The sequence below is a fragment of the Comamonas sp. NyZ500 genome (assembly GCF_016772095.1).
Classification (GTDB): Bacteria; Pseudomonadota; Gammaproteobacteria; order Burkholderiales; family Burkholderiaceae_C; genus Comamonas; species Comamonas thiooxydans.
The window spans coordinates 57672-115056 of sequence record NZ_JAEIJE010000014.1 but is presented as its reverse complement, the minus strand read 5'-3'; the positions used below and the strand labels follow the sequence as shown (position 1 = coordinate 115056).

51 protein-coding genes, 1 tRNA gene and 1 pseudogene (2 of these 53 only partly in view) are annotated in these 57385 nt (G+C 61.2%); 24 read left to right on the top strand and 29 right to left on the bottom strand.

Annotated elements, in window-relative coordinates; all coding sequences use genetic code 11:
• Together JAO85_RS18965 and JAO85_RS18960 are read left to right on the top strand one after the other, a co-directional pair.
• On the top strand, window positions 1-223 hold the 3' portion of the coding sequence (locus JAO85_RS18965) for a hypothetical protein (RefSeq protein WP_237734910.1). 320 nt of this gene lie to the left of the window's left edge; the window shows 223 of its 543 coding nt (coding positions 321-543); the start codon falls outside the window, past its left edge; it ends in the stop codon at window positions 221-223.
• A 27-nt stretch (window positions 224-250) separates the two neighbouring features.
• Window positions 251-1771 carry an ATP-binding protein gene (locus tag JAO85_RS18960; protein WP_202788737.1) on the top strand — a complete coding sequence of 507 codons (1521 nt, stop codon included), beginning with the start codon at window positions 251-253 and terminating at the stop codon, window positions 1769-1771.
• Between the two features lie 350 nt (window positions 1772-2121).
• On the opposite strand, the gene JAO85_RS18955 is transcribed toward JAO85_RS18960, so the two are convergent.
• Both JAO85_RS18955 and JAO85_RS18950 read right to left on the bottom strand, forming a co-directional pair.
• Window positions 2122-2547 (bottom strand): hypothetical protein, encoded by a 426-nt coding sequence (locus JAO85_RS18955; protein WP_012838624.1) that lies wholly within the window; start codon window positions 2545-2547, stop codon window positions 2122-2124.
• Window positions 2548-2702: 155 nt separating this feature from the next.
• Window positions 2703-3260, bottom strand: coding sequence for a DUF1003 domain-containing protein (locus JAO85_RS18950; protein ID WP_039048911.1), 558 nt, complete (start codon window positions 3258-3260; stop codon window positions 2703-2705).
• Between the two features lie 228 nt (window positions 3261-3488).
• Between JAO85_RS18950 and JAO85_RS18945 the strand changes: the two genes are divergently transcribed.
• Both JAO85_RS18945 and JAO85_RS18940 read left to right on the top strand, forming a co-directional pair.
• Complete coding sequence (locus JAO85_RS18945; protein ID WP_202788736.1) at window positions 3489-3962, top strand: universal stress protein; 474 nt, start codon at window positions 3489-3491, stop codon at window positions 3960-3962.
• Between the two features lie 149 nt (window positions 3963-4111).
• A complete protein-coding gene (locus JAO85_RS18940; protein WP_003062356.1) occupies window positions 4112-4567 on the top strand; it encodes a universal stress protein in 456 nt (151 codons plus the stop codon).
• Window positions 4568-4573: 6 nt separating this feature from the next.
• Here the strand turns inward: JAO85_RS18940 and JAO85_RS18935 are convergent, their stop codons facing one another.
• Complete coding sequence (locus JAO85_RS18935) at window positions 4574-4726, bottom strand: hypothetical protein (protein WP_202788735.1); 153 nt, start codon at window positions 4724-4726, stop codon at window positions 4574-4576.
• 91 nt (window positions 4727-4817) lie between these two features.
• Window positions 4818-4949 (bottom strand): hypothetical protein, encoded by a 132-nt coding sequence (locus JAO85_RS25735; RefSeq protein ID WP_255539055.1) that lies wholly within the window; start codon window positions 4947-4949, stop codon window positions 4818-4820.
• 387 nt (window positions 4950-5336) lie between these two features.
• Between JAO85_RS25735 and JAO85_RS18930 the strand changes: the two genes are divergently transcribed.
• Window positions 5337-6155 (top strand): fimbrial protein, encoded by an 819-nt coding sequence (locus tag JAO85_RS18930; protein WP_229227166.1) that lies wholly within the window; start codon window positions 5337-5339, stop codon window positions 6153-6155.
• 19 nt (window positions 6156-6174) lie between these two features.
• Here JAO85_RS18930 and JAO85_RS18925 read toward each other — a convergent pair.
• Together JAO85_RS18925 and JAO85_RS18920 are read right to left on the bottom strand one after the other, a co-directional pair.
• A pseudogene (locus JAO85_RS18925) lies at window positions 6175-6506 on the bottom strand (transposase); the annotation flags it as partial.
• A 33-nt stretch (window positions 6507-6539) separates the two neighbouring features.
• The gene (locus JAO85_RS18920; RefSeq protein ID WP_034354101.1) at window positions 6540-7412 is read right to left on the bottom strand and encodes a LysR family transcriptional regulator; all 873 of its coding nucleotides are present in this window, start codon (window positions 7410-7412) and stop codon (window positions 6540-6542) included.
• A 108-nt stretch (window positions 7413-7520) separates the two neighbouring features.
• On the opposite strand from JAO85_RS18920, the gene speG reads away from it, so the two are divergent.
• From speG to JAO85_RS18890, 6 genes are all read left to right on the top strand, one after another.
• The gene (gene speG, locus JAO85_RS18915) at window positions 7521-8036 is read left to right on the top strand and encodes a spermidine N1-acetyltransferase (protein WP_034354104.1); all 516 of its coding nucleotides are present in this window, start codon (window positions 7521-7523) and stop codon (window positions 8034-8036) included.
• 652 nt (window positions 8037-8688) lie between these two features.
• Entirely contained in the window at window positions 8689-9066 is a 378-nt protein-coding gene (locus JAO85_RS18910) for an XRE family transcriptional regulator (RefSeq protein ID WP_237734909.1), read from the top strand.
• Window positions 9063-10331, top strand: a complete 1269-nt coding sequence (locus JAO85_RS18905) for a type II toxin-antitoxin system HipA family toxin (RefSeq protein ID WP_202788733.1) — start codon at window positions 9063-9065, stop codon at window positions 10329-10331. Before JAO85_RS18910 ends, JAO85_RS18905 begins: the two co-directional genes overlap by 4 nt.
• Before the next feature lie 321 nt (window positions 10332-10652).
• Window positions 10653-11969 carry a Fic family protein gene (locus tag JAO85_RS18900; protein ID WP_202788732.1) on the top strand — a complete coding sequence of 439 codons (1317 nt, stop codon included), beginning with the start codon at window positions 10653-10655 and terminating at the stop codon, window positions 11967-11969.
• 11 nt (window positions 11970-11980) lie between these two features.
• Entirely contained in the window at window positions 11981-12238 is a 258-nt protein-coding gene (locus JAO85_RS18895; protein ID WP_202788731.1) for a hypothetical protein, read from the top strand.
• The gene (locus tag JAO85_RS18890) at window positions 12181-12834 is read left to right on the top strand and encodes a site-specific integrase (protein WP_202788730.1); all 654 of its coding nucleotides are present in this window, start codon (window positions 12181-12183) and stop codon (window positions 12832-12834) included. Before JAO85_RS18895 ends, JAO85_RS18890 begins: the two co-directional genes overlap by 58 nt.
• Window positions 12835-12858: 24 nt before the next feature.
• On the opposite strand, the gene JAO85_RS18885 is transcribed toward JAO85_RS18890, so the two are convergent.
• Window positions 12859-12932, bottom strand: a tRNA-Gly gene (locus JAO85_RS18885).
• 508 nt (window positions 12933-13440) lie between these two features.
• Here JAO85_RS18885 and JAO85_RS18880 point away from each other — a divergent pair.
• Window positions 13441-14619 (top strand): heme A synthase, encoded by a 1179-nt coding sequence (locus tag JAO85_RS18880; RefSeq protein ID WP_202788729.1) that lies wholly within the window; start codon window positions 13441-13443, stop codon window positions 14617-14619.
• Window positions 14620-14643: 24 nt separating this feature from the next.
• Window positions 14644-15549, top strand: coding sequence for a heme o synthase (cyoE, locus tag JAO85_RS18875; RefSeq protein ID WP_003062379.1), 906 nt, complete (start codon window positions 14644-14646; stop codon window positions 15547-15549).
• Between the two features lie 287 nt (window positions 15550-15836).
• Here the strand turns inward: cyoE and JAO85_RS18870 are convergent, their stop codons facing one another.
• The 4 genes from JAO85_RS18870 to JAO85_RS18855 all read right to left on the bottom strand — a co-directional run bounded on the left by JAO85_RS18870 (window position 15837) and on the right by JAO85_RS18855 (window position 20237).
• On the bottom strand, window positions 15837-16814 hold the full coding sequence (locus JAO85_RS18870; RefSeq protein ID WP_012838687.1) for a c-type cytochrome: 978 nt from the start codon (window positions 16812-16814) through the stop codon (window positions 15837-15839).
• Between the two features lie 17 nt (window positions 16815-16831).
• Entirely contained in the window at window positions 16832-17551 is a 720-nt protein-coding gene (locus JAO85_RS18865; protein WP_202788728.1) for a c-type cytochrome, read from the bottom strand.
• 185 nt (window positions 17552-17736) lie between these two features.
• The gene (locus JAO85_RS18860; RefSeq protein WP_202788727.1) at window positions 17737-19563 is read right to left on the bottom strand and encodes an ATP-binding protein; all 1827 of its coding nucleotides are present in this window, start codon (window positions 19561-19563) and stop codon (window positions 17737-17739) included.
• Window positions 19563-20237, bottom strand: a complete 675-nt coding sequence (locus tag JAO85_RS18855; RefSeq protein ID WP_003062385.1) for a response regulator — start codon at window positions 20235-20237, stop codon at window positions 19563-19565. The genes JAO85_RS18860 and JAO85_RS18855 overlap by 1 nt, the downstream gene beginning before the upstream one ends.
• Before the next feature lie 238 nt (window positions 20238-20475).
• On the opposite strand from JAO85_RS18855, the gene JAO85_RS18850 reads away from it, so the two are divergent.
• From JAO85_RS18850 to JAO85_RS18840, 3 genes are all read left to right on the top strand, one after another.
• Window positions 20476-21843: a prolipoprotein diacylglyceryl transferase family protein gene (locus JAO85_RS18850; protein ID WP_237734908.1), complete on the top strand. Its 1368-nt coding sequence runs from the start codon at window positions 20476-20478 to the stop codon at window positions 21841-21843.
• Between the two features lie 56 nt (window positions 21844-21899).
• Entirely contained in the window at window positions 21900-22745 is an 846-nt protein-coding gene (gene dsbG, locus JAO85_RS18845; protein WP_202788753.1) for a thiol:disulfide interchange protein DsbG, read from the top strand.
• Window positions 22746-22821: 76 nt separating this feature from the next.
• Window positions 22822-23172, top strand: coding sequence for a hypothetical protein (locus JAO85_RS18840; protein ID WP_012838692.1), 351 nt, complete (start codon window positions 22822-22824; stop codon window positions 23170-23172).
• Between the two features lie 42 nt (window positions 23173-23214).
• Here JAO85_RS18840 and JAO85_RS18835 read toward each other — a convergent pair whose 3' ends face one another.
• The 6 genes from JAO85_RS18835 to JAO85_RS18810 all read right to left on the bottom strand — a co-directional run bounded on the left by JAO85_RS18835 (window position 23215) and on the right by JAO85_RS18810 (window position 35167).
• A complete protein-coding gene (locus tag JAO85_RS18835; RefSeq protein WP_003062395.1) occupies window positions 23215-24261 on the bottom strand; it encodes a patatin-like phospholipase family protein in 1047 nt (348 codons plus the stop codon).
• Between the two features lie 29 nt (window positions 24262-24290).
• Entirely contained in the window at window positions 24291-26417 is a 2127-nt protein-coding gene (gene ligA / locus JAO85_RS18830; protein WP_003062396.1) for an NAD-dependent DNA ligase LigA, read from the bottom strand.
• Window positions 26418-26480: 63 nt separating this feature from the next.
• Window positions 26481-27830: a cell division protein FtsZ gene (locus JAO85_RS18825; protein ID WP_039048927.1), complete on the bottom strand. Its 1350-nt coding sequence runs from the start codon at window positions 27828-27830 to the stop codon at window positions 26481-26483.
• Between the two features lie 36 nt (window positions 27831-27866).
• A complete protein-coding gene (smc, locus tag JAO85_RS18820; RefSeq protein ID WP_003062399.1) occupies window positions 27867-31394 on the bottom strand; it encodes a chromosome segregation protein SMC in 3528 nt (1175 codons plus the stop codon).
• Window positions 31395-31646: 252 nt separating this feature from the next.
• Window positions 31647-31976, bottom strand: coding sequence for a YnfA family protein (locus JAO85_RS18815; protein ID WP_202788725.1), 330 nt, complete (start codon window positions 31974-31976; stop codon window positions 31647-31649).
• A gap of 50 nt (window positions 31977-32026) precedes the next feature.
• Window positions 32027-35167 (bottom strand): EAL domain-containing protein, encoded by a 3141-nt coding sequence (locus JAO85_RS18810; RefSeq protein ID WP_034392035.1) that lies wholly within the window; start codon window positions 35165-35167, stop codon window positions 32027-32029.
• Window positions 35168-35719: 552 nt separating this feature from the next.
• On the opposite strand from JAO85_RS18810, the gene JAO85_RS18805 reads away from it, so the two are divergent.
• Both JAO85_RS18805 and JAO85_RS18800 read left to right on the top strand, forming a co-directional pair.
• Window positions 35720-36220 carry a flavodoxin family protein gene (locus JAO85_RS18805; protein WP_034380827.1) on the top strand — a complete coding sequence of 167 codons (501 nt, stop codon included), beginning with the start codon at window positions 35720-35722 and terminating at the stop codon, window positions 36218-36220.
• Window positions 36221-36390: 170 nt separating this feature from the next.
• A complete protein-coding gene (locus tag JAO85_RS18800; protein WP_034391979.1) occupies window positions 36391-37029 on the top strand; it encodes a TetR/AcrR family transcriptional regulator in 639 nt (212 codons plus the stop codon).
• A 126-nt stretch (window positions 37030-37155) separates the two neighbouring features.
• On the opposite strand, the gene JAO85_RS18795 is transcribed toward JAO85_RS18800, so the two are convergent.
• The 5 genes from JAO85_RS18795 to JAO85_RS18775 form a co-directional block, all read right to left on the bottom strand.
• Window positions 37156-38595, bottom strand: coding sequence for an efflux transporter outer membrane subunit (locus tag JAO85_RS18795; RefSeq protein ID WP_202788724.1), 1440 nt, complete (start codon window positions 38593-38595; stop codon window positions 37156-37158).
• A complete protein-coding gene (locus tag JAO85_RS18790) occupies window positions 38592-41759 on the bottom strand; it encodes an efflux RND transporter permease subunit (RefSeq protein WP_202788723.1) in 3168 nt (1055 codons plus the stop codon). Before JAO85_RS18790 ends, JAO85_RS18795 begins: the two co-directional genes overlap by 4 nt.
• 18 nt (window positions 41760-41777) lie before the next feature.
• A complete protein-coding gene (locus tag JAO85_RS18785) occupies window positions 41778-43076 on the bottom strand; it encodes an efflux RND transporter periplasmic adaptor subunit (RefSeq protein WP_202788722.1) in 1299 nt (432 codons plus the stop codon).
• A 288-nt stretch (window positions 43077-43364) separates the two neighbouring features.
• Complete coding sequence (locus JAO85_RS18780; RefSeq protein WP_034391985.1) at window positions 43365-44798, bottom strand: MFS transporter; 1434 nt, start codon at window positions 44796-44798, stop codon at window positions 43365-43367.
• A complete protein-coding gene (locus tag JAO85_RS18775) occupies window positions 44791-45990 on the bottom strand; it encodes a multidrug effflux MFS transporter (RefSeq protein ID WP_202788721.1) in 1200 nt (399 codons plus the stop codon). The genes JAO85_RS18780 and JAO85_RS18775 overlap by 8 nt, the downstream gene beginning before the upstream one ends.
• Window positions 45991-46256: 266 nt before the next feature.
• Between JAO85_RS18775 and JAO85_RS18770 the strand changes: the two genes are divergently transcribed.
• Window positions 46257-46814 (top strand): DUF1566 domain-containing protein, encoded by a 558-nt coding sequence (locus tag JAO85_RS18770; RefSeq protein ID WP_003062423.1) that lies wholly within the window; start codon window positions 46257-46259, stop codon window positions 46812-46814.
• 45 nt (window positions 46815-46859) lie between these two features.
• Here JAO85_RS18770 and JAO85_RS18765 read toward each other — a convergent pair whose 3' ends face one another.
• The 5 genes from JAO85_RS18765 to JAO85_RS18745 all read right to left on the bottom strand — a co-directional run bounded on the left by JAO85_RS18765 (window position 46860) and on the right by JAO85_RS18745 (window position 51402).
• Window positions 46860-47765, bottom strand: coding sequence for an SDR family oxidoreductase (locus JAO85_RS18765; RefSeq protein ID WP_012838706.1), 906 nt, complete (start codon window positions 47763-47765; stop codon window positions 46860-46862).
• A 201-nt stretch (window positions 47766-47966) separates the two neighbouring features.
• Window positions 47967-48983 carry an NADP-dependent oxidoreductase gene (locus tag JAO85_RS18760; RefSeq protein ID WP_012838707.1) on the bottom strand — a complete coding sequence of 339 codons (1017 nt, stop codon included), beginning with the start codon at window positions 48981-48983 and terminating at the stop codon, window positions 47967-47969.
• Window positions 48984-49118: 135 nt separating this feature from the next.
• Window positions 49119-49541, bottom strand: coding sequence for a PaaI family thioesterase (locus JAO85_RS18755; protein WP_202788720.1), 423 nt, complete (start codon window positions 49539-49541; stop codon window positions 49119-49121).
• A 134-nt stretch (window positions 49542-49675) separates the two neighbouring features.
• Window positions 49676-50467: an SDR family oxidoreductase gene (locus JAO85_RS18750; protein WP_003062433.1), complete on the bottom strand. Its 792-nt coding sequence runs from the start codon at window positions 50465-50467 to the stop codon at window positions 49676-49678.
• A 218-nt stretch (window positions 50468-50685) separates the two neighbouring features.
• On the bottom strand, window positions 50686-51402 hold the full coding sequence (locus tag JAO85_RS18745) for a methylated-DNA--[protein]-cysteine S-methyltransferase (protein ID WP_202788719.1): 717 nt from the start codon (window positions 51400-51402) through the stop codon (window positions 50686-50688).
• 117 nt (window positions 51403-51519) lie between these two features.
• Here JAO85_RS18745 and JAO85_RS18740 point away from each other — a divergent pair, with 117 nt between their 5' ends.
• The 5 genes from JAO85_RS18740 to JAO85_RS18720 all read left to right on the top strand — a co-directional run bounded on the left by JAO85_RS18740 (window position 51520) and on the right by JAO85_RS18720 (window position 55885).
• On the top strand, window positions 51520-51825 hold the full coding sequence (locus JAO85_RS18740; RefSeq protein WP_012838710.1) for a hypothetical protein: 306 nt from the start codon (window positions 51520-51522) through the stop codon (window positions 51823-51825).
• Between the two features lie 150 nt (window positions 51826-51975).
• A complete protein-coding gene (locus JAO85_RS18735; protein WP_202788718.1) occupies window positions 51976-52932 on the top strand; it encodes a class I SAM-dependent methyltransferase in 957 nt (318 codons plus the stop codon).
• Complete coding sequence (locus tag JAO85_RS18730; protein WP_202788717.1) at window positions 52929-53930, top strand: alpha/beta hydrolase fold domain-containing protein; 1002 nt, start codon at window positions 52929-52931, stop codon at window positions 53928-53930. The genes JAO85_RS18735 and JAO85_RS18730 overlap by 4 nt, the downstream gene beginning before the upstream one ends.
• 185 nt (window positions 53931-54115) lie before the next feature.
• Window positions 54116-54556 carry a nucleoside deaminase gene (locus JAO85_RS18725; RefSeq protein WP_034391996.1) on the top strand — a complete coding sequence of 147 codons (441 nt, stop codon included), beginning with the start codon at window positions 54116-54118 and terminating at the stop codon, window positions 54554-54556.
• 96 nt (window positions 54557-54652) lie between these two features.
• Complete coding sequence (locus tag JAO85_RS18720) at window positions 54653-55885, top strand: cyanate transporter (RefSeq protein WP_041744181.1); 1233 nt, start codon at window positions 54653-54655, stop codon at window positions 55883-55885.
• A 73-nt stretch (window positions 55886-55958) separates the two neighbouring features.
• Here JAO85_RS18720 and JAO85_RS18715 read toward each other — a convergent pair whose 3' ends face one another.
• Complete coding sequence (locus JAO85_RS18715; RefSeq protein WP_202788716.1) at window positions 55959-57104, bottom strand: AAA family ATPase; 1146 nt, start codon at window positions 57102-57104, stop codon at window positions 55959-55961.
• A gap of 73 nt (window positions 57105-57177) precedes the next feature.
• Window positions 57178-57385, bottom strand: partial view of an RNA ligase family protein gene (locus JAO85_RS18710; RefSeq protein WP_012838716.1) — the final stretch only. Its footprint extends 629 nt past the window's final position; 208 of the gene's 837 nt are visible here — the last part of the coding sequence; its start codon lies off the right edge, out of view — the gene reads right to left on this strand; it ends in the stop codon at window positions 57178-57180.

Below are 57385 nucleotides of genomic sequence, written 5' to 3'. Positions count from 1 at the left end.
ATGGCGCAAAACCCAGCGCAATACTGCAGCCCCTGCGGTTGTCTATCAGACCCGCCCTGCCCAGCCTGCCGAACCCGGCAAAAAACAAGTCTGTGACGCGCTGGAAGAACGTGTCAAAGCGTTGGATAGCATGGGACGTGCGGGCAGCCAGTATTACGACCTGGATTGGGTTCGTAGGGAGCGCAAGATCGCGAGAGATGAGCAGTTCCGACTAAGGTGTTAATTATTTTTCTACTTGGAGGAGATAGATATGAAAATCAAATCTGTAACAATAAATAGATTTAGAGGGTACAGTTCACCCGTATCAATCGACTTCGATAATCTTTTAGTTTTCGTTGGAAAAAATGATATAGGGAAATCTACAATCCTTGAAGCGCTAGATATTTTCTTTAATGAAGGAAAAGGGTGCGTAAAAATAGACAAAGATGACATAAATAAAAAATGCCTTTCAGAAGGCAACTCTGATATTGAAATATCAGTTGAATTCACAAATCTTCCGGCACAAATATATATTGATGCAACTAACCCTACAACACTGAAGGATGAATATCTTTTATCAAAAAATGGAACACTTAAGGTTCTAAAACGTTACCCTAATGCAGGAAAAGAGAAGGTCTTTATAGAGGCACTGCACCCGACCAATACTGCATGTAAAGACCTGCTTTTCAAGAAAATCTCAGAACTACAAAAGATAGTTGACACTCAAGAATTTGCCTGCGCAGACAAGACAAAGAATGCTGAGCTAAGAAAGGCCATTTGGGGTGCACAGAGTGACCTAGAGCTAAAATCCTGCGAAATTGAAATCGCAAAGATTGAATCCAAAGATCTGTGGGATAAGTTAAAGGCATATATGCCGCTTTTCACTTTATTCCAATCTGATCGAAAAAATAGTGATGGCGATGGTGAAATTCAAGACCCTATGAAGCTTGCTGTCAGAGAAATTCTAAGCGACAAATCTATAAGAGATGATTTTGAAAGAATTTCCAATCTAGTCAAGCAGCGATTAGAGGACGTGGCGGAAAGAACTCGCGAAAAATTGAGCGAAATGAATCCAACTATCGCTTCAACACTAGACCCTCAATTACCCGACTCTCAAGATTTAAAGTGGACTGATGTCTTCAAAAGTGTTTCCATTACCGCAGATGAAGGAATACCTATAAATAAGCGAGGCAGTGGCGTTAAGAGATTGATATTAATTAGTTTCTTCCGAGCAGAAGCAGAAAGACGTCATCAAGAATCAAAGCTTCCCAGCATTATTTATGCTATTGAAGAACCGGAGACGGCACAACACCCCGATCATCAAAGAGCACTTCTCGATGCTTTAGTAAAACTATCAAAAACCGGCAATACTCAAGTAATACTAACAACTCATAGTCCAGAGATTGTAAAACAATTAAGGTTTGAAGACCTATTGATAATATCTGACCAACAAGATAACAGAATACAAAAAATAAGGGAGCATGAGCTGCCATATCCGAGCCTCAATGAAGTGAACTTCTCTACCTTCGGTGAAGCCAGTCAAGAGTATCACAATGAACTTTACGGACACATTGAGGCTATTGGAAAACTACAAGATTATAAAATTGGTAAACAGCAAATTCCTTATATAAAGATATATAAAGGCAACCCACAAAACACAACCACTACTTTAACTGAGTACATACGCCATCAAATCCATCATCCAGAAAATACTTTAAACGTGAGGTTTAATAGTGATCAACTTTCCGAATCAATTGAGCATATGCGCAACTTCATTCAGGCAAACCGATGATCACGCTACTCAATCACTAAACGTTGCTATACGCACCTTCCTCTTGTCAGGGCCTCGCAAGAGGTGGAGCGTAAGAGCTCCTAAGATCGCGCGGAAGAAACGCATCCGAACTGGCGGCTTTTTTGTGCCCGGACATTGCACGCCTGCACTCTTGCAGACGCTTGATTTATGGCCGGGAGGGCGACGAATACAAGACCCGCAAGGGGAAGAAGTCCGCAGGGCAATACCGACGCGTCGCAGCACAGCCGCTATCTGCTGAACCTGAACTATGACAGCCAGGGCCGCCCTACCCAGCCCCATGCCCAGCCGATTGCCCTGGCCATACAAAAGCCCCTGGCAGGGGCTTTTGTTCAGTCCTCTGGCTTGGAGGGCCAGAACATCTCTCGCACTTCGGGTGCGTAGTACGGCAAGGCAAGCACTGCGCCAAATAGTGCAAAGCCCAAGGCCGATGTCGCGTTCCCCAAGCCGGACAGCACAATCGGCGGGCTGAAACAGGCGACGACTACGGTCGCAGCAGAAGACCACAGGGTAAACCGAGGCGCCCATGCTCTGAACCGCAGCAGCCCGTAAAAAGCAATGAGGCCGAGCACCACGAGCACCGAGAGCGCCAGCAAGAAAATCCAGTCCGTGGGGCCGACTTCCGACTGCATCAAAAGGCTCTGGGAAAGATCGGTCAGCTCATGGGGCACCAGATCGAAGCCATATTCCGCCAGCATTCCGAATAACGGGATGCCCAGCGAAGCAATCACCAATGCACGATACGTCGATTTGCCCATACCCTCTCCAAGTTGCTATGGGTGAATCGTACTACCGCCCTTCCCGCCCTTCCCGCACCAATCCGCTGGTAGCGATCTGCACCGCGGACGCGGCAGCCCCGTGTGGCACCGACGAGGCGCTGGCAAGCACCTCAGACTACGCAAAACCTGCGCAGTTAAACGGACCGCTGCCCGTCCGCCAGCCGGCGCAGCAGCTGGAGCTGTTCGCTCTGGATGGTGATGAGCTCACTCCACTGCGTTTTCTGCAGCTCGTCGATTTTTTGGTGCAGCAGCATGATTTCCAGCTCGGCCTTGAGGTTGACTTCGTAGTCGTGCTCTCCGCGAATGCGGTCCTTGTCTGCCTGGCGGTTCTGCGACATGAGAATGATGGGCGCCTGTATGGCCGCCAGCATGGACAGAAACAGGTTCAGCAGAATGTAGGGATACGGGTCGAACGTGGAGCCGCGCGCCCAAAGCAGAAAGGCGTTGAGGCCCACCCAGACCAGCATGGTTGCGCAAAACAGCGCCACAAAGGCCCAGGAGCCGCCAAAGGTGGCGACGGCATCGGCTGCGCGCTGGCCGAAGGTGGGCGGTGTCTGATCTAGCTCCTGGTCCACATTGCGTGAAATGTGCTTGCGCCGGGCAATGTGCTGGGCGACCTTGAGCGCTCTGGCGTCCAAGGTATCTGCGGAGGCACCAAACAGCCTCTTCGCAACGGTATCCGTATTGAGCATGGGACTTCCTTGTCATCCGAAAGATGAGGACATTGTCAGCATGCTATCCAAGCCTGGAGCTTGCCTTGCGTCCTGTCGCGCCGCCGCCACCGTCATGCGGCAACAAGCACAAGCGGGGGAATGCTTGAATATTGACGCCAGGTGTTGCAATGGCTGCCTTCGAGTGTGAGTATGGGCAGGCAATCGTTCGGATTGCGTAGCTACCGCTGATGCCCAAGGAGGCTGAAAATGTTCAAGCACATTCTGATTCCGACAGACGGCTCGAAACTCTCCGAAGCCGCGCTGCGCGCGGGCATGCAGTTGGCCAAGGAGCAAGGCTCCGAGGTGACGGTGCTTTATGTGATGCCGGACTATTCGGCCTTGATGTATAGCGGCGAGGGGATGGTGGCCTACAACCCCAGCGAGATGCGCCGGGACGCCGAACTAACGGCCGACACAGTGCTAAAGGCGGTGCAGGACATTGCCAAGGCCGAGGGAGTGGATTGCAAGTTGGAGCGGACGATGAACTTTTCGGTGCACCAGGCCATCATCCAACAGGCCAAGGACAGCCACTGCGACCTGATCTGCATGGCGTCCCACGGTCGCAAGGGCCTTGCCGGCATTTTGCTGGGCAGCGAAACCCAGCGCGTGCTGGTGAACAGCGGCATTCCGGTGCTGGTGCATAGGCCTGTGGTCAAAGAGGTCCGAGCCGATTCCCGCTGAATTTCAGGCCTTTTCTTGCCCATCAAAAAAACCGCTTGAATACCTACTTCTGGGTGTTGCATCAGCCGCCCCGGAGTGTGAGTATGGGTTTGGCAATCGTTCGGATTGCGTGGCAACCCCACAGGCGCTGGCGCGCAAGGAGGCTGAAAATGTTCATGCACATTCTGATTCCTACGGACGGCTCGAAACTCTCCGAAGCCGCGCTGCGCGCGGGCATGCAGCTGGCCAAGGAGCAAGACTCCCAGGTGACGGTGCTGTATGTGATGCCGGACTATGCCGCCTTGATGTACAGCGGCGAGGCGATGATGACCTACAACACCAGCGACCTCAACAAGGACGCCGAGAGAACGGCCGACAGGGTGCTGCAGGAGGTGCAGGACATTGCCAGGGCCGAGGGGGTGTATTGCAAGACTGCGCGAGCCATGAACGCCTCGGTGCACAAGGCCATCATCCGGCAGGCCGAGGAAAGCCACTGCGACCTGATCTGCATGGCATCGCACGGCCGCAAGGGCATTGCCGGCATTTTGCTGGGCAGCGAAACCCAGCGCGTGCTGGTGAACAGCCACATTCCGGTGCTGGTGCACAGGCCTGTGGTCAAAGAATGAGACTGCTCACCGCCAGCGGATAGCTGCGATCAAGCCGCCCAAGCCTGCGGCGGTGATGCCCAATGCGGCCAGCACATAGGCCACGGCAATGCGGCGGGCATGGCAGTCTGCGGCGGCGGCATTCAATGGTGTGGTGACGGTCACTTTGGAAAGCATCATCAGCGCTCCGATCCTTGGGCTTTCAAGGGTTGGGAACGAAAGCCTCAGTCGGTCTGAACGCCTGGGGCTTTCGCCTTTTCTGCGGGCTTGGTCAGTGGGTCGCCAGCAGTTGCCTGTCCACCTGCACCTGCCCTATCAAGGCATTGACCTGGGCATCTCGGCGCTCGACCAGGCTGACCAGCACTCCAACCACGCCCGCGCTTGAAGCAGCAAGGGCTGGCACCACTCCCAAGCCATGTTGCAGTACGAGTTGGGCACTTGTGCGGGCATTCAAATGGAGCGCCATCGTGCAAGCGTCAGGCAGGAAGGCGCACGAAAAGGTCTTGGTAAAAATAAGATTTTTCTTATTTTTTCGCATAGCCATTGATTACATACTTCACGCAGCTTTGACTGGATTTTTAATCTCCTCGGATATTCACTGATAGGATGCCAAATGCCAAATGCCAAATGCCAAATGCCAAATGCCAAATGCCAAATGCGCCGAATAATGTTGTGTTGGCTGGTGGTGGTGGCCTTGATGGGAATCTCGTCTCAGGCAGAGGCACAGTCGCGGTGTACTGTAACTGGTGGGGGGCTCCAAACGTTGACGTTCGATGGCCCGGGAGAGATCATGGTGCCTCGTGATGTACCGAATGAGACTCTGGTCTTTACTGACATTAAGCCACTCTCCAAAGACATCCGCTTCACCTGCAACAACAGTTCAACTCCGTTTGGGATGCTCGCCGCTCCTGCGCGAGGACCGACTCCAGTAGATTCGTCTTACTTTCCTACCGGCACACCTGGACTGTCGTTTCGAATAAAGACGCGAACCGGGGGCATCATACCTCCTCGGATAGCGCAGGAGGCCGGTCAATGGATGCTGGTCGGCAACATGACACTGGAACTTCTCAAGACTTCGGCATTTGATCCCAGCGGCCAGATTAAAGCAGGCGAGATCGGAACCCTAAAGATTGGACCCGATATCCTCGTCACATTTAGACTGGCTCAACCCATAAACTTTATCGCGGGCTCCTGCGAGAGTCCGGACGTGAACGTTCCCATGGGGGATGACTATATTTCGTCCGATTTTGATGGACCAGGTACTCGCACCATACCGGTCTCCTTCAACCTGAATCTAAACCGATGCCCACCTGGAATGGGCAAGGTCAATTACACCTTTGTTGCGTTGACAAAGGTCATTGACGCCAGTCAGGGAATCGTCGGGCTTAATAATGGATCAGGCGCCATTGGAGTCGGGCTTCAAATCAGAGACGGCAATGACGTACCTCTTGCTTTGGATACTCCCCATACATTCACAGGCTACGACTCCCGCCAAGGCGGTAGTTTTCAGATCCCGCTGAAGGCGAACTATTACCGATTAACAAACGAGCCTAGATACAAGCCTGGAACAGCAAATACAGAGCTGATATTCATCATGAGCTACTTGTAGGCTACCGGCTCCAAGATTTGAAGTCCTTCAGGGCTTGAGCCGGCGGCCGAGCTCCACCTGGGCGAAAAACGCGCTGGCCAGCTTCAATATCTCGCTGGGCCGGCGCAGTTCCTTGACCCGCGCTCCAGTTCCTTCCTGCGCTGAAGCTCGCCGGTCGTGGTGCCTTCGCGTACGCAGGCATCGACCTCGGCACGCTTGACCCATTCGTTCAAGGTCTGCGACACGCAGTCAATCCTGGAAGCGACGGATTCGATGCTTGCCCACAGTGATGGGCCCTCCCCCACGGGGCTCCTGCACCAGCCTCACCGCGCGCTCGCGAACCTCGGGGGAGAGCTTGTTCGAGCTCTTCATGGCTTTATCTTCCCAGGTGCTGAAGCCTCCTTGTTAGCTCGAACGCAGCAGCGTTGCCAGCCGTTGCTCGATCCACAAGGCCGTAGCGCCCAGCTCTGCACCTTGCAAATTGAGCATACGCACGGCTAACGGCGGAAGCTGCAGTTCCGCGCAGTCCAGTGCCACGATGCGGGGCTCAATATCGGGTGCTTGGGCAATATTGCGCGGCAGAATTCCCCAGCCTATGCCGTCGGCCAGCATGTCGGCAAGCACGTAGAAGCTCTCCGAGCGCCAGATGCTCGGACTGATCACGAGGTCTTCAACACCCTCGATGTGCATCACCAACTGCCGGTGAGAAGCCAGGTCCTCGCGCTTGATTCCATTGCACTTGGCCAGCTCGTGGTCGCGCGATACGAACACCATCTGAGGTACGCCAGCCACATAAGTTTGAGCAAACTGAGCGCCAGCCGGGCCTCGGTCAAACTGAAAGGCAAGCTCAGCTCGACCTGATTGCACCTGGCGTGCGACCTCTGCCGCCGTGCCATTGAGCAGGGTCAACTCCAAAGCCGGGAACTGGTGCGCCAGCTCCTGCAGCAGTCTGGCAATCGGCGGATAGGGCAAGGCTTCGTCGATAGCCACGCAAAGCTTGGCTGTCTGGCCATGCGACAGCTTGCGCGCGCGCAGGTCTAGCGCCTGGGCCTGATTGAGCAAGGCCCGTGCCTCCAGCAAGATGACTTCGCCAGCCTGCGTGAGTCGCACCGACCGGCCTACACGATGAAACAACTCCAGCCCGAGGTCCGCCTCCAGCAGTCCCATGGCCATGCTCACTGAAGATTGAGTTCGGCCCTGGCGCCGAGCGGCCTGGGTCATCGAGCCACAGTCCGCCACGGCGACGAATTGGCTCAAACGTTCTAGTGTCCATTCCATGGATCAATTTTACTGATTAATCTGAACTTTTCTAAAACAAAAAATTGATTGATCATTGGCAACATGGTCGCTTCAAGCGGCCTCTCCAACCATTGAACGAAAGAATCCATGACGACATCCATTCAGCTAAGACCATTGGAGCGCGACGATTTGCGCTTTGTGCACCACCTGGATAACAACGCCAGCATCATGCGGTACTGGTTTGAAGAGCCTTATGCGACCTTTGATGAACTGACCAGCCTCTACGACTCACACGTTCACGACCAAACTGAACGTCGCTTTGTAGTCGAGCATGAAGGGGCCCGAGGGGGGTTGGTTGAGTTGGTGGAAATCGACCTGGTACACCGCCGAGCGGAGTTCCAGATCATTGTTGCCCCTGATCAGCAGGGCAAGGGGATTGCCACTCGTGCTACTCGTCTGGCGCTTGACTATGGCTTCAAGGTTCTCAATCTGCACAAGATCTTTTTGCATGTGGACAAGGAGAATGCCAAGGCTATCCATGTCTATACGAAACTTGGCTTTCAGCCGGAAGGTGAACTGGTCGATGAATTCTTTGCCAACGGCCAATATCGAAGCGTGTTGCGCATGTATTTGCTGCAGAAAAGTTACCTCAACAAGGAATGAATCATTGAAGAGCCTCTGGGCTCAGTAGTTCATTGCGCCAGCAGTTCATTGCATCAGTAGTACTGGCGTCTTGCGGCACATGCCAACGTCGCTGGCAATGGCTTGACCATGGCTTTGCCGCGCCGGGCCACCTGGGCTTGAGGATCTCCTGCCGATGCATCCGATAGACACCGTGCTGCATGAGCTGCAGCACCGCGACCGCCAGCGCAGCCGCCTGCCACGCGCTATCAAAAGCAAAGCAGCCACCCCCAACCCAGCAAAGCTATCGACATCAAACTACTTTCAAACGCAGCTAGAGCAAGCGCAGCGCGCTCACAAATTCACTGGTACAAAGCGTCAAATTATTCATAGATGAATTAAAAATAGATATTTAAATACATCTATGTATCAAACAAGCTCGCAGACAACAATGAAGTCGCCTGCTGTCGCATGCAAGCAATGCTTTAGAGACAAAAATAATTCATAGATTTACATGTTTTAGCCAAAACACTAATATCTATGTATGCCACGTCAGAACACACCGCCCGCAGACTACCCGCAAGCCGTACTCCAGCAGATCGAGCAGCTTGCGCAGAACATCGTCATCGCCCGTAAACGGCGCGGCGAGTCGCAGGCGCAGTGGGCCAAGAAGCTGGGCATATCGCAGCCCACCATGGCGCGTATCGAGCGCGGCGACCCGTCCGTTGCCATGGCCTCGTATGTGATGTGCATGTGGCTGATCAATCAGGCCGGCGGCCTGGCCGACCTGATCGCGCCGCAGAACGACCATGCGGCGCTGGAGAAGGAGGTCGCGAAGATTGGCAGCAAGCGCAAGAGCAGCGCTCCCAAAAAGAACAAGCCATCAGCGGCTGCAACGAAAGCTGCATCGCCTCAGCCATCGACTTCAGAAACGAAAGGCTTGGCTGGACTGATTGAACGGATGGCCAAGTACGCTTTAGAGCAAGAGATGCAAGCTCAGGGCGACAAAAAGACAGCTGCAGCAGCAGGACTAGCCGCTCTCATGAACAAATCAACGCCTCAAAAGCTATGAGCCTGCCCATCAACGCCGTCTCGCCACGCACCTACGTGCCGCAAGACCAGCTCTATGTGTGGGCCATGGTCAACCCTGCGGCGCCCACACTGGTGGGCGAGGTCAGCCTCTCGCAGCTGGTGGCAGACTGCGCCACTTTTACCTACACACAGGACTGGTGGAACTTTGCGCTCAGCGAGGACATGCCCATCGTCCAGGGGCAGATCTTCAGCACTGGCGATAGGAACACGGCCCCCGGCGCAATTGACGACGCCCGCCCCGACCGCTGGGGCGAGCGCATCATTCGCCACATCGACCGGCCTGCCCGCCTGTCCATTCTGGAAATGCTGCTCTTCGCGGGTGACGACCGCTTTGGCGCGCTGGGAGTGTCGACCTCGGCAGAGCAGTACATTCCCCGCTACCTTGGGCCCTATCCGCAGTTGAAGGATCTGGCCCAGCTCGCCGCCGCGGTAGAAGACGTGCAGACCCAGGCCCCGATCACCGCAGAGATACAGCGCCTTATCCAGCCCGGCGTCACCCTCGGCGGCGCGCGGCCCAAGGCATTGCTGCAGACGGATAACGGCCCCTGCGTCATCAAGTTCAGCGAGCTCGACGACCCCGTGGACACCCCGCTCATCGAGCACGCCACCATGACGCTGGCCGCACAGGCCGGCATGTATGTGGCCGACACCGCCGTGCTGCCACTGCCGCCACGCTACGGCAAGGCGCGGCACGCTCTCACCATCGAGCGCTTCGACCGCCTGGGCCCCTACCGCGTGCACTGCCAGTCCGCCCACACCGCCCTGCGCGCTGCGGGGCTGGAGCAAAGCTACAGCAATCTGGCCACCATCGTGCTGCGCCTGGGTCACCCGGACCGGCAAAACGCCATGCGCGAGGAACTGTTCCAGCGCATGGTCTTCAACATCCTCATGGACAACACCGACGACCACGAGCGCAACCACAGCATCAGCCTCAATCTGGCAGACGGCTACTACGACCTCACGCCCGCCTATGACGTGGTGCCCAGCCTGCAAAACCTTGGCTATCAGGCACTCGTCGTGGGTACCGCAGGCTCCGAATCCAGTCTGGAAAACGCACTCACCCAGATCAACGAGTACGGCATCAAAATGCCCCGCGCCATCGAACTGATACGACAGGTGGCCGCCGCCGTCGAACGCTGGGCCGCGCACTTTACTGCGCTGGGGGTCAGCAAGTCCGACATGGAGCTGCTCGCCGCCAGCATCGACCGCGACGCGCTCAGATCGCAAAGACAGGCCTTTCTGTAAAAGCTAAGCACTTCCCACCCCAACAAAAAGCCCGCAAGGTTCCAGACTTGGCGGGCTTTCTTGATTCCCAAGGAATCTTGATGGCCGGCACCTCAGACCGCGAACAATTGCTTCGCAACTAAGCAGAGGCATCAGAGATAAGAAAAATCCTCAAAAAGACAAAGAAAGTAATTTTTTCCTCAGTGAAGTCGGAAAAATTTTGTTTAGCATTTGCCAAATAACTTTTTTCCTCGAGGAGCAGATGGCACATCACCGTAAAGTTGGTTATGCACATCTACGTGAGCGCCTGAGCACGCCGCTCCTGCCTCCGATGCCAGTGCATTGGAACATCTGCTCTTCGCCCTCAAGCATGAAGAGCTGGATCTGCAAGCCGCGATAATAGCCCTCAAAAAAATCGACCCAGTACCACTGGTGGAGCAGTTTTCACAGGCCACCAGCAGCAGCTATCTCCAGCAAGCCTGCTTCCTCTGGGAAATAGCCAACCAGCAAACTTTGAATGCACCACCAGCCAAAGGTGCGACCAAGCCGCTATTTGACCCCAATCTATTTCTCACCGGCCCATCGAGCAAATACACCCGATGGCGCGTGGACTTCAACGGCATAGGTTCCCTGCAGTACAGCCCCACCGTCAGACTCACCCCTGAAATCAAGGCTCTGCTGGCCGAAGATATCCTTGGTCAGGCCCGCGAGTTCATCCAATCCATGGACCCCGACATGGTCGAGCGCGCGGTGCGCTGGGCGTATCTCAGCGAGACCGAAGGTTCATACGCGATTGAGCGCGAAGCGCCTACAGGCAACCGCACAGAAGCATTTGCCAAGCTTCTTGCTCGCGCTCATGAAGAGATCCTTCTCACTGAAGAATATCTGGTCGAGCTTCAAAATCTCACCGTGCAATCGGCCATGGATCAGGCAGTGGAGTACCGCAACCAGCAAAACTGGCTGCGACGCGACAGCAGCATCACCTACGTACCGCCAGCACCTGAGCACCTCCTCCCCGTAATGGAAGGCCTGCTCACACTGGCCAACCAAAAAGACAACGGCATCCATCCACTGGTTCTGGGATCGCTGGTCAGCTTTGGATTTGTATTCGCCCACCCCTTCATGGACGGAAACGGTCGCCTATCGCGTTTCTTGTTCCACAAAATTGCCTGCCGCAATGCCAATTTACCCAACGGTCTGGTACTCCCCATCTCTACAGCGATGGCACGCCATGAAGGCCACTACCTGAGGGCCCTCAAGTCCTTCTCTGCCCCCGCGCGCGACCTATGGACAGTGGCCAAAGTCTCAGACCTGGAGTACGACTGCGCCTTTGAGGGCTCACCCGAGATCTACCATTTCTGGGACGCCACACAGTGCGTGCAGTTTGGCCTGGAGATGGCCAAAGAGGCACTCCAGCGTGACCTGCATGAAGAAGTTCATTTCCTCGGCCGATTTGATCGTGTGTATTCACGGCTCAATAAAGCCATTGACATGAACAACAACCTCATGAACCTGATCACAGGACTACTCGTGCAAAACGATGGCGCTCTGTCAATCAGCAGGCGAAAAATGTTCATAGCCAAAGGCTGCACAGAGGAGCTACTGAACGAAGCCGAACAGATTGCTCAAGAAGCGTTAAACGAAGAAAGCCCAGATTAAGGATGCAATCAATGGAACAGCCCGCACACGCGGGCTTTTTTAATCACCAAGAAGTCTTGACGAGCAACACCTCAGACCGCGGCGAACTGGTGCGGCTGGCGGGCGAGCAGACCATCAACAACTATGTGTCGGCCCTCAGGTCCGCCATGGTCCTGGCCGTGCTCGACAAGCTGCTGAGCGAGAACCGCCCGACCCGTTCGACCGTGAGGAAGTGGAGAAGATCATTGACCACGCGCGCGCCAACTTTGCGCCCACGGTTGCGAACTTGATCGCGTTTCGATTCTTCTCAGGTCTGCGCACCAGCGAGATGGTGGCCCTGCGCTGGCAAAGCATCGACTGGAACAAAATGCAGGTGCTGATCCACAAGGCGGTCGTCAAAGGCCTGCGCAAGCAGGCCAAGACGAACAAGGCCCGCCTCGTCAGCTTGAACAGCCGGGCCCTGGATGCATTGGAAAGACAAAAGGAGCAGACCCCGAGGGCGCAACTCGGCAACGTGGCCGGGGACGTCATGCGCCAAACCACACCCAAGGACTCACAGACGGTCTTTGTGGAACCGACGCATGGAGATCCGTGGGCTGACGAGAAGCGGTTTCACAACCCTTTCTGGGTGCCGGTGCTCAAGGCCCTGGGCATTCGTTACCGGCTGCCCAACCATATGCGCCACACCTATGCGACGATGCTGCTCATGGCAGGTGCCACGCCGGCCTATGCAGCCAAGCAGATCGGGCATTCGGTAGAGATGTTGTTGAACGTCTATTCCAAGTGGCTGGACAACGGTCAGGGGAATATAGAGCAGGCGAAGCTGGAGTCCTTCATCGGACAAAACTCCCCAGGAACTCCCCTGAAAAAACAAAGATCGCGATAAGTCTTTGTTTTAGAAAAATAAAACTGGAGCGGGTGATGGGAATCGAACCCACGTTATTTGCTTGGGAAGCAAGAGTCCTACCATTGAACGACACCCGCGTCTGCGACGAAGCCACGGCTGCAGCTGTCTTCGACACGCTCACAGTTCCAGGCTGCGAGCTTGGGCTATCGTACATCAAGGCTGTGTAGCCTCCGTTCAAAATCGGAGCATTTTGGCAATTTTTTGCCTCGGAGTTTCCCCGAAAGCAGGGTTTTGAGGACCAGCCTTTCTTCCTCGTTGTTAGGGACACTCCGGTCACGACTGCCTAGCCTCAAATCACATGGGTAAAATTGTGCGGGATCAAAGAGCCTGCATTCAACTGCTGCTCCAAGCGTCGAGCAAAGTCCTGGTCCTGGAGCACGCAAGTCTCGCTACGGGCAAGCAGGTTGCTCTCGTTTTGCGCTTGACCAAGATCTTCAATAATTTCTGTAAATACTGGCCAAGTACTGACCGCCCCTGCCGAATCATGCCGCTTTGCTTCTGCGATTTTTTCCTGCCCGCTGACCGCCGTGCCTTGTCTGAAGCACAGGCGGCTGGACGATGGAAGCCGGCCCGCGGAGCTGCGGCATGACGGAGCAGCAGCTTTATGACCTGGCTCCTGCGCTGGAGCTGATGGCTTTCGGTCTGGTGCTGGCCCTGGGGCCTTTGTGCTGGGTCTGGTGGCGCAGTCGCGGCACCGGCCCCGGCAAACGTCTGCAGGCCCTTTGCGTGCTGACGCTGTTCCTGACCTTCGATCTGGTCTTGTTCGGCGCCTTCACACGGCTGACGGACTCGGGCCTGGGCTGCCCTGATTGGCCTGGCTGCTATGGCACGGCCAGCCCTATCGCAGCACATGCCCAGATCTCCGAGGCGCAAGCCGCCATGCCGACCGGCCCGGTCACCCATGGCAAGGCCTGGGTGGAAATGATTCACCGCTATCTGGCGACCACGGTCGGCGTGCTCATCATTGCCATGATGGTCATGAGCTGGAAGCAGGCGCGGGCCGCCAGACGCAAGGGTCAGCACGCGTCTTTCAGCGGCGCGGCCAACCCCTGGTGGCCGACTCTGGCTCTGGTATGGGTCTGCATACAGGGCGCTTTCGGCGCCTTGACGGTCACCATGAAGCTGTTTCCGGCCATCGTCACCCTGCATCTGCTGGGCGGTACCGGCTTGCTGGCCTTGCTGGCCATTCCTGCATCGGGACTGAGCCAGCAGCAGGCCGGTCGCTCTGCGGCCCCGATTGCCGGACGCTTGCGCATCGCGCTATGGCTGTGTCTGGCGCTGCTCATCGTCCAGGTCAGCCTGGGCGGCTGGGTCAGCACCAATTACGCCGTGCTGGCCTGCACGAGCTTCCCCGGCTGCCAGGGCAGTTGGTGGCCGGCCATGAATTTCGCCGAAGCGCTGCAGATCTGGCGCCCGCTGGGCATGCTCAAGGACGGCAGCCACATCAGCTTCGAAGCGCTGACCGCGATCCACTACACCCACAGGCTGGCAGCCTATGTGGTGGTTCTAGCACTGGCCAGCCTGTGGTGGGCATTGCGTCATGCCCCTGCACTGGCCAAGCAGCGCCGGCTGCTGGGTTTTTTTGCGGTGCTGCAAGTTCTGACGGGTCTGTCCAATGTGGTGTTGGACTGGCCCCTGGTGGCGGCCGTGCTCCACACCGGTGGAGCTGCGGCCCTGGTAACGATTGTGGTCTGGAGCCTGGCCGTGACGCGTAGCCATGCCGTCACCGCCCCCGACCCTGAAATGGCGCACCGCCCTGCCTGAGGCATAGCGCAAAAGAGTGATTGCATGAGTCAAAGTGAAGCCTTGTTGAACAACACCTCGCGAATCAGCCAGTTCTACGCGCTGACCAAGCCGCGCGTGGTGCAGCTCATCGTGTTCTGCGCCCTGATCGGCATGGTGCTGGCCGTGCCCGGCTGGCCCACAGCCAATCAGTGGATCCATATGGGCGTCGCCTGCGTCGGCATCTGGCTGGTGGCGGCTGCCGCTGCGGCCTTCAACTGCCTGGTGGAACGTCATATCGATGCCAAGATGAAGCGCACATCATGGCGTCCCACGGCGCGCGGCGAACTCTCCAGTCAGCAGGCACTGGCCTTCTCGGCCATTCTCTGCATGATTGGCGCCACGATCTTGCTGGTCTGGACCAATGCGCTAACGATGTGGCTGACACTGGCCACCTTTGTCGGCTATGCGGTGATCTACACCGTGGTTCTCAAGCCCGCCACGCCACAGAACATCGTGATCGGCGGAGCTTCAGGCGCCATGCCACCCGTGCTGGGCTGGGCCGCCATGACGGGCAATGTCGGCCCCGAGGCGCTGATTCTGTTCCTCATCATCTTCCTCTGGACCCCTCCCCACTTCTGGGCACTGGCCCTGTATCGTGTCGAGGACTACCGCCAGTCCGGCCTGCCCATGCTGCCCGTGACCCACGGCAGCGAATACACGCGCCTGCAGATTCTGCTCTACACCGTTGTGCTGTTTGCGGCCGGTCTGCTGCCCTTCATGTACGGCATGAGCAGCTGGCTGTATCTGTTCGCGGCTGTCGTTCTGGGTGCAGGCTTCATCGCCTATGCCGTGGCCCTGTACCGCAATTACTCGGACGAGCTGTCGCGCCGCACCTTCCGTTTTTCACTGCTTCACCTGAGCCTGCTGTTTCTCGCCCTGCTCGTGGATCACTACCTGTTCATGGCCTGATCTTTCAAGCCCCGCCATTGCAAAAGCCCGGCTCGCCGGGCTTTTCTACGTCTGCCAGAAAGTGATCTTCCCGTGCTTTCCGAGTCTAGGTTTGAGTGCGGATTGAATGGATCTTGTGCAGCCCAGCCAAACCCCGGGCTCCGTGACCAGGACGCAACGTACCGCCGACGGCTCAACGGTGGCTTGGCCAGACACCCACTCTGATCACCCCGATCACCAAAAAAGGCCAGCCCCGACTACAGGGCTGGCCTTGAGCCTGCATCCGGCAGACCTAATCAAGCGTCCATTTACAGACCCTTGAGCAGCTTGCCGTTCACTTCCTTGCCGTACATGGAGTATTGGCCATGGTGCTTTTCGGCCGTGGCCTGCAGATTGCCGTTGAAGCGCGGATCCTGGCCACGCTCCTGGCTGTTGATGAAGGTCGCCACATCCCAGGCTTCCTGATCGCTCAGCGTTGCATTGCCGTAGGGCATGTTGTTCTTGATGAAGTTGGCCGCCTTGTCGATGTCATGCATGCCGGCACCCCAGTTATAGGAGTCCTTGCCCCACAGCGGCGGGAACACGGCCACATCGCCGACAAACTGGCCCTTGCCGTCTGCAGCGTGGCATAGCGCGCACTTGGCTTCATAAACCTTGGCACCGGCTTCATAGGTGGGAGTCTCTTCGGGCTTGCCCGCCTTCTTGAAACCTGCACCGGGCAGCTTCTCGCCCGTGGGGGCCTTCTGTGCCATCCAGTAGGCATAGGACTCCAGTGCCACCAGAACGTCATGACCGTCGTCCGGTGCCTTGCCGTTCATGGAGTACATGAAGCAGCCGCGCACGCGCTCGGCAAAGGTGTCCACATGGTCGGTCTTCTTGCGATAGGCCGGGTACATGGGGTAGGCCCCCCACATGGGGGCTGCGCCCTTCAAACGACCTGCGTCGAGGTGGCAGTTGGTGCAGCTCAGCGGGTTGCCCGAGAAGCCTACGGCATTGACCGGCGTGCGTGTGAAGATCGCTTCGCCACGGCGCACCCACTCGCCCATGGGGCCTTCCGGATAGTCGCTGACGCCGGGAGGTGTGAATTCGCCGGGCTTGGCTGCCACGGTCACGGCCTTGGCGTCTGCAGCAGGCGCAGCCACCTTGGCTGGTTCTTCAGCCTTCTTGGGGCTGCTGATGCTCATGCCATACCAGAGCGCGCCGCCCAGACCGGCGAACAGGCAGGCCACCACCGCGTATTCAGCGAGATTGGAGCTTTTGGAAGCAGTTTGTTGTTTGTCCGACATTGTCAACTCCCGAACTCTTAAGGCTTGGCGGTTGCTGCGGCAGCAGCGGGGTTGTGCAGGCGCTGGTAGTACGCAGCAACGGCCTTGACGTCATCAGCCGTGAGCTTCTTGGCCACAGCCCCCATCAGACCCAGTGGGCCGGCCTCGCGCTGCCCCTTGTTCCAGGCATCGATCTGACTTTGCATATAGTCGGCAGATAGATGGCCGATGGCCGGAAAGTCCTTGCCCACGCCCACGCCACCGGGGCCATGGCACTGCGCACAGGCAGGAATGCCGTCGGCCCAGCGACCACGCTCGACCAACCAGGCACCGCTATCGTCGCTCTTGCCGGGCAAGGCACCACGCACGCTCTTGATAGGCAGTTGCAGGCTGGCGTAATAGACGGCCACATCGGCGCGTTCCTGCTCGCTCAGGGCCTTGGCCATGGGAGCCATGACAGCGGACTGACGGGCACCGCCCGCCAGCTGGTTCAGCTGACGCTCCAGGTAACCGGCGTGCTGGCCCGCCAGCGCGGGGAAGCCAGGCTGGCCCTCGCCCTTGGCGCCATGGCAGGTGACGCAGGCAGCCGCACCGCCGGCCGAGCCGGACTGAGCGATCTTTGCACCGGAAGCGGCATTGCCGTTCAATGCAGCCTTGGCGGCAGCAGGTTCTTGCGCCCAGGCGCTGGTCGCCATCAGCATGGAAATGCCGACAGCCACCCACGACCGGGGCAGAGTCTTTGTGTTCAAGCGATTCATCTTGGGAATGGAGGTTTAAGCGGCTCAGATCTGCCGCACATCAGGCGTGTGCTGAACGCCGACGTCTGACCTGGAATGTCACGGGCCAAAGCAGCCCAATGACAGCAAGCACATTGCCCGAAGATACTTATAGAAGATTAAGAGCCAATTAATGCTGCAAACAATTGGCCCCCCAATCTGACTAATCAGTAATCAGGCGGCGCAGCACAGGACTTCACCGGCAGGCATAAACGCACCACCAGCCCTGTCGCCGCTTCTGGCGCCATGCCGTTGTGCACCTGCTCGAATGCATAGCCCTTATGCTGCTGCCACTGGGCCAAGGGCAGCAGCTCCAGCTCACCGTCGCTGCACTGTGCAATGCGCTGCACAATCGCCAGCCCCAGACCGCTGCCATGGGCCTGATGCTGCTTGCGCCAGAAGCGCTGGGTCGCCACGGCACAGTCCTCGCTGCTCAGCCCGGGCCCATGGTCAATCACCGTGAACTCCACATAACCGGCAGGATTGACAGGCATCGTCTGCGGCTTGTCGCCGCCGACCTGCGCCAGCTGCGGAATGTGGCGCAGGCCGAGCAGCACCGCAGAGTCGCCCGGCTCGCCACTTGCCTGCTGCCCATAGCGCAAGGCGTTTTCCATCAGATTACGCAATGCCGACACCAGCAAGGGCTGAGGCACGGCCACACGCAAGTCCTGCAGCCTGGCGTCATTCAGGGCTTGCCGAGGCAACCAGCGCAAGCGCAGCGAGCCTGAAGGAATGGCCGTGGCGGCCAATCCCCAGGCTTTTTCCAGAGCCTCCCACGCACAGGCGGGCTCGCTACCGCAGGCCATGGCGCGAGAGCCTCCTGCACCTTCGCTCACCGGCTGGCAATCCAGCCTGGCCAAGAGCAGCAATTGCTCCAGCGTGTGCTGCAAATGCTCCACGCCCTCCCCCGCTTGCTCCAGCGCCTGCCGGGTCATCTGCCACTGTGCGGTCTCCGAAATCGGCCTGGGCGCAGCATCCTCTTTGCCAGCGCCGGGCTGATCCCTCAAAGCGACCATCTGAGATCCCGCATTGGCCACCGCCATCTGCGCCACCTGTACATGGGTTTTGACGGCAGTCAGCGGAGTGCGCAGCTCATGGGCGGCATCGTCGCTCCAGCGACGTTCGCGCTCAATGGCTTTGTGCACGCGCTGCAGCAGGTGATTGATGGTCTGCACCAGTGGCGCAAGCTCCTTGACCTGCCTGCCTTGCGCCACGGGCGAATCATCTCCGGGCGGACGCTCGCTCAACTCCTGGCGCAGCGACTCAAGGGGGCGCAGGCCGCGTGTCACCCCCCACCACATCAACACCATGCTGGCCAGCAGAGCCAGCACAAAGGGCAGGATGATGGTGTAGGCGAAACCATGTATCAGCCCCTCGCGCACATCGATGCGGTCGGCCGTGGCAATGCGCACGCCATGCTCCTCAAGCACATAGGTACGCCAGGGCTTGCCGCCTTTGGTGATGCTCGAGAAGCCCAGCGGCAGCGGCCCCTGGAAGCTGGGCGCACCCGCAGTGCGAGCCAGCACCTGAGAATCGGTAGGCTCGGCCGCCTGCTCGGAAGCCGTATCTGTGGAGTCCTCGGCGCGGCCGGTCTTTGCAGTTTTGGCGCGCGGTGCATCCAGCGGAGATGCCGGAATCAGTGCCGGGCGAGCCGCCTTGCCGCTCGCCTCGTCCGACACAGCATCTGCATCCGGATCCATAACATCATGCGTAGGTGCGGTATGCACTTCGCTGCGAATCATGCTGACCTCGCAAGCCACACCATCACGTGCCACCACATTGAGCATGGGACCCCAGTCCTCGGGACTGGTGTTGTGCGGCTTGAACTGGTGGACAATGCCCGCCACCATGCGGGCCGATGCAATCAGCCGGTCGTCGAGCACGGAGCGCAGCTCATGCCTCATGTCTGCAAACATCCATGCCGCCACACCGCCCCATAGAGTGCACAGCGCCAGACACAGCCAGACCAGCAAACGGACCCGCAGGCTGCGCATCAGCAACTGCCTCCCTGCACGCGCCCTAATCTGAAGCCCACACCACGCACGGTCTCCACCATGTCCGAGCCCAGCTTGCGACGCAGATGGTGCACATGCACATTGACCGCGTTGCTTTCCACATCAAGGCTGTAGCCATAGAGGCTGTCGCGCAGTTGCTCCAGGCTCAGCACTCGCCCGGGCGACTGCAGCAGCGCGCGCAGCAACGCCCATTCACGACGCGACAGGTCCACGATGCTGCCCTCCCGTATGGCCTGGCCGGCGGCCAGATCCACTTTGACATCGCCCAGCACAATCCAGTCCACGGTACGCCCCGCCGCCCGTCGCAGCAGCGCATGCAGCCGCGCCGCCAGCTCGTGCAGATCGAAGGGCTTGACCAGATAGTCGTCAGCTCCGGTCTGCAAGCCTTCGATTCGCTGGTCCACTGCATCACGTGCGGTCAGCACCAGCACCGGCAGCTCCAGCCCCTGACGGCGCCACCGCGCCAGCAGATGCAGACCGTCCTCATCGGGCAGACCCAGATCCAGCACACATACATCGAAGTGGGAGGATTTGAGTGCCGCATCAGCCTGGCTGGCGCAACCCACCACGTCCACGCCAAAGCCCTGTAGCTGCAGGCCCGCCTTCACCCCGCTGGCGACCAAAGCGTTATCTTCCACTAACAGCACATGCATTTTTTCACTGCGCAACCGCCACCCTCACCATCACATCCGGAGATGTGAGTACCCGTTACGCACCTTGTTTATCCGAAGCGGTCGAGCATCGCAGATTTGTCTTTTCGCAGCGTTAACCCCTGCTTAATCCCTTGCGCCCAAGATGCGGGGCTGCCTCATCCAAGACACTCAGCCACCACCATTCATGTCTCTTCGCTCTGCCGCAGCCTTCGTTCTGCTTTCAGTCCTGCTGACGGGAATGACTGCCTGGGCACAGCCGCTGACCCTGTCCGGCCTGAGTGCCGACAAGCCCGCTGCGCAACCCAAAGTCCTGACTGCTGAACAGGCTTTCGAGCTGGTCCACACCGAGCAAAGCGCCATCCAAACAGAGGCTGATGGCCGCCGCCTGCTGGAGCTGCGCTGGAATATTGCTCCTGGTCACTATCTCTACCGCGACCAGTTGCGCCTGCTCGATGCTCAGGGTCAGCCAATACCGCTGCAGATTCCTGAAGGTCGGACCCTGAGCGATGCCTTCTTTGGCCGTGTGCAGGTCTTTCACCGGGAGTTGCGCATTCAGGCCGCGCTGCCTGAACGGCCGGCGCAATGGCCGCTGGAGCTGCAATGGCAGGGCTGTGCCGAGATAGGCATCTGCTACCCGGTACAGCAGCAGAGCATCAGCGCCGCTCAAGCAGGCATGGACGGGAATGCGGATGCCCCGACTCCAGCCCTTGACGAAGGCAATACCGAAGCAGCTCAACCCGGCTTGTTGCAGGCACTGGCCTTGCCCGCCAGTGTGCGGATAGGCCCTCTCGCTCTGCCCACCATGGCTCTTGCCGCATTTCTGGCATTGTTTGCCAGCCAGTGGTGGGCGCGGCTCAGGCAGCGGCAAAGCAATCAGCCTGTAGAGACTGTGCTGCTTCAGGCCACGCTTGCCGGACTGGTGGCGGCGCGCACGGCCTACGTCGTGCAATGGTGGCCCGAGTACTGGGCGCCCGTGAGCGCATCTCCCTCCAGCGTGCTGCAGATTCTGGATATTCGCGACGGTGGCTGGAACCTTTGGGCCGGACTGCTGGTGGCGGTTCTCTGGGCAGCCTGGAGCTGCCGCAGCCATGCACTCCTGAAACGTGGCGTGCTGCAGTCCCTGGGTGTGGGTGCGTTCATCCTGATGGCAGCTTACACATTGCGAAATTGGGTTGAGCCTTCAGAGTCTTCACTCCCCTCTCTGACGCTGGTCAGCGCTGCCGCTCAGCCCACGGATCTGCGCAGCTACGGCGGTCAATCGCTGGTCATCAACCTCTGGGCCAGTTGGTGCCCGCCCTGCAAGCGCGAGATGCCGGTACTGGCCCAAGCGCAAAAAGACCATCCAGGTGTGCGTTTCATCTGGATCAACCAGGGTGAAGACGCCGCTGCAGTGCTGCGCTATTTGCAGTCCATGCCTCTACCCCCAGCCCAGGTGCTCCTGGACCCAGAGCAGCTCGCCGGTCAGCACTGGCAGCAGCGCGCCCTGCCATCCACCTATTTCTATGACGCGAACGGACGCCTGCGGTCCACGCGTACGGGGGAGCTCTCCCGCGCAAGCCTGAGCGAGCAGTTGCGCATCATTGCGCCTCCAACACAGGCCCCATGACTCAAGATGGACAAAGGTTTATCGTGCCACGTTTACAGCCCCTGTCACGCCAATTGATGGCGCTGATTCTCCCCATCTTCGCTGCAGCCGCAGCCACCGTGGTGGCCGTGGCCTATACCCGCGACGTGATTGCCGCCAGTGGCGCTGCAGCAAGCGGTGCGGCAAGCAGCGACCTGCCCTCAGCGCAGTTTCTCGCCGAGCAAGGCCTGCAGATCGTGGGCCCCATGCAAAGCTCCGGCGGCCTCAAGGCCTGGGCCGCCTACCGCGACCAGCAGCCCATCCCCATCTACCGCATGCCTGACGGCAAGCACTGGGTGATTGGCACCGTCATCGATGCCCAGGGCAAGGATGTCAACGCCAAAGCCTTGCACAACGCCGTGCAAAAGCCCATGGGCCAGGAGTTCTGGACCGATCTGGAGCGTACACACTGGATTGGCGACGGCAAGCCCGATGCCGCCCGCATCGCCTATGTGTTCACCGATCCCAACTGCCCTTATTGCAACCAGCTCTGGCGCGATGCCAGGCCACTGGTGCAAGCTGGCCAGTTGCAGTTGCGCCATATTCTGGTGGGCATGCTGCGCCCCAGCAGCGAAGGCAAGGCCGCCGCCATTCTGGCCTCCAAGGCACCCGAGCAGGCTCTTGCCAGCCATGCCATGGCCTATGCCGACGCTCATGGCAAGAATCCCGATGTCCTGGGTATTGCACCGCTGCAGCGCATCCCCCTGTCGGCCCGCGATGCACTAGCCAACAACGCCGCGCTGATGAGCAATGCAGGCCTGCGTGCCACACCCGCGACGATCTGGAAGAATGCCCAGGGGCTGGTGCAGATCCGCACCGGCATGCCGCCCGGGCTGCTGGACGAGTTGATGGACAAAGCTCCCGCCAAGTCGCCAGCACATTAGGATTCAAGTCACCGCATAGCCCCTGCACAGAATTTGCAAGCGGCTATCATCGCGCTAGCAAATCTGCCCCAACACCATGAGCCGACCTGACTGGAACACCCTGCTGCCCGCCCTGCGCCCCAGCACCCGCATCGTGCTGCACGCACCCAGCACGCAAGCACTGATCCGCGCACGCGGCAACTTCAAGAACCTGAAAGCCGCCAACCCCGAGTTGGAGGTCTGGATTGTCGTCAATGCCCAGGCCGTGCAAGCCGTGCTGGACCAGCCGGACGACATGGGTCCTGCTCTGGCACATGTGCTGCTGTGCCCCAACACGCTCAGGAACGCCGGCATCAGCGCACCGGACAATATTCAGGTGCTGCCCATGGGCGCCGTCGAAGCCATCGCCCGCATGCAGCAAGGTGGCTGGACCTATATCCGCAGCTGAGCAGGCTGCGTCCTCGGCACTCCAGAGCCGCGCGCCCCCGGCCTAAAGACCCCAGTCCTTGAGCGCAGGCAACGCCAGCTGGGTTGCGGCATAGCCTTCATCGATGGACTCGCGCCCCCGGTAGAAGTCCATCAGCCCGACATGCGAGAGGCGCGGAGCAATCAGCACCTCGGCCGGGTCACCCGCCATGCGGCTGCGGGTGATGCGCATCTGCATGATGTTGACACTGGCCATGACCACATTGACCAGCGAGGGCACAGGCACAGAAGCACCGTCCTCGGCATCTCCCTCCCCCTTGCGCCCCCTGCGCATGACGGATGAGGACAATGTCTTCACGCTCGTCATGCTGCGCATCCATGCGCCCGCCCAACCGAGCGGTGAGCCATTCGCCGCCAGCGCTTCAGGAATCTGGCCCAGCGGCACCGGAGGCTCTTCCTCATCCAGATGCAGCTGCGAGACCCTGAGCTCGCGGGAATGCAGGTTGATCTCGCTCTCGCTCATGTCAACGGGCTTCATATGCCTGCGCATGATGTCGGCATTCAAATCGACAGCGATGACGATGTCCGCACCCATGGCGCGCGCCAGCGACACCGGCACCGGGTTGACCAGACCGCCATCGACCAGCAGCCGCCCCTCTCGCATCACCGGAGTGAACAGGCCGGGCAAGGCGATGGACGCGCGCACGGCTTCGGCAATCGAGCCCTTGCGCAGCCAGACCTCGGCACCTGTCTGCAGGTCGGTGGCCACGCAGCCGAACGGCGTGCCCAGTTGCTCCACGGTTTCCTGGACGAAATTCTCGCGCCAGAACTCGATGATCTTCTCGCCCTTGAGCAATCCACCGCCCAGATTGAAGTCCATGAAGCCGAAGACCTTGCGCTTGCCCAGGCCCAGCACCCAGCTCTCGAAGGCATCCATTTCGCCGGCGGCATAGGTTGCACCGACCAATGAGCCAATGGAGGTGCCGCAGATGATGTCGGGGCTGACACCGGCCTCGCGCAGCGCGCGCAGCACGCCAAAATGCGCCCAGCCTCTTGCAGAGCCACTGCCCAGGGCCAGGCCCACCACGGGTTTGCGTCGCAATTTGTTCATGTAGCCCCCTTGCTGCTTCTACAGTCGGCTCAACCGGGCTGCTCGCCCCTTAGCAGTGCCAGCATGCCTGCTTCGTCCAGCACGGGCACGCCCAGCTCCTCGGCCTTGGCCAGCTTGCTGCCCGCCTCGGCCCCTGCGACCACATAGCTGGTCTTTTTGCTGACCGAACCCGAGACCTTGGCACCCGCCGCCTCCAGCATATCCTTGGCGGCGTCGCGGCCCAGCGTGGGCAAGGTGCCGGTCAGCACCACGGTCAGGCCGGCCAGAATCTGAGGCGCCTTCTCGGCTGGCTCGCCTTCCTCCCAATGCACACCGCAGGCGCGCAGCTGCTCCACCACCTCGCGGTTATGGGGCTGGGCAAAAAAGGTGTGAATGCTGTCGGCCACCACGGGCCCGACATCCTTGACTTGCAGCAACTCCTCCACGCTGGCATCCATGATGGCATCGAGCTTGCCGAAATGCTTGGCCAGATCCCTGGCCGTGGATTCGCCCACATTGCGAATGCCCAAGCCAAACAGAAAGCGCTGCAGCGTGGTGCTCTTGGATTTTTCCAGGGCTGCCAGCACGTTCTGGGCCGATTTCTCGGCCATGCGATCCAGCGCTGCCAGCGAGCTCAGGCCCAGCCTGTAAAGGTCAGGCAGCACGCGCACCACCTGGGCATCCACGAGCTGATCGACCAGCTTGTCGCCCAGACCTTCGATGTCCATGGCTCGGCGGTGAGCAAAGTGCAAGATTGCTTCCTTGCGCTGTGCGCCACAGAACAGGCCGCCCGTGCAGCGGTGGTTGGCCTCGCCTTTTTCACGCACCACCTCGCTGCCGCAGATGGGACAGGTCTTGGGCATGCGGAAGTTGGGCACATAAGCAGGCCGCTCGCCCGGCACCCGTCCCACCACCTCGGGGATCACGTCGCCCGCACGGCGCACTATGACCTGATCGCCCACGCGCACACCCTTCTTGCGGATGTCGAACAGATTGGACAGCGTGGCATTGGTCACCACCACACCGCCCACCTGCACAGGAGCCAGGCGGGCCACGGGCGTCAGCTTGCCCGTGCGCCCCACCTGCACATCGATGGCTTCCATGAGCGTAGGCATCTCCTGCGCCGGGTATTTGTGCGCCACGGCCCAGCGCGGCTCGCGCGACTTGAAGCCCAGCTGACGCTGCAGTGCCAGGCTGTTGACCTTGTAGACCACGCCGTCGATTTCATAGGGCAGATTGGCGCGCTCGGCACCGATGCGTTCGTGAAACGCTACCAGTTCAGAAGCGCCCAGCGCAATACTGACTTGCGGTGCAACCGGAAAGCCCCAGGACTTCAAAGTCTGCAGCATGGCGTAGTGCGTGCCGAAGTCCGGCCCGCCCTGCTCCGGCGGCGTGATCTCGCCCAGACCATAGGCGAAGAACGACAGCGGACGCTGGGCCGCGATATTCGAGTCGAGCTGACGGACCGATCCGGCCGCCGCATTGCGCGGATTGGCAAAGGTCTTGGCACCTGCGGCCTGCTGGCGCGCGTTGAGCTTGTCCAGATCGGCCTTGGCCATATGCACCTCGCCGCGCACCTCCACCACGGGGGGTACATCGCGGCCTGCGGACAGGGTCAGGGGAATCTGGCGAATGGTACGGATATTGTGCGTGACGTCTTCCCCCACCTCGCCATCGCCGCGCGTGGTGGCCTGTACCAGGCGACCGTTTTCATAACGCAGATTCATGGCCAGGCCATCGAACTTGGGCTCGGCCACATATTCGATGGCTGCAGCGGACTCATCCAGCCCCAGCTCCTTGCGCACACGCTGGTCGAAGGCAATGGCACCCGTGGCCTCGTTATCGGTCTCTGTCTGGATGCTCAGCATGGGCACGGCATGGCGAACCGGAGTCAAACCGTCCAGCACCGCACCGATCACGCGCTGCGTGGGAGAGTCCGGCGTAACAAGTGCGGGGTAAGCCCCCTCCAGTGCTTCGAGTTGCTGATAGACGCGGTCATATTCCCCGTCGGGAACCGTGGGCGTATCGAGCACATAGTACTCATGTGCCCATTGATGGAGTTGGGCGCGCAATGCCGCCACCTTGCTCGTCACGCTTTCGGGCACGCCTGCATTGATAGCTGTCGATGGCTTCTGGCCCTGGGGTTCAGCGGAAAAAAGATCTAAATTCTCGGTCATGCTCTGCCCGCTGGAAATTCAAAGTCCGGGATAAAAAAGGCCAACATTGTTGGCCTGTTTGTTTTAGCTGAAAAGCCTTCTGGCAAGAAGCGAGCCGGCCGACAGCTCTGCGCTGTCGAGCTTGTCGTAGAGCAGCTCCAGGTCATGCTGAATCGGGTCCAGCGCCGAGACCGGCAGCAGATAGCCGTTCTGATCGCAAAGCACGCCGTCCATGGTCTGGCACAGTTGCTCCGCCACCTGACGCAGACGCGCAAACGGCTGCTGTCCACGCGGCACCTGGGCCACATCCAGGCTGAGCAGGAATTCGCGCACGACGGACTGATCCAGATCATCGCCCATGGCGGCCTGGGGGTCGTAGTTCAGCACCAGCACCGGAGGCAGGCCCTGGATGGGCGAGGCAAGCACCATGCGGCCCGGCATGGGCGTGATGACAAAGCCCAGGCGCTGGGCATTTTGCTGGACATAACCAGCACTCCAGGACGCCTGACGCGCACGCAGCATAAAGCTCAGCTGCGCATCGTGCTCGCTGGCGAACTGATCGAGCTCGCGTGCACGCGAGACCTCGTTGAGCATATTGGGCACGTCGGCCATGGCGCCCAGCGCATCGGCGAAGCGCTGCACCTTGGTGACGAACTCCGAAAACTCGATCTCGTTGAGTGCACCGGTACGGTTGGCCAGCTGGACACCGGCCTGAAAGCCCAGATAGCGCTGGCCGGTCTGCAACGGCTCCCACTGCTTGCTGTCCTGGTTCATGCCTTCAATGGCAAAGGGCTTGTTACCGGCACGGCGGGTACTGGGCTGGGCCTGCAAGGCCACTTCACCAGGAACAATCTGGGCCACAGTGATCGGAGCAATCGCATCGATCAGCGCATCCAGATGGCCGCGTCGCTCCACTGACGGAGCGGGAGGAATCGAGGCGGCCAGAGGAGCGTCCGTCAGCACGGGCTCCACAGCCTGCGCGGCCTGCTCGGTCACTGCAGCAATGGCTGCATCCGTGCCCTGAGCGTTCACCTCTTGCACAGCATGCGCAGCCTCGGTCGTCTCGGCTTTGTGCTGGGCGGCCGCCAGAGCTTCCTGACGCTGCGCTTCCTCATGGGCTTCGCGCGCCACCAGGCGGGCCAGCTCGGCATCGGCTTCGGCAAAGCGACCTGCGGATTCGGGCATCTGCAGGGGCTCGGTACCGGGAATGGCCTTGCCGAAATCCCCCAGCACGGGCTCATGCTGGTATTTGGTCAGGTCCGCACCATGACCGACGGTGTTCATTCCGGGCTCGAGGCGCTGAGGATCTGTGCTTTCTTCCTCAGGCTCGGCCCGCTTGGGCGCATTGCGACGCGCAGTCCAGGAGTTGTAGGCAACGATCAGCGCCAACAGCACCACACCCAGGACGGCCAGACTGATTTGCAAGTTACTCATGTGAGAAAACGGTTCTTCAATAGGGGATGACCGGGCTCAGGATAGCTCAGCCATGGAGAGGGCGGACTCCATGTCCACCGCAACAATTCGTGAAACGCCCTGTTCCTGCATGGTCACACCAATCAGCTGCTCGGCCATCTCCATGGCGATCTTGTTGTGACTGATGAACAGGAACTGGGTTCCCTTGCTCATGCTGTAAACCAGCTTGGCATAACGTTCGGTATTGGCGTCGTCCAGCGGCGCATCCACCTCGTCCAGCAGACAGAATGGCGCTGGATTGAGCTGGAAGATGGCAAACACCAGCGCAATCGCGGTCAGCGCCTTCTCGCCGCCCGAGAGCAGGTGAATGGTCTGGTTCTTCTTGCCGGGCGGCTGGGCAATCACCTGCACCCCGGCGTCGAGAATCTCGTCGCCGGTGATCACCAGCTTGGCCTGACCGCCACCGAACAGCTCGGGAAACATGCGGCCAAAATGGCGATTGACGATGTCGAAGGTGCCGGTCAGCAAATCCCGCGTCTCGGCATCGATCTTGCGAATGGCTTCTTCCAAGGTGTTCATGGCCTTGGTCAGATCATCCATCTGCGCATCGAGGAAGGTCTTGCGCTCACGCGCCAGGGTCAACTCATCCAGCGCGGCCAGATTCACGGCCCCCAGGGCCTGGATTTCGCGGTGCAGGCGGTCGATTTCACCTTGCAGGCCGTGCATGCGCACATTGCCTTCGGCAATCGACTGAGCCACAGCAGCCAGATCGGCCTCGGCTTCGGTCAGCAGATTGCTGTACTGCTCCAGACCCAGGCGCGCGGCCTGCTCCTTGAGCTGGAATTCGGTGATGCGCTGACGCAGCGGGTCCAGTGCCTTTTCCAGGCTCTGGCGGCGCTCGTCGCTGGCACGCAGCTTGTTGGTCAGATCCTCATATTCGCTGCGGCGCTCGGCGACGTCTTTTTCGCGCTGCATCTTCAGATCCAGCGCATCCTGCAGGCCGCCCTGCGCTGCGGCATCAGACAGTCTTGCCAGTTCGTCCTGAGCGCGTTGCTGCTCCTCGGCCAGGGACTTGGCCTGCTGGCTGGCGGTTTCGATGGTGCGCGACAGCTCGGCGCGACGCGCGTGCAGCGTGCGCTGCGAGAAGGTCGCCTCCTGGGCCTGACGCTCCAGACTGCGCAACTGCTCGCGCGATTCGTTCAGGCGGCGCTCGGCCTCCAGCACGCGATCCCCCAGCTGGGCATGGCGCTCCTGGCTGTCGGCCAACTGCATGTCCAGCTCTTCAAAGCGGGCCTCGGCGGCGACCTTGCGCTCTTCGATATCGGAGAGCTGGGTTTCGACTTCGGACAGATCCGCCGAAATTTGCGCATTGCGTGCGCGCGCCTGCTCGGCCAGTTGAGACAGGCGCAAGGTCTCGACCTGCAGCTCATGGGCACGGCTTTGCGACTCGCTCGCTTCGCGGCGTGCGGACACCAGACGCTGCGAGGCATCGGCATAAGCGCTTTCGGCGCGCACCAAGGCCGAACGCGATTCATCGGCGATCAGCGCCTGGGCGCGGACTTCCTTTTCCAGGTGCTCGATTTCCTGCGCCCGCGCCAGCAGCCCCGATTGTTCGGAGTCCTGCGCATAAAAGGTCACGCTGTGCGCGGTCACCGCATGGCCGGTGGGCACATAAATGGTCTCGCCAGCCTGCAGATCGGCACGCTTGGCCAGGGCCTCGTCGAGCGTGGGCGCGGTATAGCAGCCCGTCAGCCAGTCCACCAGCACGGCGCGCAGGCCGGCATCATTGATCTTGAGCAGATCGCTGAGACGCGCAAAGCGCGCAGCCACAGGTGCGCCCGCTGCCTGAGCCTGGCTGAAAAAGGCCAGCCGGGCCGGCGGAGCGTCCAGCCCCCCGGAGCCCAGAAAACCGCGCACCATGTCGAGGCGACCGACTTCCAGCGCACCCAGACGTTCGCGCAGTGCGGCTTCCAGCGCATTTTCCCAGCCCGACTCGATGGCTATGCGGCTCCACAGGCCTTGCATGCCGTCCAACCCATGCTTGGCCAGCCAGGGCTGAAGCTTGCCATCGGTCTTGACCTTTTCCTGCAAGGCCTTGAGCGCATCCAGCCGCGCCGACAGATCGGCGTGACGACTGTTTTCGGCATTCACGGCCTGCTGGCGTGCGCGCCTATCCTCATCGAGTTGCGGCACGCTGTCCTGCAACTCATTGAGGACGGCATCGGCCATCTCGGCCAGCTCCTGCGCCTCGGCCAGCTGCGCCTGCAAATTGTTCAGGCGCGCTTCGTCCGGCGTTTCCAGTGCATTGCGGTCGGCCCGCAAACGTTCGTAGCGGGTTTCAAACTGACGGCGCTGCTCATCGAGACTGCGCTGCTCGGCGGCCAGCACCTGAATCTGCTGCTGCACCTGCACCACCGAGTTGCGCTGGTCTGCATCGGCTTTCTGCGCCTTATGCAGAGAATCTTCCAGATCGGGCAGGCGGGTGCTTTGCTCCTCGAGCTGGGCAGCCAGCATCTCGGCCTGCTCTTCGGCATCCATGCCCGCACCCTCGATGTTCTCGATCTCGCCCTGGGCCTCTTCGCTGCGGCTGCTCCACAGCAGCAGTTGCTCGGCCAGTTGCTGCAGACGCAGTTGCACGCGCTGGCGGCCTTCGACCACATAGCGGATTTCGGCCTCCAGCTTGCCGACCTCGGCCGTGGCTTCGTAGAGCTTGCTCTGCGCCTGATTGACCTGATCGCTGGCGTCGTAGTGCGACTGGCGCAGGGTCTCGAGTCCGCTCTCGTTGTTGCGGATATCGGCCATGCGCTCTTCGAGCTCGTTGACGACCTTGAGGCCTTCGACACGCACGCGGTCCTGCTCGGCCTCGGCATCGGCCCGCTTCATGAACCACAGTTGGTGCTGCTTGAGCGTGACCTGGGCGTTCAGGCCGTTGTACTTGGCCGCAACTTCGGCCTGCTTTTCCAGCTTGTCCAGATTGGCATTGAGCTCGCGCAGAATGTCTTCCACACGGGTGAGGTTCTCGGTCGTGGCCGAGAGGCGGTTTTCCGTCTCACGACGACGCTCCTTGTACTTGGAAACCCCGGCCGCTTCTTCGAGGAACAGGCGCAGCTCTTCGGGGCGCGACTCGATGATGCGGCTGATCGTGCCCTGACCGATGATGGCGTAGGCACGCGGTCCCAGACCCGTTCCCAGAAACACGTCCTGAACGTCGCGACGACGCACGGGCTGGTTGTTGATGAAGTAGCTGCTGTTGCCCTCGCGCGTGAGCACGCGCTTGACGGCGATTTCGCCAAACTGCCCCCACTGACCGCCCGCGCGGTGGTCGCTGTTGTCGAAGGTCAGCTCCACACTGGCACGGCTGGACGGCTTGCGATGCGTGGTGCCGTTGAAGATCACGTCCTGCATGGACTCGCCACGCAGCTCGCTGGCCTTGCTCTCCCCCAGCACCCAGCGCACCGCATCCATGATGTTGGACTTGCCGCAACCGTTGGGCCCCACCACGCCGACCATCTGCCCCGGCAGAATGAAATTGGTGGGCTCGGCAAAGGATTTGAAGCCGGAGAGCTTGATGGAATTCAGGCGCACGGTGTCGGTGTCGGTCTAGAGGCTGGCCAGCAAAGGCTTGTGATTGGGAAAGAAAAACGGCAAAAGCGGTTGCACAAACGCAAAACTTGAAAAAGCCCTGTTCTTGCTCGCAACCGTCAACAGACGGGAATCATAACGCGGCCTGCCCCCTCGTCAGCCAAGATTGCTGCATACACGCAAACCATAGCGGCCTGCGCAGGATCGGCAAGTGATTGGGGCAGATTTGGATCGAATAAGAGAGCTGCCGATGCCTCACGTGCGCGGCTGAAAAGCAATCAGACCCGCCCCCAGCAGACAGACGGCCACCCCTGCCATATCCCAGGCGCTGGGTTTGATGCCATCCACCAGCCACAGCCACAGAAGCGCCACGCTGATGTAGATGCCGCCGTAGGCCGCGTAGACACGACCCGAGGCCGAGGGATGCAAAGTCAGCAGCCAGACAAACAAGGCCAGGCTGACCGCGGAGGGCAGCAACAGCCAGGCGCTGCCGCCCTGCTTGAGCCAGAGCCAGGGCAGGTAGCAGCCCACAATCTCCGCCACGGCGGTCAGGACAAACAGCAACAGGGTCTTGATCTCAGGCAATTCAATCTCTCACACAGCGAATGCATGCATTGTAGAGAGCATGGACTGCCTCAGCGCATGGACACCGGACTGAGAGCTGGCGTCGGAGATCCCGGCACATTGCCATTGGTGACCAGGCTCTCGAACTCGCTGACGGGCACGGGCGGACTCATCAGATAGCCCTGCCACGCATAGCAGCGTATGCCTTCAAGAAAACGGCACTGCGCCTGGGTCTCCACGCCTTCGGCGATCACATGCAGACTCAGGCTCTTGGCCAGAGCCACAATGGTGCGGGCAATGGCCGCGTCATTGGGATCGGTCAGCACGTCACGCACAAAACTGCGGTCGATCTTGAGCTGGTCCAGCGGCAGCCGTTTCAGATAGGACAGCGAGGAATAGCCGGTACCAAAGTCGTCCAGCGAAAATCCGATGCCGTAGGACTTCAAACGCATCATCTTGGCGATGGTGTCGTCCACGTCGGAGACCAGCATGCCTTCGGTCAGCTCCAGCTTGAGCCGACGCGCATCGGCCCCATGCTCGGCCAGCGCCTTGAGCACCTGTTCGACAAATCCGCTCTGATGGAACTGCTTGGGACTGACGTTGACCGAGAGCACCAGTTGCGCATAACGGGGGTGCTTGGCCCATTTCGCCAGTTGCTGGCAGGCGGCCTGCAGCACCCAGTCGCCCAGGGGGAGGATGACGCCTGTTTCCTCGGCCAGCGGAATGAAATGCGCAGGAGGGACAAAGCCTTTTTCAGGATGCTTCCAGCGCAGCAGACCTTCGGCGCCAATCACCTTGCCCATCTCCACCTGGGGTTGATAGAACAGCTCGAATTCACCGGCCTGCAGACCGGCACGCATGTCCTGCTCAAGCGTACGGCGCTCCTGCAGCGCCGATTGCAGCTGGGGGTCGAAGAAGCAACTGACATTGCGCCCCTGGCTCTTGGCCTGGTACATGGCCATTTCAGCGCGGCGCTGCACTTCTTCACCCGTCAGTTCTGGCTCGCCAAACAGGCTCAGGCCCATGCTGACGGTGATGGAGCGCGGAATGCCGCCGATCTCTATGGGCTCACGCAAGCGGCTCAGCCACTGGTCGGCCTGCTGCTCCAGCCTGGCGGCAGCCGCCACGGAATCGCTGCCAAGGTCCTCGATCAGCAGCACAAAATCATCGCCGCCCTGACGAGCAATCGTGGCCCCTGAAGGAAGCAGACCACGGATGCGCTGACTCATCGACTGCAGCAGCAAATCGCCCTGATCCAGGCCATAGGTCTCGTTGAAGGCTTTGAAGTTGTCGATATCCAGCAGCACCACACCACCAAAATGGGCCTTGCGTTGCGCCACGGCCAGAGCCTGTTGCAGCCGATCAGCCAGCAGGCGCCGGTTGGGCAGGCCAGTCAAGGCGTCGTAGAAGGCCAGACGGCGGACCTCCTGCTCTGCCGCCATGCGCTGGCTCTGATCCTGCAGCACCATCAAGCACCCTTCGGCTTGCAACACGGCACTGACCGCGACCGGGCGGCGCAGACCATCTACCCCACTGAGCATCAATGTCTGCGCAGACACCGTGCAAGCCGACGCCTCGGTGGCGAGCTCGTCCCACTGGGCCTGCACATCGTCGACACGCTCGGATTGGCGCAGCTGCAATGTCCGGCGGGCCTGAGCCTTGGCGACTTCCCAGCGCTGGATGACGCGCTCGCGCTCAGCGGCATCGGGGAACATGCGCTCCCACCACTGCTGGGTTGATACGCCGGGCTTGCCCCCATGGCCGGCCAGACGCAGAAACTCTTCGTTCCAGTAGACCAGGCGCCCATCCAGATCCTCCATGACCAGACCCACCGGAAGTCTTTGCATGAGATTGCGCAACTGCTGATGACCCAGCCGCTCCATCTGCTCGAGGCGCTTGCGCCCGCTGATGTCCTGCACCAGCACCTGCAGGCGCCGTGATTCATGACGTCCGGTCAGAAACGCATTGAGTTCGACCCAGACTGGCGCGCCCTCCTTGGAACGCAGACAGAATTCGCCCGCGTTGTGCTGGAACTGCTGCAGGTCCAGTCCTTCAAGCAGTTGCGCACAGTGCGCCTGGTCTTCGGGCATGACCAGCTCCAGCACGCTGCGTCTGTGAATTTCCTGGGCCTCATAGCCCAGCAACTGACAGAAATGCTGGTTGACCTTGAGTACGCTGCGCGTGGCGATATCAAGCTCGAGCACGCCCATGGCCGCCTGCTCGCACATGGCATGAAAGCGTGCATCACTCTCCTGCCTTGCCTGCGCACTGAACTTGAGGCGCCGGCTCCAGCTCCAGCGGCTTTGCCACCAGCCCGAGACCCAGGCAGCCAGCACCAGCCCCGCCAGCAGACCCAGGCCCAATACCAGCCAGGGCAGATACCTCTCAAACCTTCTCTGAGTGCTGAGCGCAGGCTTGAACTGCAGCGACCAGATGCGGTCATACACCTGTATCTGCCGCTCCAGCGGCTTGATCAAGGCAAATTCAGGATGGGTTTCCGCCTCCGCCCACAGTGAGCCAGTGAACAAGATCTCCGCACCGCCAGCAAGCATCGACAGCGGCATGGTCAGTCTCATGTGCTCCCCACCAGCCTTTGGCGATGGGTCGGCTGGGCTGAGATCCACCAGCTTGAAGGCGACCTGAGGGTAGAGGTTGGCCGGAACCAGCCCCCTTGCAAATTCGCCCAGACGGATCCGGGCATTGAGCGTCCCGAGCGGCTTTCCGGAAGATTTCCCGATCGCGGCGGCGCCGCCCCCCTCTTCTGCAGCCCACAGCGGAGCCCGCAACACCACGCCCTTGGGGCTATCGGGCAGTTGCAGAAAGCGAAATGGAGCCGACATCGACATCTGGCGAGAGTTCCACGCCTGCATCAAGGAATGAAATGCCGCCGCCGGCTGACGCGCGTTGCTTCCCGCCAGCGCCTCGTTGCCTATCAACGGCCAGACGTAGGAAACCTCGAAGGCCTGTGAATCACGCGCAAGATCGGTGTGCTGCTCCGCAGTCACTGCACGGGTCAGACTCAGGGCCTGCAGCCCCACCAGACTATCCTGACTGAGCAGCGCATGGGCATGCTGGGCAAACACCTGCTGGCCCGCATCCGCATTGCCGGCCATTTGCTCGGCGAGCTTGACGAGCAGACGGTCATAGCTGCCCAGGCGTTGCTCCAAAGCTCGCGTCGCCATATCGGCACTGAGCTGCAAGCGCTGTTGCATGCGCGACTCCTGGCGTTGATGGAGCATCCAGCCCCCCAAACTGCCACAGGAAATTCCAAAACCCAATGCCAGCAGCGCCAACCAGGGTTTACGCATTTTCATCACTGGCTGAGTTGCGAATTGCGACATGCAAAAAACACAAGATTCCTGAGTTGCGAGGTGGCTCCAGCCGGCAGTGGCGCCTTGCAGCAAAGGCTGCAGCACCATGAGCCAAGATGAGGAGCGACATAGTTTGTAGGAGCAAACCTACATCCAAAGAACATTCACACCAAGTGATTACCCTGAAAGCCTTGGCATGATTGCGTCTAGATTTAGATCAAATCATAGGCATAAGCTTGTATATCCAATACAAAGCGCTGCAAAATCAAGAGCAACCCCAGGTCGCAAAATTGACAAATGTCAATATTTGTCGGAGCTTAGTCCCATTCAGGCCGCATCACAAACCACGACAACCCGTATCTTTTTAGCAACAATCAAGCAGAACCACAGCGCTCTACCCGGTTATTCCCGCCTGCAAGCGCCTGCGGTTTGTCCACCGGCAATAAAGCAACCATGTCACAACGCACGACCCTGCTGATCGTCTACCACTCACTGACTGGCGGCACACTCCAGATGGTTGAAGCGGCCAGCACCGGCGCCCGGCAGGAGGAATCCGTCGAGGTCCGCGTGCTGCATGCCTCCCAGGCCGGCCCGCAAGACCTGCTGCAAGCTCAGGGCTATCTGTTTGCCACGCCGGAGAATCTGGCCGCCATCAGCGGTCTGATGAAGGACTTCTTCGATCGAAGCTATTACGGCGTGCTCGACCGGATACAGGGCCGCCCCTATGCCAGTTTGGTCTGCGCCGGCAGCGACGGTCATAACGCAGCAAGGCAGATGGAACGCATTGCCACCGGCTGGCGCCTGAAGGCCGTGGCAGAGCCGCTCATCATCTGCACCCATGCCCAGACGCCGGAAGCCATACTCGCCCCCAAACAGATACCGGCCGCCGATCTGCAGCGCTGCGAAGAATTGGGGCAATCACTGGCCACGGGACTGGCCTTGGGCATTTTTTAGAAAAACAAGGGTTTGCCCGCATCATTCCGGGCAGGACAGGCTCCATACAAAGGCAAAAATGGAGCCTTCGAATCGGCTTGTATAAATGTGCCATCATTGCTCGCGCATGCTTTTCCCCGATGCGCGCTCCCAAGCAGGCATAGTCTGCGACTTCACCAGCTCTTGCGTCCATGATTGAACCAGACACCGAACGCCCCAAGCGCACGCCACGCGGCCCCAGTCCGCAAAAGACCCAGGCCACACGCCGCTCCATCGTGGCGGCTGCGTTTGCAGAATTTCTGGAACACGGCTATGCGCGTGGCACCACGGCTTCGGTTGCACAGCGCGCAGGACTGTCCAAGGTCACGCTGTTTCGCTATTTCGACAGCAAGGAAGCCCTGTTCGAGGCCGTGATCCAGACACATATCGCCTCGGCCGCCGTGGCCTTGCAATCCAGCCCCATGCACGAGCATGAATCCGTGGGTGAGTATCTGCTGCGCACGGTGGGTGCCGCGGCGGAAGTCATAGACAGCAGCGGCCGCTCCGCAACGGCCAGGCTGGTCGTCGCCGAAGGCCTGGAATTTCCACTGCTGGCGCAGATGTATCGTCGTTACGTGCACGATGCCTTGCTCGAGCATTTCACCCGGCTCGCGCAGCTGGCAGCCAAACGTGGAGAGCTCAAGGCGCCGGAGCTGGTGGAGCACCCCGAATTGCTGCTTGCGCCGCTGTGGCTGGCCATGATGAACAACACTGTCATTCATCCCGAAGTACCCATGAATGCCGAAACTCTGTTCCGGCTTCAGGTAGCTCTGCTGTTCAAGATGCCTTGAGTGTTAGCGTGCCGAAATTTCAATGAAATCCGGCCCAATCGCTTACTGGTAAAGCGCTGGTAGCTATCAAAAAACAAAGCCGCAGTCTTTCAGGCTGCGGCTTTGTTCATTGAGCGAGTTCGCCCATCAACCCTGCTGTGTGGCCTCTTCTCCACCCAGAGCCTTCCACAAGGTCACGCGGTTGAGCTGCTCAGACAGGCGCAGGCCTATCAGGGTCTGCTGCGCGGTATAGAGGCTGCGCTGCGCATCCAGCACCGTCAGATAGTTGTCCACGCCGGCCTTGAAGCGAGCGTTCGACAAATCGAAGGCTTTTTGCGTATTGGCCACCATGCTGGTCTGGGCGGCCAGCCGCTCACCCCACTGGGCTCGGTCGGCCAGCACATCCGCCACCTCCTTGAAGGCTGTCTGCACGGACTTCTCGTACTGACTCAGTGCAATGCGCTGATTGCTTTCGGCTACTTGCACATTGGCTCGGTTGCGGCCGCCATCAAAAATCGGCAGCTTGACCAGAGGGATGAAACTCCAGGTGCTGTTGTTGTTGCCGAACAAACGGTCCAGCTCGTTGCTGCCGGTACCGACACTGCCAGTGAGCGTGATGCTGGGAAACAGCGCCGCTCTGGCTGCGCCGATATTCGCGTTCATGGCCTGCAGATTGCGCTCAGCGGCCTGCACATCGGGACGCTTGAGCAGTACCGATGATGGCAGGGGTACGGGCACGACCTTGAGAGCCGCCGTGTCTGCCGCGCCCGCCAGGGTCTGCGCAGTAGGCAGCAGTTGCACGGGCACCGCGCCCCCCACCAGCAGTTGCAGGGCATTGCGATCTCTGTCGACCTGGGAGGTATAGCTGGCCACATCGCCGCGCGCCGTATCGACCGTGGTCTGGTTCTGGGCCAGCACCAAACCGGAGGTCGAGCCCAGTTCATGCATGCGCCGTGTCAGCTCAAAAGCCTTGATGCGGCTGTCCAGCGTGTCCTTGGCCAGTTGCAGCCGCGCCTGATCGGCCGCCAGCGTCAGCCAGGCATTGGCGACATCGGCCACCAGGCCGATCTGCACATTGCGCCGGTTGTCCTGGCTTTGCAGAAACTGCTGCAGCGAGGCTTCGCTCAGATTGCGGATGCGCCCCCACAGGTCCAGCTCATAGCTGGCAAAACCCAGCTGGGCCGTGTATTGCTCGGTGATGCTGGAACGCCCGGCCGTCGTCAGATCCCCTGCGGTGCGCGTGCGATTGCTCTGCGCCTGGGCCGTGATGCCAGGCAGCAGATCGGCTCTTGTGATGCCGTACTGGGCGCGCGCCTTCTCGATGTTTTCCAGCGCGACACGCAGATCGCGATTGTTGCTCAGCGCCAGCGCCACCACCTCGCGCAGCTGCGGCGACTGCAACCATTGCAGCGCCTGGGCCTGTTGCAGCGCCGCCTCGCTCGCCTGGGCCGGCAAGGCGTTGCCGGAGACAGTCTCGGGCACGGGCAGATCAGGCGTTTTATAGGCCGGAGCCAGATTGCAGCCCGCCAGCAAGGCCGTCACTGCGGCGGCCGCCATGGTCGAAAATTTCATGCTCGGGCGCCTCATGCTGCGCTCTCCTTGTTGACGTCAGGCGCCTCATCGCTGCGCGAGCGGCTCTTGAACCAGCTGCGAACCAGCAGGAAGAACACCGGCACGAGGAAGATCCCTAGCACCGTCGATGCCACCATGCCGCCCAGCACGGCCGTGCCGATGGCATTGCGACCACCAGCGCCAGCGCCGGTGCCGATGGCCAGCGGGATCACGCCGAAACCAAAGGCCAGAGAAGTCATCAGGATGGGTCGCAGACGCAGGCGCACGGCTTCCACCGTCGCATCGAACAGCTTCTTGCCCCGCTCCTGCAGCTGCACCGCAAACTCCACGATCAGGATCGCGTTCTTTGCCGCAAGACCCACGGTCGTGAGCAGACCGACCTGGAAATACACATCGTTGGTCAAGCCACGCGTATAGGTCGCCAGCAGTGCGCCGACCACACCCAGCGGCACGGCCAGCATCACCGACAGCGGCACCGTCCAGCTTTCATAGAGTGCAGCCAGGCACAGGAAGACGAACAGAATCGAGATGGCATACAGCATGGGCGCCTGCGCACCGGACTGGCGCTCCTGCAGAGAAGCGCCCGTCCATTCGTAGGCAATGCCGTTGGGCAGCTTCTTCAAGATATCTTCCACCGTCTCCATGGCGGTACCCGAGCTGATGCCGGCTGCGGCACGGCCTTCGAACTCATAGGCCGGGCTGCCGTTGTAGCGCAGCAGCTGGGGTGAGCCGTAGGCCCAGTAGCTTTTGGAGAAGGCTCCGAAAGGCACCATCTCGCCCTTGTTGTTGCGCACCGTCCATTTGGCGATATCGGTGGGCAGCATGCGGTACTGGGCATCGCCCATGATGTAGACACGCTTGACGCGACCATTGTTCAAGAAGTCGTTCACATAGGTACCGCCCATGGCGCTGGAGAGCACGCTGTTGATGTCGCTGTACGCCAGTCCCAGCGCGGCGGCCTTGCGGTCATCCACATCCACACGCAGCTCGCTGGCGTCTTCCAGATTGGTCGTGCGCACGGCAGTCAGCAGATTGTTGGCGCGCATTTCGCCAAGCACCTGATCACGCGCGGCGAGCAGTGCCTCGTGGCCCACACCATTGATGTCCTTGATCATGAAGTTGTAGCCCGAACTCGAACCCAGGCCGCGCACTGCAGGCGGCAGCACCACCTGCACGCGCGCATCACGGATGCTGGCCAGCTCCCTGGTCGCCTTGTTCGCAATGGCCGCGGCCGATTGAGAAGGCAGCGGACGCATGCTCCAGGGCTTCAGACGGATGAAGCCGCGCGCCGAACTCTGGTCGCCGTTGAGACCGGACACCTGGTTGAAGCTGATCACATCCGGCTGCTTGGCCAGGTACTCGCGCACCTGGTCCAGCACTTCCTGAAGACGGGCATTCGAAGCACCGGAAGGCAGGTTCACGTTGACGTAGACAAAGCCCTGGTCCTCATCGGGCAGAAAGGAAGTGGGCAGCTTGGCCATCAGCAGCCAGACCGCGGCCAGCACGGCCAGGAAGATCAGCATCATGCGCTTGGCCCGGCCCAGGCTGAAGGCCACGGTGCTTTGGTAGCGATTGGCGGCGGCATCGAAATTGCGGTTAAACCAGCGGAAGAACCGGTCGTTGATGCCCAGCACCCCGGAGCGTATGGGACGCTCATGGCCGTCGCCATGGCTGCGATCCGGTGCCTTGAGAAGCGTGGCGCACAGCGCCGGTGTCAGCGTCAGGGCCACGAACACGGACAGCGCCATGGCCGCCACGATGGTGATGGAGAACTGGCGATAGATCACACCCGTGGAGCCGCCAAAGAAGGCCATGGGCACAAACACCGCCGACAGCGTGACCCCGATGCCGACCAGCGCAGGCGTGATTTCCTTCATGGACTGGCGCGTCGCCTCCTTGGGAGACTTGCCCGTCTCGTGCATCACCCGCTCCACGTTCTCGACCACCACGATGGCATCGTCCACCAGCAGGCCGATGGCCAGCACCATGGCAAACATGGTCAGGGTATTGATGGAGAAGCCCGCGACGGACAGCACGCCGAAGGTCCCAAGCAGCACCACCGGCACGGCAATGGCGGGGATCAGCGTGGCGCGGAAGTTCTGCAGGAACACGAACATCACGATCACCACCAGCACCATGGCCTCGCCCAGCGCATGCACCACTTCGCTGATCGAGGCCCGCACAAAGGGCGTGGAGTCCGAGCTCACGAAATAGTCGATCTGGTTGGGAAAGAAGGGCTTGAGCTCGGCAAGCTTGGCCGCCACTGCATCCGACACCGCCATGGCGTTGGCACCATCGGCCAGGATGATGCCCATGCCTGCGCCCGGCATGCCATTGAGCTTGGCCTGGATGGACAGATTGTCGGCACCCAGTTCCACCCGAGCCACGTCCTTGATGGTGACGACCGAGCCGTCATTCGAAGACTTGAGCACGATGTCCTCGAACTGCTCCACGGTCTTGAGCTTGGTACGCGCCGTAATGGTCGCGTTCAGTTGCTGGTTCTGCACCGCGGGCAAGGCCCCCAGCTGACCCGCCGAGACCTGGGCATTTTGCGCGTTGAGCGCGCTGCTCAGATCGGAGGGGATCAGCCCGTACTTCTCCATCTTGGCCGGGTCCATCCAGATGCGCATGGCATAGGGCGTGCCGAAGACGTTGATGTCACCGACGCCTTCGATGCGACCGATGATGTCCACCAGATTGCTGTTGATGTAGTCGCCGATGTCCACTGCGGTCACATCTTCATCGGGCGAATAGAAGCTGTAGGTGACCAGAAAATCCTGGCCGCCCTTGTTGATGAAGACGCCACGCGTCTTCACGGAGTCCGGCAGGCGGTTGACCGCGCCCTGGATCTTGTTTTGCACCTGCACCTGCGCCACGTCGACATTGGTGCCCGGAGCAAAGGTCAGCGTGATGCGAGCCTGACCGGACGCATTGCTGGTCGAGCTCATATAGAGCATGTTGTCGATGCCCTTGATCTGCTGCTCGATGATCTGCGTCACCGAGTTTTCGACCGTCTCGGCCGAAGCACCCGTGTACTGGGCGCCTATGGTCACGCGGGGTGGAGCGATCTCGGGATACTGCTCCAGCGGCAGCAGCTTGATCGACAAAGCCCCGGCCAGCATGATGATGATGGCGATGACCCACGCAAAGATGGGCCGGTTGATGAAGAACTGAGCCATGTGTGTCGCCTGCCTTGCTTACTTCTTGGCAGGTGCATCGGCAGCGGCCTGCACGGGCGGCTCGCCCCGCTGGCTCTTGCGCTCGGCCTTGGCCTTCAGATCCACCTCCACGGTCTGAACCTTGTCGCCGGGCTTGATGCGCTGAAAGCCATCCACCATCACACGCTCGCCTGCTTTCAGGCCCGTCTTGAGCAACCAGAAAGCGCCTACGGCGCGGTCCAGTTCCACATCCCGCTTTTCAACCACATCGCCGTCCTTGACGACCATGACATTGGCACGCCCGGTCAGATCGCGGGTCACCGACTGCTGCGGCACCAGCAAGGCATCGGGTGCCAGAGCCGTTGGCAGCAAGGCCTTCACATACATGCCGGGCATGAGCATGCCGTCGGGATTGGGCACCTCGGCGCGCAGGGTCAGCGTGCCGGTCGTGTCGTTGACGATCACGCCCGCAAAGGCCAGCTTGCCCTGATGCGGGTAGTCGCTGCCGTCGTCGAGCTGGATGCGCACGGGAATCTTGTTGCCTTCCACCTTCTGGTAGCGGCCGGAATCCAGATCGCGCTTGAGCTGCATCAGATCGGTGCTGGACTGGGTGAAGTCCACATACATGGGGTCCAGCCGCACGATGGTGGTGAGCGCCGTGGCCTGATTGGCCGTGACCAGCGCACCGGGCGTGACGGCAGACAGCGCGATGCGACCGCCGATAGGGGCTTCGATCCGGCTGTACTTGAGATTGATGCGTGCGGTTTCCAGATTCGCCTTGGCCACGGCCACATCCGATGCGGACTGGGCCACCGCCGCCTGGCTTTCGTCAAACGCCTGCTTGCTGATCGCGTCGATCTTGACCAGCTCGGCATTGCGCCGTGCCGTTGCAGCCAGCGTGCGCTGGCTGGCTTCGGCCTTGGCCACGGCGGCCGCAGCACTGGCCTCGGCCGCCTTCAACGACGCGGCGTCGATCTGATAGAGCTGCTGGCCCTGTTTGACCAGAGCACCTTCGGTGAACAAGCGCTGCTGAATGATGCCCGAGACCTGGGGACGCACTTCGGCCGTCATGAAGGCACGGGTGCGCCCCGGCAGGCTGGCATCCAGCTGCTGGCTTTGCGACTGCAAGGTGACCACGCCGACCTTCGGCTCGGACTTGGGCGGGCCTTTTTGCTCCGCCTCGGGCTTGGAGCAGCCCGCCAGCGCAGCGGCAATCAGCATGGCTCCCACAGCCAGTGTCCAGCGCTGCTGGCGATGACCTTGCTGGCTTGCACTGGGAAGGCAAGAAAAATGCGCCTCTCGGCGCGGGCTCAGCGAAGCGGGCTGGTCAATCTTCATACGTGGAGCGGTCTGAACTAAAGAACTTGTCAACATTGTGCGCCGACAATATTAATAAAATGTAAAGCAGCCAAAGGCGCAATGACATGCCGGCAATCACCCGCTTGCCATTCTCCTGTCATGCGGGCATGCGGCGTCGCAGCAGTCTCTGGCTTGAAACACCACTGTAGAAAACCTTGGCAGCAAGGCTCCTCGTCATAACGGACTAGAGCCGGAACCCGCAAAACCCCGGAATCGGCAACTGGCTGCGCTCTCTATATCAGGACAGAAACCGCTTTTGCTGCCAAATCAATGCTGCTGCTTGCCCGGACGTACGCGCAAGATGCTGAAAACTCCGGCCAGCGCCGCAAAACCGCCGGCCACAGCCAGCGCCAGCAGTTCAGCATTGCCGCCATGCCCGCCCGAGATGGCAAAGATGGTGGCCAGCACCACGGCACCCAGTGTCTGACCTGTCATGCGGGCAGAACTGAGCATGCCGCCCGCGGCACCGCTGCGCGACATGGGGGCCGAAGTGACGATGGTGTGATTGTTGGGCGACTGGTAGAGCGCGAAGCCGCTGCCCGCCAGCAGCATGCGCCAGACCATGTCCCAGTGCGCCACATCAACCGGCATGGCCGCCAGCAGCCACAGTCCACAGGCAAACATGGCCATGCCGATGCCGCCCAGCAACCCGTCGGGATACTTGCCGATCAGGCGTCCGGCCACCGGCGCCGTCAGCACGGTGGCCAGCGGCCAGGCCGTGATCAGCATGCCTGCCTCCATGGGTGACAGACCGCGCGCCTCCAGCAGCAGGAACGGCAGGGCCAGGTAGGACAGCATCTGCGCGCAGAAGGCCGAGACCGAGCCGCACATCGATAGTCGGAACACGGGAATGCGCATCAGATCGACGGGGAACAGCGGAGCTGTCTTGTGCCACTGACGGCGCAGATAGACATAGCCGACCACCAGCCCGGCGCCCAGCAGCCACCAGCCCGAAGGCATCAGCGGGCTGCCCGCAGCACCCTGATCCTGCCCCATGCGCACGCCCAGTTGCTCACCGCCCAGGAAAAGCAGGGTGAACATCAGAATATTGAGCAATACGTCAAGCGCCGCTATCGGCTCGCCATTCTTGCGCACCACGGGGTTGGCCGGCAGCGCCTTGCGCCCCATCCACAAGGTCATCAAGCCCAGCGGCACGTTGATGGCAAACAGCCAGGGCCAGCTGGCAACCGACAGGATGGCAGCGGCCACCGAAGGCCCGGCCATGGACGAGGTCGCCACCACCAGCGAGTTGATGGCCATGCCGCGCCCCAGCATGGCACGCGGATAGGTCAAACGCACCAGCGCCGCATTGACGCTCATGATGCCCGCTGCACCCATGCCTTGAAACACGCGCGCTGCAATCAGCGTGCTCAGCGAGCTGGCCAGCGTGGCCGCCACCGAGGCAATGACAAACACCGTCATGCCCAGCAGATAGATGCGCCGATAACCCAGGCGCTCGCCCAGGGCTGCCAGCGGCAGCAGCAACACCAGGCCGGCCAGCTGATAGGCGTTGACCACCCAGAGCGTCAGGGCCGAGCTGGCCTGCAGCTCGCGCGCAATGGCGGGCAAGGCCAGATTGACGATGCTGCTGTCCAGCACCGACAGCGTCAGTCCCAGAATGATGACCAGCATGGCGCGGCCACGCGCACCGTCAGGCAGGCCGTCGTAGGCAGGGGAAGCTTGAGCAGTGCTCTCAGTCATGGGCGACTCGGTGCACACGGCCCAGCGTGATCCAGGTCAGCGCCACGCCCACCAGGGCCCCTGTCGCCATGCCCACCACCATGGGCAGGGGCTTGCCATTGGAAAAATGCCCCACGATCTGCATGGCCGCAGCGCCACTCAGCATCTGCAGCGTTCCCAGCAAGGCAGAGGCCGTGCCCGCAATCTCGCCATGCTCTTCCAGGGCCAGCACCGAGGTCGTGGGAATCACCAGGCCCATGAAGGCGCTGGCAATGAAGTACAGCACGATCAGCACCGCCAGCTTCTCGCCGCCCAGCAGGTAATAGAGCAGCAATGCGGCCATGGTCAGGCCCGAGGCAGAAGCCGCAGCCTTGACCACATTGACCAGGCCAAAGCGCTGGCCCAGCCGCCCCGTCAGCTGCGCCGCGCCGATAAAGGCGATGGAGTTCAGCGCGAACGCCATGCTGTACTGGGTGGACGAAAGACCGTAGTAGTTGATGAGCACAAAGGGCGAGCCCGCTAGATAGACGAAAAAGCCCGCCATGGCGCAGCCGCCGATGAACACCAGGCCCAGGTAATGCCAGTCACGCAGCAGGACCAGATAGGCCTTGAGTGCACCGACCAGGCTGCTGTCCAGCCGCGCCTCGGCCGTGCGGGTCTCTTCCACGCCACGCCACGTGGCGATCAGGCCCAGCACGGCTGCGGCCGCCACCACCCAGAACACGGCACGCCAGCCGGCCAGGGCAATCACGCCGCTGCCGGCCAGGGGCGCCAGAATCGGCGAGACGCTGAACACCAGCATCAGCAGCGACATCATGCGCGCGGCCGCGTGGCCGGTATGCAGATCACGCACCACGGCACGCGGCACGGCCATGCAGGCCGCAGCGCCCAGACCCTGCACAAAGCGAAATGCCACCAGGGTCTCGATATTCGGAGCCAGCGCGCATCCCACGCTGGCGACGGCAAAAACCGTCAGACCAAAGTACAGCGGCGGCTTGCGGCCCAGCATGTCGGAGACCGGCCCATAGAGCAGCTGGCCCACACCAATGGAGAGAAAGAACGCGGTCAGGCTGGCTTGCACGGCCCCGACCTGGGCATCCAGGCTGGCGCCGATCTGGGGCAAGGCCGGCAGATACATATCGATAGCGAAAGGCCCGATGGCCGACAACAGGCCCAGGATCAGAACCAGACGCAGGGAGACAGAAGCTTGCATAGGGGTGTGATTGTCGTGGTAACTTGATTTATGTGCTGAGCAATTGCCGGTTTCCTGTATGACCTTGCAGGCTCACGCCAGTCCGCCGGGCAGCGCCTGTGCCTAAGCCCTCAATTACGAGGCTTTAGACCCGGTCATCCAGGCGATGACCGCATGGACAACCAGCACAATGGGCTCAACCACTCTTCCCTGCTCTCGCCGTGACTGCTGCAAGCTTCTTCCCACGTCTGCCCTTTTCGCTGCCCACCGCGCTCGCTGCACTATGCTTGGCGGCTGGACCAACTGGTGCACAGCCCGCGCCTGCTGCCCCTGCCTTTCAGCTCTCGCCCGATGCCAGCATGGTGATAGACACGCGCGCCAGGCTGGCCTGGCCGCGCTGCGCCGAGGGCATGAGCTGGAATGGCAAGGCCTGCAGCGGCCAGGCCGAGGTCTTCAGCTACAAGCAGGCCATGAGCCATGCCGCAGAACGCAGCAAGGCCGAAAACCTGCGCTGGCGCCTGCCGCGCGTCAATGAACTCAAACGCCTGCTGGACCGCAGCAGCAAGCCCCAGGGCCTGAACCCGGAACTCTTTCCCAATGCGCCACGCGACTGGCACTGGACGGGTACGGCCGCCGTGAATGCCCAGCGCCTGAACACCTACAACTACGCCCAGGTGGACAAATCCAGCAGCCTCTCCGGCCTCTCGGCCCAGCAGGCCTGGGCGGTCAACACCGAGACACTGCAGGCCGTGCCCGATATGGGCAAGGGCAATGCCTTGCTGCTGCGCCTGGTGCGCCCTGCCACCGAGGCCGAACTCGGCACCCAGGCTCCGGCCGCACCATGAAAAAAGCCTTGCCGCTTTGGCAAGGCTTTTTCAACTCCCGCCGGCTCAGCCAGCGCGCAGCGCTGCCTTGAGGCTCTCGCCCAGTTCGGGCTTGTGCGCAAACGGATCCGTCGGGTTGCGGCCCTGAACCACATCTTCCAGGCGCACCTGCACCGAACCCAGGGCCTGCGGGTGGCTGTAGATATAGAACTGGCCCGAGGCCATGGCATCGAACACCTTCTGCGCCACCTCGGTCGCCGTGACCTTGCCCGAGCCCACGGCCTTGTCGGTCATGGCCTGGCCTATCTTCTGGCTGGCCGTCAAAGGCTGCGCCTCCAGGCCCTGGGGACGGTTGCGCTCGCTATGACCTATGCCCGTGGGCACGAAGAAGGGGCAGAGCAGACTGGCACTGACCTGGTCCGAGACCAGGGCCAGGTCCTGGTACAGCGTCTCGGTCAGCGACACCACCGCATGCTTGCTGACGTTGTAGATGCCCATGTTCGGCGGCGCCAGCAGACCCGCCATGCTGGCGGTGTTGACGATATGGCCTTCGAAGGCGGGATCGGCCTTGGCGGCCTCCAGCATCATGGGCGTGAACAGGCGCACGCCATGGATTACGCCCCAGACATTGACGCCCAGCACCCATTGCCAGTCGGCAACGGTGTTTTCCCAGACCAGGCCGCCCGCGCCGACGCCCGCGTTGTTGAAGACAAAGTGCGGCGCACCAAAGGTTTCCTTGACTTCGGCTGCCAGTCGCTCCATCTGCGCCGCATCCGAGACATCGACCCTGCGCGCCAGCACCTTGGCACCGGCAGCCTTGAGCTCGGCCTCGGCCTTGTCCAGCGCCTCCTGCTGCACATCGACCAGCACCAGATTCATGCCTCTGGCGGCTCCGATGCGCGCGCACTCCAGCCCGAAGCCCGAGCCCGCACCAGTCAGAACCGCCGTCTTTCCCGCGAAATTCGTGATCATTCTTATCTCCGGATATTTTTGTATGGGAATAGCGCCTGCAACTGGCGCACTCCAGATCAGACATGCCAAGCAAGAGCCGCCTCGCTGCGGGGCCGCCCCGGCGAAGGCATCGCCCCCCTCCCGCGAAGCGAGAGAGGGGGAAGGCGCGGGGCCGCCCAGGCAAAGCGCCTCAGGGGGTGATGTTTTTTCAGCCTCAGGGGCTTAAATCAGCTTCACCAGTTGCTTGCCGAAGTTCTTGCCCTTGAGCAGGCCCAGGAACGCGCCGGGTGCCGAGGCAAGACCTTGGGAGATCGTCTCGCGCGGCTTGAGCTTGCCGGCTGCCACCAGACCGCCCAGCTCGGTCAGGGCCTCGCCCCAGACTTCCATGTGCTCGCTGACGATAAAGCCTTCGAGCTTGATGCGGTTGACCAGCAGCAGCGCCGGATTGGCCAGCGGCAGGGGCTGGCCGTCATAGCCGGCAATCATTCCGCACAGGGCCACACGCGCAAAGGCATTGGTGCGCAGCAGCACGGCGTCGAAAATATAGCCGCCCACGTTCTCGAAATAGCCGTCGATGCCGTTCGGGCAGGCATCCTTCAAGGCCTTGGCCATGGTCTTGACATCGGGGTGCTCGCGGTAATCGATGCAGGCATCAAAGCCCAGCTCATGCACGGCGTAGCGGCATTTCTCGGCACCGCCCGCAATGCCCACCACGCGGCAGCCACGTGCCTTGGCCAGCGCCACAAAAGCGCTGCCCACGGCACCGGTGGCAGCGCTGACGACCATGGTTTCACCGGCCTTGGGGTTGATGATCTTGACCAGGCCATACCAGGCCGTCACGCCCGGCATGCCCACGGCGCCCAGATAGTAGGACAGCGGCACATGGGTGGTGTCGACCTTGCGCAGCGCGCCGGGCACGCTGGGGTCGAGCAGCGAGTATTCCTGCCAGCCGCCCATGCCGACCACCTTGTCGCCGGCCTTGAACTTGGGGTGGCGGCTCTCGACGATCTCGCCTACCGTGCCGCCCTGCATGACCTCGCCCAGCGGCTGGGGCTGGGCATAGCTCTTGGAGTCGTTCATGCGGCCGCGCATATAGGGGTCCAGGCTCAGATAGTGGTGGCGCACCAGCACCTGGCCCTCGCCCACCGTGGGCAGCGGCGACTGCACCAGCTTGAAATTGCTCTCCACCGCCTCGCCCTGGGGGCGATTGTCCAGAAGGATTTGCTGATTGACCGTCATGTTTCGTCTCCTGTTTGAACTTCAGATTTCATAGCTGCAAGCGCTTGACATGCCTCACACTTGAAGCCGATAACACACAAAACAACGATAGGTAAATCGGTGGCTGCTCATAAAAACAGAGCAACCGATCCGTACTCAATCCGTGGGCAGGGCTTGCAATCCGCCTTCGGCCGTAGGCCTGCGCTTCATGTACTTGAAGGTGCCCGTGGCATGTACGCAGAGTCGGCCCTGTGCATCGTAGATACGGCCTTCGGTAAAAGCCATGGTGCCCGTGCGATGCAGCAGCACGCCCTTGCCCACCAGCGGGCCATTGGCCGCCTGCATGAACGAGGTTTTCATCTCGATGGTGACCACGCCCAGATCGAAATCCACGCTGCGCGCAGCCACGGCCATGGTCACATCCATCAGCGTCATCGAGGCTCCGCCATGGGTGATGCCAAAGGAATTCAGATGTTCGGGACGCGGTGTGAAGTGCAGCTCGGACTCACCGTTCTCCATCTTGTGGAGGGTGAAGCCCAGCTCATGCACAAAGGGAATTTCAGGACCAAATGACAACACCGCGAAACCTTTCAGAAGAGTGATGCGCCGCAAACCGCAGCTGCTGAACCGTGAATGTAAGCGCGGCGGACAGCCTCAGAATGCTGCGCCGCACAAAAAACATGACTCACTCTTCATCCGCCACTATCACACTATCAACCACCGACCAGAGCGCTCACGCCGCCATCCACGGCCATCCACTGGCCCGTGATGTGCTTGCCGGCATCGCTGGCATAGAGCAGCGTCAGGCCCTTGAGATCCTCATCGTCGCCCAGGCGGCGCAGCGGCGCATGGGAGCGCATTTCGTCCTCGCCCAACGTCTCGATCAGCACGGCTGCCATCTTGGTCTTGAAAAAGCCCGGACAGATGGCGTTGACGGTAATGCCGTGCTCGCCCCATTCGCCGGCCAGCGCGCGCGTGAAATTGATGACTGCGCCCTTGGAGGTGTTGTAGGCAATGGTCTTCATGCCCGTGGGATTGCCGCCCAGGCCGGCGATCGAGGCCAGATTGATGATGCGGCCGCTCTTGCGCTCCAGCATGGACAGGCGGGCGATCTGCTGGCTCAGCAGAAAATAGCCGCGCACATTCAGGTTCATCACCTTGTCCCAGGCCGCTGTCGGGTGGTCCTCGGCAGGAGCCCCCCAGCTGGCTCCGGCATTGTTGATCAGAATGTCCACATGGCCGAGACGCTGCACGGCCTCCTTGGCCAGGCGCGTGATATCGGCCTCGTCCGAGCAGTCGGCAGCAATCCAGTCGGCCTCTATGCCAGCGGCCTTGAGCTCGGCTGCGGCCTCTTCCAGATCCTTGGCCTTGCGCGAGCTCAGCAGAATCTTCGCGCCGGCCTCGCCCAGCGCATGCGCCATCTGCAGACCCAGGCCACGCGAGCCGCCGGTCACCAGGGCCGTCTTGCCCGAGAGGTCGAAAAGTTGCTGCACCGTACGTGTCATTCTCATGTCTCCTGTTTGTTTTCAAGGTTCAAACCGGGTGCGCAGTGCCTTGCAAGGCCTGCCCGTCAAAAGCTGCATGAATTGTGCGGGCGCCTCAGGCCCGGTGTTGTCACCTGCGTGTCGGCGCTGTCCCGCAGGTGGCAGAGCCCGCGCTGGCGCGGCTTGCAGGGTCTGCCGGCAGCAGCAAGGCAAAGCGCATCCGGCGCCTTCAATCGGCATCAATCGGCAAACAGCGACTGCGTGCCGCCCCAGGCCCCGCCTTCGATCTCCAGCATGCGCAGCTTGGTCAAAGCGCCCTGACCGCCCGAGAAGCCTCCCGGTGCCCGCCCTGCGGCCAGCACGCGATGGCAGGGAACAATCGGCGCAAACGGATTCGCACCCAGGGCCTGGCCCACGGCGCGCGCAGCACCAGCCTCACCCAGCGCTGCTGCAACTTCGCCATAAGTGCTGGTCCGCCCTGGCGCCAGGGCGCGCGTGAAGGCATAGACCCGGCTGTGAAATGCAGGCACGGCGAACTCGTCGAGTGCAATCTCCTGCAGGTCAGGCAGAACACCAACCGCGCCTTGCACCCTGTCCTGCCGCATATCTCCCAGCACGCCGGCAGCCACGGCCTCTGCGCTGGGCTGCGCCCAGCCCGGCTCGATCTGCGCATTCACTCCAGCCAGCAGACACTGAACCCCGGCCATGGCCTGCACGGCAAAGCCCGGAACAGCGGAGATGGAGGTCACGGCACCATAGGCCGCAGGCCCGCGCTGCGGCTGCAGCGCATGGCGTTTGGACAGACCCAGCAGCATGCGCTCCCGGGTCTCGCCCCAGCTGGCCTCGGGCAGTTGCACGGCGCAGATGGCAGCGGCATTCCAGGCCAGACCACAGACACCGATGCGCGTGACAAACAGGGCATGGCCGGGAAATGGCAACGAAGCAGCGTGATTCATGGCCACAGTCTACAAAACGCAGCCAGAGGTGGCTGTTTAAAAATTTTCCAAGAACTGGATACAAAAACAGTTAATTACTGTATATTTAAACAGTCAAAACACTGTGGATATACGGACATGCAAGAAGCCCATTTCACTGTCTCTCTTTGCGACTACCCCGAGCTGCCCGAGGACAAACGCCAACAGGCCGAGGCACGCTATGCGCGTGTGCTGGCCCGCCAGCTCGGCGGAGAGGAACAGGTCGGACAAGCCCTGTCGCTGGTGCAAGGCCTGGAAGACACCCCGCCCGAAGAAATCACCGACGACGCCAAGCTCACCTTCCAGCGCTGGATGAAAGCCGCCCGCGCCGCGGCCGAAGCCGGCCTGCAAGGCATTGGCGGCACCGAAAGCTGTTTTTTCGATGTGCGGCGCATCTACCACTGAGTGAACGGACGCGGGCGGCGCGAGTCCCGAGGCCGTCAGCGCCGGCCCGGGCCGCCAACCATTGCAAGGGACATGTGCCGCCCTGGCCACCGGAGCTCGCTGCAATGCCTACACTGGCGGCTTGTTTGACCGTGTGACTGTTCTCTCTCCATGCAAGCCCTGCTAGCCGCCATTGCCCAGATGCCCTTTCCCACCGATGCCCAGCGCATCTTTCATGGCCGTGGCGGGCGGTATCCGGGCTGCGAGCAGATCTCGCTGGATGCTTTTGCGCCCGTCATCGTGCTGACCAGCTTTGCACCCATGGAGGAAGTCCAGCTGAGCCAGATTGGTCAGGCGCTGGAGCAGCGCTGGCAGCAGATCGCCCCTGCCGAACTGCCTCTGACCTGGGCCTTCCAGACCCGCGAAAGCGGCGGCAAGGTCGAAACTCGCGTCATGGCCGGCGAGCTGCCCGAGCCGCATGTGGTCACAGAGAACGGCGCCCGCTATCTGATCCATATCGCACGCGGGCAGAACCACGGCCTGTTCCTCGACATGGCCGCCGGCCGCGACTGGGTGCGCCGGCAGGTACTGGCCCATGAGCGGCCCGCGCGCATGAAGGTGCTCAATCTGTTTGCCTATACCTGCGCGTTCTCGGTCGTGGCCAAGCTGGCCGGCGCGGGCCAGGTTCTCAATATGGACATGAGCAAGGGCGCTCTGGCCACGGGTCAGCACAACCATCAGCTCAACGGCGTCAAGGCCGGCGCCAGCTTCGCCGCCCACGATATTTTCAGCAGCTGGGGCAAGATCAACCGCAGCGGACCGTACGACCTGATCGTCGTGGACCCACCCAGCTACCAAAAAGGCAGCTTCATCGCCACCAAGGACTATGCGCGCCTGATGCGCCGCCTGCCCGATCTGCTGGTGCCGGGCGGCCAGGTGCTGCTGTGCCTGAACGCCCCCGAACTCGGCACCGACTTTCTGCGCGAGCAGATGGCGGAAATCGCACCCGAGCTCCAGTTCGTTGAGCGCCTGGCCAACCCGGCCGTATTTGCCGATGTGAACGAAGAGCGCAGCCTCAAGGTCATGGTCTATCGCGCTCCTGCGCTGGCGGCGGACCAGCAGCCATGAGCGAGGGCACAGATCAGGGCCGCAGCCGGCCTCTGCAGCCCGTGGACCCGGCTCTGGCACGCACGCTGCAGCGCTTTGCCCGGCTCGATGCGGAGACGCCGACCCCGCAGCTCGACTATGTGCAACGCCGGCGTCTGCTCAGCGAGCTGCAGGCAGGGCTGATTCGCTCGGCCCTGCCCGGCATTTCCAGGGCCGAGCATTTCGTGGCGGCCGAGGGCCGCGAGATCTGCGTGCGCAGCTATCGCAAGCAAGGTGCGGGCAGCGGCCGGACGCTGGTCTGGCTGCATGGCGGCGGCTGGATGGTGGGCGATCTCAACACCCATGACGACCTGTGCGAGCATCTGACCCAATTTAGCGGTCATACCGTGCTGTCCGTGCATTACCGCCGCACGCCCGAGAGCCGCTTTCCCGCGCCGCTGGACGATGTGATGGCCGTGCTGCAGTGGCTGAGCGATATGCGCGGGCTGCTGCCTTTTGCGGCAAAGCAGGTCCTGCTCGGAGGCGATAGCGCTGGCGCCCATCTGGCACTGGCAGCGGCCGTACGCCAGATTCAGCAACCCACCGATGCCTCCCGCATCGCAGGCCTGCTGCTGCTCTACCCGCCGCTTGAGCCCGATCAGGACAATGACAGCATGCGCTGCTTTGCCACGGGCTTCGGGCTCACGCCCGCCGCCATGCAGCGCTACTGGCAGGAACTGGGCAGGCCCGAGGGCCAGGCCTCGCAATGGCTGACGCCGGGCTGCTGCAGCGCAGCCATCGCTGCCTTGCCGCCCACGCTTCTGATGACGGCCAGCCACGATATTCTGCGCGACGAGGCCGAAGCCTTTGCCCATGCAGCCCAGGCCCTGGGCGCACCGCTGCAGCTTTTGCGCGCGCCGGCCATGGTCCACGGCTTTGCGCGCATGCTGGCTGCCAGCCCGGCGGCGCGCCAGCAGGTCGAGCTCGCCTGCTCGGCCTGGGCGGAACTAATAGGCCGCCAACGTCCTCAGAGCAAATAAGCTTTGCTCTCCAGACGGGTAGCGGCATGGCCGTGCAGGTGTACGCTGCACGGCGCCAGGCGCCGCCCCGCCCCGCCCCGCCCCTTTCAAACACAGTACCTCGACGCTGATGCATCAAGCATCCGACGCTCGTCGCCATATCTTTCTTAGTCATGAGTCCAACTTCCGCCACCCCACAACAACTGATGCGCCTGGCCGTGGACCTGGCCCATGCCAACCGCCTCAAGGGCGGCCGCCCGTTCGGCGCCGTGCTCGCCCAGGGAAATGAAGTCGTTGCCACCGGCGTCAACGAAATCATTGCCAGCCACGACCCCAGCACCCATGCCGAAATGCAGGCCATACGCGCGGGCACGCAAAAACGCGCCAACCCCAGCCTGGCAGGCCTGTCCATCTATGCCAGCGGCCACCCCTGCCCCATGTGCCTGGCCGCCCTGGTCATGAATGGCGCCGAACAGGTGTTCTTCGCCTTCGACAACCAAGACGCCGCGCCTTACGGCTTGTCCAGCGAGGGGACCTACCAGCGCCTGCGCCTGTCGCTGACGCCGCAGCCGCTGCCCATCACCCGCATCGACACCGGCATCCGCGCGGCCCAGCTCTATGGGGATGAGGCCTGGCCCGTCGCCTGATCCTCGTTGCCGCCAAAACCATAGCAACAAACCGGGCTGCCCAGGACGAGCGGCGCGCACACCGGCGCGCCGCAGCGCAGCCAGCCCCCGAGCTTCATGACATCGACATCTTCCCGAACACACCGCGTGCCACCATTGCTGTGGCTGGCCGTGGTGATACTGGTCACCATCAATCTGCGCCCCTTTCTGACGGCTCCGGGCCCCTTGGCACCGACCATACAGCAGGCCACGGGCATGGATTTGCGCAGCTTTTCCTGGCTCACGCTGCTGCCCATGGCGCTGATGGGCATTGGTGGCTGGCTCGCTCCCACGGCATTGCGACGCTGGGGCGCGCGCGCCGCCATTTGCGCCTCGTTGCTGCTGATTGCGCTGGGCTGCGCCCTGCGCCTGACGCCTGCAGGAGCTGCGACCGGCAGTCTGCTGATCGTCACGGCCGGCCTCTGCGGCGCGGGCGTGGCGCTGGCACAAAGCATTCTGCCGGGGCTGATCAAGCGCCAGTCTCCCCACAACGTGGCGCCCATGATGGGCCTGTATTCAGCCGCGCTCATGGGCGGCGGTGCACTCAGCGCCCAGCTCTCGCCCATGGCCATGCAGCTGGGTCTGAGCTGGCAGGCTTCGCTGGCCATCTGGGCCATCCCAGTGCTGCTGGCATTGCCGCTGGCCTGGCATGCGCTGACGCTGATGCACGAGCCCGTTGCCCCTGCACCCTCCGTGCCGCTGGTACAAGCCGACAGCGACACCGGCTGGCTGCTGCGCCGTGGCCGCACATGGCTGCTGCTGATCAGCTTCGGCCTGATGAACGGCGGTTATGGCTCCACCGTTGCCTGGCTCGCTCCGTTCTATCAAACCCATGGCTGGACGGCCACGCAAAGCGGCTCGCTGCTGGCCATCTTGTCCATTGCGCAGGCCGCATCGGCGTTGGCCATGCCCGCTCTCGCGCGCCGCAGCCTGGACCGTCGCTGCTGGCTCATGCTAGCCTTGCTGCTGCAGATCATCGGCTTTGCCGGCCTCGGGCTCTGGCCCGATGCCATGCCCACACTCAATGCCATCGTGCTGGGTCTGGGTCTGGGCGGCTGCTTTTCGCTCTTCATGCTGGTGGCGCTGGACCATCTGCCATCGCCCACACAGGCCGGTGCCCTCAACTCGCTGATGCAGGGCGGCGGCTTCATCCTCGCCGCACTGGCCCCTCTGGTCATGGCACAGCTGCACCAGATCAGCGACAGCTGGATGACGGGCTGGCTTTATCAGGCCGGCGTCGCCGCGCTGGTCTGCCTGCTGGTGACACGCTTCAACCCCCAGGGCTACCCGCAAGCCATGCAACAGCCTTGAGCACGGCATTGCGATCCCCAAAAAAAGGGCCTGGAAACTTCCAGGCCCTTTTTCCTTTTCGTTTTTGCGCGGACTACTCGTTGACCAGCAGTTGCAGCCCATGCGCCTCGGTCGGCAAGGGTACCTCCCATCGGTGCAACATGCCCAGCAATGCGGCATTGCCGAGCGTGGTGTCGCGCTTGCTGTTACGCGCCAGCAAAGTGGACCTGCTTGCCTCCAGATGCACCAGTTCCACCTGCGCGCCATAGGCCAGGCACAGGTCCAGCGTCTTGCCGCGCATCTGCCTGGACAGATGCGTGGCATTCCAGACAAAAGCGGCCTTGGCGCGCAGCAGGCTTTTGGCCTTGTCCACGGCATGATGGGCCGCAGCGCCCTCGTTCTCGCCGTGGCGCAGGCCCAGTTCGGTGCGCGCATCGTCAAACGACACCACGGGCAGGCCCGCATGATGCTGGGCCACCCAGTGGTTCTTGCCCGATGCAGGCAGACCGCACATGACGATGACGCGCGAGCCCGGCTCTTCGTGCAAGGCGTAGTCCGGGTGCAACTCGGCACCGCGGAAATAGCGCACTGCCGTCTCGGCCGAAGCAAAGCTGCGCGGCTTGCGCAAACAGCCCTCTTCCAGCGCAAGCTCCCTGAACAGCTCGATATTCACCAGCACATTGCCCACATCGGGGCAGATGCGGCCGCGAATATCGGCACGGGCCAGCAGCACCAGCAAATGCAGATCAACCTGCCAGGACAGCTCTCTGACCATGAACTCGGGCGAGACGCCTCGGCGCGAATCGGCAAAGGCGAAGAACGGCACCTGATGCACTGCAATCAGGCGGCAGACCGCCTCGCGCCGGGCCACGGGCGCGCCAGCCTCCCAGAGCATGAGCCGCGCATCCAGCGCCCCACGGCGCGAATGGCCGGGTTGCGAGATGCGACCGTCGTCGGCTATCTGCGTGGTCGAGCACTTGGCGACATCGTGCAGCAGCGCGGCCAGAAAGACCGTCTCGCGCTCCTCGTTGGTGAGCTCTGCATAGTCGCCGTCCTGCAGCAGCTCGGTCACCACCATCTGCGTATGCGTCCAGACATCGCCTTCGGCATGGTAGATCGGATCTTGCGGCGTGGTCTTGGCCAGCTCAAGTTGCGGAAAAGCCTCCAGGCAGGCCGCCCAGTCCACCGCATGGTGAGCGGAATGCGGCACCAGGGCCGCGATCTGTTTCCAGCTCCACATAAATTCTCCTTTCACCGCAGCCTCCTCATGAAAACCACGGTTTTGATAGCTATCAACGCTTGTTGGACAAGCCTCACCAGCTTTTTTGAATCTTGTTGGCAAAGATATCGACGCCTGTGCGCAGACCGTTGGCGACAATGGGCCGCTCGCTGTGGTGCGAGCCCGACTCCAGGATCACCTGCACGAAGTCGGAGCGCACGAACTTGTAGCGCTCCACGGTCTGGCCGTTTTCCTCGACCTTGATGTACAGACCTTCGGCCAGCTCGGATCGGTCGGTCTGG

Bases quoted from the DNA above. Each gene is read 5' to 3' on its own strand.
- JAO85_RS18940 (WP_003062356.1), top strand. From the start codon at position 4,112: ATGTTCATGCACATTCTGATTCCTACGGACGGCTCGAAACTCTCCGAA.
- JAO85_RS18910 (WP_237734909.1), top strand. From the start codon at position 8,689: ATGGCGCGTATCGAGCGCGGCGACCCGTCCGTTGCCATGGCCTCGTAT.
- JAO85_RS18725 (WP_034391996.1), top strand. From the start codon at position 54,116: ATGCGCCTGGCCGTGGACCTGGCCCATGCCAACCGCCTCAAGGGCGGC.
- JAO85_RS18780 (WP_034391985.1), bottom strand. From the start codon at position 44,798: ATGACTGAGAGCACTGCTCAAGCTTCCCCTGCCTACGACGGCCTGCCT.
- JAO85_RS18825 (WP_039048927.1), bottom strand. From the start codon at position 27,830: ATGAGTAACTTGCAAATCAGTCTGGCCGTCCTGGGTGTGGTGCTGTTG.
- JAO85_RS18775 (WP_202788721.1), bottom strand. From the start codon at position 45,990: ATGCAAGCTTCTGTCTCCCTGCGTCTGGTTCTGATCCTGGGCCTGTTG.
- JAO85_RS18790 (WP_202788723.1), bottom strand. From the start codon at position 41,759: ATGGCTCAGTTCTTCATCAACCGGCCCATCTTTGCGTGGGTCATCGCC.
- JAO85_RS18935 (WP_202788735.1), bottom strand. From the start codon at position 4,726: ATGATGCTTTCCAAAGTGACCGTCACCACACCATTGAATGCCGCCGCC.
- JAO85_RS18905 (WP_202788733.1), top strand. From the start codon at position 9,063: ATGAGCCTGCCCATCAACGCCGTCTCGCCACGCACCTACGTGCCGCAA.
- JAO85_RS18750 (WP_003062433.1), bottom strand. From the start codon at position 50,467: ATGACACGTACGGTGCAGCAACTTTTCGACCTCTCGGGCAAGACGGCC.
- JAO85_RS18865 (WP_202788728.1), bottom strand. From the start codon at position 17,551: ATGAATCGCTTGAACACAAAGACTCTGCCCCGGTCGTGGGTGGCTGTC.
- JAO85_RS18800 (WP_034391979.1), top strand. From the start codon at position 36,391: ATGATTGAACCAGACACCGAACGCCCCAAGCGCACGCCACGCGGCCCC.
- JAO85_RS18715 (WP_202788716.1), bottom strand. From the start codon at position 57,104: ATGTGGAGCTGGAAACAGATCGCGGCCCTGGTGCCGCATTCCGCTCAC.
- JAO85_RS18930 (WP_229227166.1), top strand. From the start codon at position 5,337: ATGGTGCCTCGTGATGTACCGAATGAGACTCTGGTCTTTACTGACATT.
- JAO85_RS18960 (WP_202788737.1), top strand. From the start codon at position 251: ATGAAAATCAAATCTGTAACAATAAATAGATTTAGAGGGTACAGTTCA.
- JAO85_RS18730 (WP_202788717.1), top strand. From the start codon at position 52,929: ATGAGCGAGGGCACAGATCAGGGCCGCAGCCGGCCTCTGCAGCCCGTG.
- JAO85_RS18880 (WP_202788729.1), top strand. From the start codon at position 13,441: ATGACGGAGCAGCAGCTTTATGACCTGGCTCCTGCGCTGGAGCTGATG.
- JAO85_RS18765 (WP_012838706.1), bottom strand. From the start codon at position 47,765: ATGATCACGAATTTCGCGGGAAAGACGGCGGTTCTGACTGGTGCGGGC.
- JAO85_RS18720 (WP_041744181.1), top strand. From the start codon at position 54,653: ATGACATCGACATCTTCCCGAACACACCGCGTGCCACCATTGCTGTGG.
- JAO85_RS18850 (WP_237734908.1), top strand. From the start codon at position 20,476: ATGACTGCCTGGGCACAGCCGCTGACCCTGTCCGGCCTGAGTGCCGAC.
- JAO85_RS18955 (WP_012838624.1), bottom strand. From the start codon at position 2,547: ATGGGCAAATCGACGTATCGTGCATTGGTGATTGCTTCGCTGGGCATC.
- JAO85_RS18810 (WP_034392035.1), bottom strand. From the start codon at position 35,167: ATGCAACAGCGCTTGCAGCTCAGTGCCGATATGGCGACGCGAGCTTTG.
- JAO85_RS18840 (WP_012838692.1), top strand. From the start codon at position 22,822: ATGAGCCGACCTGACTGGAACACCCTGCTGCCCGCCCTGCGCCCCAGC.
- speG (WP_034354104.1), top strand. From the start codon at position 7,521: ATGACGACATCCATTCAGCTAAGACCATTGGAGCGCGACGATTTGCGC.
- ligA (WP_003062396.1), bottom strand. From the start codon at position 26,417: ATGACCGAGAATTTAGATCTTTTTTCCGCTGAACCCCAGGGCCAGAAG.
- JAO85_RS18870 (WP_012838687.1), bottom strand. From the start codon at position 16,814: ATGTCGGACAAACAACAAACTGCTTCCAAAAGCTCCAATCTCGCTGAA.
- JAO85_RS18945 (WP_202788736.1), top strand. From the start codon at position 3,489: ATGTTCAAGCACATTCTGATTCCGACAGACGGCTCGAAACTCTCCGAA.
- JAO85_RS18860 (WP_202788727.1), bottom strand. From the start codon at position 19,563: ATGCGCAGCCTGCGGGTCCGTTTGCTGGTCTGGCTGTGTCTGGCGCTG.
- JAO85_RS18835 (WP_003062395.1), bottom strand. From the start codon at position 24,261: ATGAACAAATTGCGACGCAAACCCGTGGTGGGCCTGGCCCTGGGCAGT.
- JAO85_RS18785 (WP_202788722.1), bottom strand. From the start codon at position 43,076: ATGAAGATTGACCAGCCCGCTTCGCTGAGCCCGCGCCGAGAGGCGCAT.
- JAO85_RS18745 (WP_202788719.1), bottom strand. From the start codon at position 51,402: ATGAATCACGCTGCTTCGTTGCCATTTCCCGGCCATGCCCTGTTTGTC.
- cyoE (WP_003062379.1), top strand. From the start codon at position 14,644: ATGAGTCAAAGTGAAGCCTTGTTGAACAACACCTCGCGAATCAGCCAG.
- JAO85_RS18855 (WP_003062385.1), bottom strand. From the start codon at position 20,237: ATGCATGTGCTGTTAGTGGAAGATAACGCTTTGGTCGCCAGCGGGGTG.
- JAO85_RS18735 (WP_202788718.1), top strand. From the start codon at position 51,976: ATGCAAGCCCTGCTAGCCGCCATTGCCCAGATGCCCTTTCCCACCGAT.
- JAO85_RS18760 (WP_012838707.1), bottom strand. From the start codon at position 48,983: ATGACGGTCAATCAGCAAATCCTTCTGGACAATCGCCCCCAGGGCGAG.
- JAO85_RS18920 (WP_034354101.1), bottom strand. From the start codon at position 7,412: ATGGAATGGACACTAGAACGTTTGAGCCAATTCGTCGCCGTGGCGGAC.
- JAO85_RS18740 (WP_012838710.1), top strand. From the start codon at position 51,520: ATGCAAGAAGCCCATTTCACTGTCTCTCTTTGCGACTACCCCGAGCTG.
- JAO85_RS18895 (WP_202788731.1), top strand. From the start codon at position 11,981: ATGGAACAGCCCGCACACGCGGGCTTTTTTAATCACCAAGAAGTCTTG.
- JAO85_RS18950 (WP_039048911.1), bottom strand. From the start codon at position 3,260: ATGCTCAATACGGATACCGTTGCGAAGAGGCTGTTTGGTGCCTCCGCA.
- JAO85_RS18795 (WP_202788724.1), bottom strand. From the start codon at position 38,595: ATGAGGCGCCCGAGCATGAAATTTTCGACCATGGCGGCCGCCGCAGTG.
- JAO85_RS18805 (WP_034380827.1), top strand. From the start codon at position 35,720: ATGTCACAACGCACGACCCTGCTGATCGTCTACCACTCACTGACTGGC.
- dsbG (WP_202788753.1), top strand. From the start codon at position 21,900: ATGGCGCTGATTCTCCCCATCTTCGCTGCAGCCGCAGCCACCGTGGTG.